Here is a 57,671-nt window from a genome sequence, read left to right on the forward strand (position 1 = left end):
GACCGTCCACCGACGGTGGTGAGCCACACCGGGGCCACTCGACCCGCGCGGCCTGCCACGACGCAAGGGCTGGCCGGCGGGCCGCGACTCACTCGAAGGTGATGATGAGCTGCTCCCACGCGCCCACGGCGGTGCGGTTGGCGTTCACCGTGCCGCTGCCACCGCCCTCGGCCACCACGTCGTTCTTTGCCGTTCGAGGCGCGCTGGCCGATGGCCTGCCCGCCCCAGGGGCTCGATGGTCGGCAGCCCGTTGCTCGAGAACGCCGTGCGCGAGTCGCGCATGATGGAGCCGTAATCGTACCCGAGGAGCCCCCCGTGCCGTCGATACCTCCCCGGGCCAATACCGAGTGCGATTCGCGTTGGAGAAGCCCGCACCCTCGGGAAGAAAAAGCGGCTCGCGCGTTGGTTTGTGTGGAAAGGCCAAAGTCATTTCTCCGGAGCCCGGCATCCATCCTGGCTGTGGGAATTCCAATCCAAGTCCCCATTGGAAGGAGCAACACCATGAAGCGAGCGTCCCTCGTTGTCTCGGCGGTGATGATGTCGGTCGGGTTTGCCAATCCGGCGCTGGCGGCGCCCATCACCGTGAATGGCTACGTCTGCGCGGCCACGTACACGCGTCAGCCCAATCTCACCTACGGCCAGGGCTACGTGGTCGTGCAGGTGTACACGGCGGCGAACTGCACGGGGAGCTTCGTCGGCAACTACTACTACCTGGGCGCGAGCGCCGCTTCGGCGGGCTACCAGTACAGTGAAGCGGAGCGCCTGGGGCTGTTCGAGCGCGCCACCCAGGCCGCCACCCAGGGCACGCGGGTCGCCCTCTACGTGGAGGGGGCTGGCGTCGGCATCCTCGACACGACCTACCGCGGCAACTGACGTCGGGCGGGACGCCGCGCGGGGTGTCCCGCGCGCGGTCAGCCCCGCTCGGTGAGGCGGTTGAGCAGGTCCAGGTCCCCGGCGCTCAGCGAAAGCGAGGCGCTCGCGAGGTTCTCCCGGAGGTGGGGGCGTGACGACGTGCCAGGGATGAGCAGCACGTTGGGGGCGCGGTGCAGCAGCCACGCCAGGGCGACCTGCATCGGCGTCGCGCCCAGGCGCGTGGCCACGTCGTTCAGCGTGCTCGACTGCAGCGGGGTGAAGCCGCCCAGCGGGAAGAACGGCACGTAGGCCGTCCCCGTGGCGGCGAGCTGGTCGATGAGCGCGTCGTCATGCCTGTGCGCCAGGTTGTAGTGGTTCTGCACGCAGACGATGTCGACGAGCTTGCGGCCCTCGGCGACCTGCGTCGGGGTGACGTTGCTCAGGCCGATGTGGCGGATGAGCCCGCGCTGCTGGAGCTCGGCGAGCGCGGTGAGGGGCGCCTCGATGGAGCCCTCCACCGGGCCCTCGGCGCTGAACATGGCCCGGAGGTTCACGACGTCCAGCACGTCGAGGCCGAGGTTGCGCAGGTTGTCGTGGACCGAGCGCTCGAGGTCCTCGGGAGAGGACGCGGGCTCCCAGGAGCCCTGGGGGCCACGCACCGCGCCCACCTTCGTGGCGATGACCAGCCCGTCGCGATAGGGGTGCAGCGCCTCTCGGATGAGCTGGTTCGTCACATGCGGGCCGTAGATGTCGCTGGTGTCCAGGTGGTCGACGCCCTGCTCGATGGCCTCGCGCAGCACGGCGAGGGCCGCCTTACGGTCCCTGGGTGGACCGAAGACACCGGGGCCGGCGAGCTGCATGGCGCCGTAACCCACGCGGCGGACGGTGTGGGTGCCGAGGCGATAGGTCTGGGGGATGGGAGACATGGTGGAGGTCCTTGGGATTCGAGGTTCTCCCTTTCTCTACGGAGGGCGCCGCTGCGCGACAATCGGTGGCAATGCGCACGGGCTGTGCGAAAATCCGCACAGTGATGGATGAGTTCTCGGACCTGACGGCCTTCAGGGCGGTGGCGCGTGAGGGCGGATTTCGCGGCGCGGCGCGGGTGACGGGCAGCAGCGCCTCGCGGCTGGGGGACGCCGTCCGCCGGCTGGAGGCCCGGCTGGGGGTCCGGCTGCTCCACCGGACGACGCGGAGCGTGACGCTGACGGACGCGGGGGCGCGGCTGCTCGAGCGGCTGGAGCCCGCGCTGGGGGAGGTCCGCTCGGCGTTGGACGTGGTCAACGACTTCCGCGGCCGACCGGCGGGGCGGCTGCGGCTCAATGTCCCCATCGCGGCGGCGCGGCTGGTGTTGCCCCGCATCGTGCCGCCGTTCCTGGCGAAGTACCCCGACATCCGCATGGAGGTCATCGCGGAGGAGCGCCTGGTCGACGTGGTGGCCGAGGGCTATGACGCGGGCATCCGCTACGAGGAGCGGCTCGCGCAGGACATGGTGGCGGTGCCCATCGGTCCGCGTGTCCAGCGCTTCGCGGCCGCCGCCTCGCCCGCGTATCTCGCGCGGCGTGGGCGCCCCAGGCATCCGAAAGAGCTCCTGAACCATGACTGCCTGGGGGGCCGGTTCACGAAGGGGCCGCTGCACGCGTGGGAGTTCGAGCGCGACGGGGTGACGCTCAACGTCGAGCCGAAGGGCCCGCTCATCGTCGGCCTCGGGACGACGACGGACCTGGCGGTGGCCGCCGCCGTGGCGGGGACCGGCATCATCTACGACTTCGAGGACTGGCTTCGTCCCTACCTGGACCGGGGAGAGCTGGTCCCCGTGCTCGAGTCCTGGTGGCCGAGCTTCTCCGGGCCGGTGCTCTATTATCCCGGCCGCCACCACCTCCCCACACCGCTGCGGGCGTTCATCGACTTCATCCGGTCGATGAAGACCTGAGCGTTCGCGGCGGGGCCAGGGCCCTCCCCGGGTCGAGGGCCTTCTCCTGACGGCCGTGACGGCCCCGGGCGTGAAGCCTCAACCGAGGATGGGGAGTCCACTCTCCCGCAAATCGTGCGCGAATGGCGTGTTTGACATTGATGTGACGCAGGCGGACGCAAAACCTGCGTTGAGAGTGTCTTTGTTCGGGTGCCTTTGCAGTGTGCATATTCTCAAAATCGGATTGTCCGGGAGTGCTCTCCACCCCCTGTCCGCGGGGCAGAAAATCATCTGGTATTGCGCGAGTTCCGGGCGTAGAGAGAGATCGCCCGAGCGGCGGAGTTATGGGTTGTTGTATGCGTTGCCGGGTGTATCGGTAGCAGGTCAATCGCTGATTCACATGGATGCGTGGGTGCATGCCTGGGGTCGGGCATGTATGTCTTTTGCGACGTCCAGGGTGTCTCCGGTCGTGGACGGAAGACCGCCTGGATGCCAGTGAGGCAGGGAATGGAAGAGCGGGTTGGCGACGTCGACGGGCTGCGGGCGTGGCTCGCGGTCGAGCTGTCCTCGTTGCTGGGGCGTGAGGCGAGCGAGGTGGGGCTCGCGACGCCGTTCTTCCAGATGGGCGTCGACTCGCTCGTCGCGCTCAAGTTGATCTCCCGGCTGTCGGGGGTGCTGGGGCGGCCGCTGTCGCCCACGCTCATCTGGGAGCATCCGACACCCGCGGGGCTGGCGGCCCATCTGCTGGGACCCGAAGCGGCGTCGAAGCCCGGCTGGGACGTGCCCGGCCAGGAGCCCTCGGAGCCTGTCGCCATCGTCGGGCTGGCCTGTCGCTTCCCCTCCGCGCCGGATGCCGAGGGCTTCTGGCGGGTCCTCCAGGAGCGCGTCGACTGCGTGACGGACGTGCCCCCGGAGCGCTGGGCGGCCTCTGCCGGAGCCTGGGAGCGACCTGGGGCGTTCCTCGACACGGTCGACCGCTTCGACCCGGGCTTCTTCGGAATCTCGCCCCGGGAGGCGGGGCAGATGGACCCCCAGCAGCGCTTGATGCTGGAGCTGTCGTGGGAGGCGCTCGAGGACGCGGGCATCGCGCCCGGGACGCTGCGGGGCTCGCGCACCGGCGTCTTCACGGGGCTGGTCTGGCGCGACTACGCCGACCTCCAGACGCTCCAGGGGGCCTCCGCCTCCCTTCATACCTGCACCGGCCACGCCGGGAGCATCGTGGCGAACAGGGTCTCCTATACGTTCGGGTTCGAGGGCCCCAGTCTGGCCATCGACACCGCCTGTTCCTCGTCGCTGGTCGCCATCCTCGAGGCCTGTCGCAGCCTGCGCGCGGGCGAGTCGACCCTGGCGCTCGCGGGGGGCGTGCAGCTCAATCTCTCTCCCCGCACGCTCCAGGCCGTCTCTGCCTTCGGTGCGCTCGCGCCGGACGGGCGGTGCAAGACCTTCGATGCGCGGGCCAACGGCTACGGGCGCGGAGAGGGCGCGGGCGTCGTCGTCCTCAAGCCCCTGTCGCGCGCCCTGGCGGATGGGGACTCCATCTACTGCGTCATCCGTGGCGGCGCGGTGAACAACGACGGCGCCAGCAACGGGCTGACGGCTCCCAGCCCCAAGGCCCAGGAGCAGCTGCTGCGCGCCGCCTACGGCGCCTCGGGCGTGGACCCCGCGCGGGTGCAGTATGTCGAGCTGCACGGGACGGGAACGCCGCTGGGCGACCCGATAGAGGCCCGGGCCCTGGGCGCCGTGCTGGGCGGGGCGGCGCGCGCTTCCGGGCAGCCCCTTCGCGTGGGCTCGGTGAAGACCAACATCGGGCACCTGGAGGCGGCCGCGGGCGTCGCGGGCGTCATCAAGGTGGCGCTCTCCATCCGGAAGCGGCGGCTCCCGGCGAGCCTGCACTTCGAGCAGCCGAACCCGCACATCCCGTTCGATGCGCTGGGCCTGAGCATGCAGACGGCGCTCACGGCGTGGCCCAGGGACGAGGAGCCCGCGCTGGCGGGCATCAGCTCCTTCGGCTTCGGGGGCACCAATTGTCACCTCGTCGTCGAGGAGCATCTGCCGGGGCCCCGGCGGGCCGTGGCGCCTCCCTCCGTCGTGCCCCGCCCGCCGCTCCCCGGAGGGCCGAGGAAGGTCGCGTTCCTCTTCGCGGGCGCCGGCTCGGCGTGGTGGGGCATGGGGCGGGAGCTGCTCGCGACGCAGCCCGTCTTCCGTGCGCGCTTCGAGGCGTGTGACGCCGTGTACCGGGGGCTCGGGGGCGACTCGCTCGTGGAGGCGTTGCTCGCGCCTCGCCACCGCTCGCGCTTCGAGCGGGGCGAGGTGCAGTTGCCAGTCGTCCTCGCGCTCCAGGTCTCGCTCGCGGCGACGTGGCGGGACTGGGGCGTCGAGCCGAGCGCCGTCATCGGCTACAGCGTGGGCGAGTGGGCCGCGGCGCACGTGGCGGGAATCCTCACGCTGGAGGAGGTCTTCGCGCTCGCGCGCCATTACATCCAGGTGCAGCGGAGCGTGACGGGCGGCGCGGGCATGGGCGTGGTGGGGCTCCCCGCGGCGGAGGTGGAGGCGCGCCTCGCCGGGGCGGGGAGGATCGCCATCGCCTCGGTGAACAGCCCCCGGTCCACGGGCATCGGCGGAGAGCCCTCGGCCCTCCAGGACTTCGCCTCGCGGCTGGTGGCGGAGGGGATTTTCGCGCGCACGGTGGAGATCGACTTCTACGCGCACATCCCCCAGGTGGCGCCGCTCGCGCCGCTCTTCCTGGTGGGCTGTCCGGCGCTGAGGCCGCTGCCGGGGCGCATCCCGATGGTCTCGACGGTGTCGGGCGCGTTCGTCGACGGCGTGTCGCTGGGACCCGGGTACTGGACCGACAACTTCCAGGCGCCCGTGCGGTTCGCCGACGCGGTGAAGACGCTGCTCGACTCCGGACACGAGGTCTTCCTCGACGTCAACCCGCATCCCATCCACGCGCGCTCGGTGGAGGAGAACATCGCGGCCCACGCGGCGACGGCCACGGTGGTGCAGGGGCTGCAGCGCGGAGCGTCGGACCTGGATGGGCTTCATCGCGCGCTCGACGCGCTCGCCTCGGCGGGCCACGCGATTCGTTGGGAGCGGGTGTTGCCGGAGGCCCCCGTGCCTCCCACCGCCGACGGAGCCGCGGAGCTGTTCGTGCTCTCCGCGAGGACGGAGCCCGCGCTCCGGGAGCAGGCCCGTCGTGTCGCCCGGCAGCTTCGCGGCGCGCCCACACCCTCGCTCGCGGACCTCTGCGCCACCGCGGGGCTCTGGCGTGACCATCATGCGCACCGGTTGACGTTGGTGGCCCGGACGCGGGCGGCGCTGGCGGAGGAGCTCGAGGCGTTCGGCCAGGGGGCGTCGCCGCGGGCCTTCCAGGCCCAGGGGGTGGTCCGGCAGGGCGAGGCGCCGCGCGTGGGCTTCGTGTTCTCGGGGCAGGGCGGCTTCCCGCTCGGGGAGAGCACCCGCCTGTTCGAGGAGGAGCCCTGCTTCCGGGAGATGTTCGAGCGCTGCGACCTGGTGTTCCGCGCGCGCACCGGGGCCTCGCTCGTCGAGGCGATGGAGGCCGCGCGGGAGGGGGCCGTTCCGCCGCGCACGGAGGTGGAGCAGCCGCTCCTGTTCGCCTTCCAGGTGTCGCTCGCCGCGCTGTGGGCGGCGTGGGGCATCCGTCCGGACGCCGTGGTGGGGCACAGCATCGGAGAGGTCAGCGCGGCGCACCTCGCCGGCGCGCTGTCGCTCGATGAGGCGATGGCCCTGGTCGTGAGCCGCAGCCGCTTGATGGGGAAGACGGCCGGACGCGGAGGCATGGCCACGGTGGCGACCTCGCTCGAGCGACTGTCGCCGCTGCTCGCGCCTCACGGTGACGCGCTGTCGGTCGCCGCGCTCAACGGTCCGGAGGACATCGTCGTCTCGGGAGAGCGCGCGTCGCTGGAGTCGCTGCGGGACAGCCTCCAGGCGCAGGGGATTCGCGTCCGGCTCCTGAACGTCGACCACGCGTTCCACAGCGCGCAGATGGACGCGCACCTGGCGGAGCTGGACGAATGCACGCGGGAGCTCGCGCCCAAGGCGCTGGTGACGCCGCTGTACTCCACGGTCCGGGGTGGGCGGGTCCTGGCCTCGGTGCTCGACGCGGACCACTGGCGCGCGAACATCCGACAGCGGGTCCTGTTCGCACCGGCCATCCAGGCGATGCTCGCCGACGGCTGCCGCGTCTTCGTCGAGGTCTCCCCGCATCCGGTGCTGTCGCAGCCGCTGGCGCGGACGCTCGAGGCCTCGGGGGTGGAGGGGACATCGGCGCTGTTCTCCGCGCGCCGTGACCGGCCCCCTCGCGTCACGATGCTCGCCGCGTTGGGGGCGCTCCACACGTTGGGGCGCGAGCCCGCGTGGAAGGGCGTCTTCCCCCGTGGGGGCCGGCGGGTGGCGCTGCCGTCCTATGCGTGGCAGCGCGAGCGCTACTGGTTCGACGTCGCGCCCGGGGCCACGCCAGACAAGGGACATCCGCTGCTGGGGCGCGCGGTGGAGGCTCCCCTCGGCGAGGCGCGCTTCGAGTCCTCCCTTCGGGCGGACCGCGTGCGGCTGCTCGCCGACCACCGGCTCTACGGCACGGTGGTGGTCGCGGGCGCGAGCATGGTCGGCATGCTGCTGGAGGCGGCCCGTCGGCTCTGGGGGCCGGAGGGCTGTCGCGTCCAGGATGTGCTGTTCCTGAGTCCCATCGTGATGGAGGACGCCGAGGAGCGGGTCTTCCAGGTGTCCATCTCGTCCTTGGGGGACTTCCGGCTGTCGACCCGGCTCGCGAGCGATGACACGGAGTCACCGCGCTGGACGCTGCATGCCACGGGGCGACTGGAGCGAAGCGAGGAAGCGCCCTCCGAGGCCGAGCCGCTCGCCGGGCTCGAGGCCCGCTTCGAGGCGCTCCCGTCCATCGAGCGTTTCTATGAGGGCATCGACCGACAGGGCCTGGTGCTGGGGCGACAGTTCCGCTGGCTGGAGGCGGTCTCCCGGGGCGAGAGGGAGGCGCTGGGGCGCCTGCGTCTTCCGGATGTGGGGGATGGCGCGGAGGACTACCGGCTGCATCCGGGGCTCATCGACTCGTGCTTCCAGGTGCTGGGGGCGGTCTCGGGCTTCTCGTCCATCGAGGGGATGGCCTTCGTTCCCATCGGCATCGACCGGTTCGTGCTCCACGGGGCGCAACGTCCTCGGTTCTGTCATCTCGTGCTGCGCTCGGGGACGGGCGCGGTCGACGAAGCCTCGACGGTGGACCTGCGGTTGCTGGACGACGCGGGTGTCGTCGTGGCGGAGGTCCACGGCCTGACGATTCGCCGGGCGCCTCGGGACACGGTCCTGCGACGAGACACGGGGGCTGCGCCGCTGCACTTCCAGGTGGAGTGGCAGCCTCGGCCCGTGGCGGTGCTGCCCTCCGCGAGTGAGCCCGTCACCTGGTTCCTCCTCGCGGACCGCGGCGGTTTCGCGGAGGCGCTCGCCCGACAGCTCGAGCTTCGGGGTGCTCGCGTGGAGGTGCTCTCCTCCGACCTCGCACGTCCTGGCGCTCACGGCGACGCGAGTGCTTCAGACGACCACGGTCGCGCTGGTGCACGTGTGGAGGAGCGGTCCTCCGACAAGGGCGATGAGCGGCGCCTGCTCGAGCGTCTCGATGCGCTCGGCGAATCGGTGCGGGCCCGCGTCGGAGTCGTCGACCTGCGAGGGCTCGATACGTCCTCGCCACTCGGCGGTGTCGAGCGTGGGGTCGGGCTCGTGAAGCTGCTGGCGACCCATGGCGGTGGGATTCCACCGCGTCTGGTCCTGGTGACGCGAGGCGCGCAGGCGACCGGTGTGGAGGAGGGCGTCCTCGCCGTCGAGCAGTCGCCGCTCTGGGGCCTGGGCCACGTGGTGGCCCTCGAACACCCCGAGCTGCACTGTGTGCGCATCGACCTGGACCCGTCCTCTCATGGAGAGGACGCGGCGCTGCTCGCCCAGGAACTCTCCTCGTCGCAGGATGAGGACCGCGTCGCCTTCCGCTCGGGTCGTCGCCTCGTGGCCCGGCTCGCACGCGCGCGGCTTCCGCGTGCGCCCCATCCACTGTCTCTCTCCGCCGACGCCACGTACCTCATCACCGGCGGCCTCGGGGGCCTGGGGCTCGAGGTGGCCCGGTGGATGGTGGACCGGGGCGCGCGTCACCTGGTCCTCATGGGCCGCCGTGCGCCGGAGCCGCTCGCGCAAGCACGCGTGGATGCGCTGCGGTCCGCTGGCGCGAACATCACCGTGCGACAGGCCGACGTGTCGTCGCGCGAGGAGGTCGCGCGGGTGTTGTCGGAGTGCCGCGCGGCGATGCCTCCGCTCCGGGGCGTGGTGCATGCCGCGGGTGTCCTCGACGATGGCCTCCTCGTGCTCCAGGACGCGGCGCGGATGGCCGATGTCCTCGCGCCCAAGGTCCACGGGGCGCTCAACCTCCATCACGAGACCCTCGAGTCGCGCCTCGACTTCTTCGTCCTGTTCTCCTCCGTGAGCGCCGTCTTCGGGACCACGGGACAGGTCAGCTATGCCGCCGCCAATGCCTTCCTCGACGCCCTGGCCCATCACCGGCGCGCCAACGGTCTGACGGCCACGAGCATCAACTGGGGCCCCTGGGCCGAAGTGGGCATGGCCGCGCGGCTGTCCGCCGACGCCGGCAAGTCCTGGTCCGGTTTCGGAGTGGGGATGCTCGCCCCCGCCGCGGCCCTCGCGTCGCTGGAGGGCATCCTCGGCGCCGACCTCACGCAGACCGTGGTCGTGGCCGCCGGCGGGCGCGCGGTGCGGGAGGGGCTGCCTGCCTTCTTCGAGGTCCTCGCGCCTCGTCGCGCCGAGCCCACCCGCTCCGCGCCGCCCTCGACGGTGTTCGCGGGGGCCTCGCCTCGTGAGGCCCGCGCCCGACTGCTCGCGCTGCTCCAGTCGCAGGCCTCGGACGTCCTCGGGCTGTCGTCCTCGTCGCCCATCGACCCGCGTCGACCCCTCCAGGAGCTGGGGCTCGACTCCCTGATGGCGTTGCAGCTGCGCAACGCCTTGTCCACCGCGCTCGGTCGCTCCCTCCCCGTCACGTTGTTGTTCGACCACCCGAGCTTGGAGCAGCTGCTCGACTTCCTGGGGCGCGAGCTCCCCTCCGCCGACGCGGCGGCCTCGGAGCCGGCGCCTCGGGCCGTGAAGCCACGCAGGGCGGCCGTGGACGGCGCGGAGCCCATCGCCGTGGTGGGAATGTCCTGCCGGCTGCCCGGTGGGGTCCGGAGCCCGGAGGACTACTGGCGCCTGCTCGCCGACGGCGTGAACGCGGTGCGCGAGGTGCCCGCTTCGCGCTGGGCGCTCGACGACTGGTACGACGCGGACCCGGAGGTCCCCGGCAAGACGTACTCGCGACACGGCGGCTTCATCGACGACATCGACGCGTTCGACGCCTCGTTCTTCGGCATCTCCGGCGCGGAGGCCCGGTCGATGGACCCGCAGCAGCGCATGTTGCTGGAGCTGAGCTGGGAGGCGCTGGAGCGCGCGGGCATGGCGGTGGAGCGGCTCAAGGGGACCCCCACCGGGGTGTTCCTGGGCATCTGCCTGAGCGACTACGCGCTGCTGGAACTCAACGCCGCCGATGCTCGCGGCATCAACGCCTACTCGGGCTCCGGTGGCGTGCTGAGCGTGGCGGCCGGACGCATCGCGTATGCGCTGGGCCTGGAGGGCCCCACCTTCGCCGTCGACACCGCCTGCTCCTCGTCCCTGGTCGCCACGCACCTGGCCTGCCAGAGCCTGCGGGAGGGGGAGTGTGACGTCGCGCTCGTGGGCGGCTCGAACCTGCTGCTCTCGCCGCGCATGACGGTCTACTTCTCGAAGCTGAAGGCGCTGTCCCCGGACGGCGCCTGCAAGGCCTTCGACCGCTCCGCCAATGGCTATGTGCGAGGAGAGGGCGCGGGCGTCGTGGTCCTCAAGCGCCTGTCGGAGGCGCTCGCGGAGGGCGACCCCGTCCTCGCCGTCATCCGGGGGACGGCCGTCAACCAGGATGGCCGCTCGAATGGCCTCACGGCGCCGAGCAGGCCCGCCCAGGAGCGCGTCATCGAGAGCGCCCTGCGCCAGGGTGGCGTCGCCCCGCGCGACGTCGGCTACGTCGAGGCGCACGGCACCGGGACGTCTCTGGGTGACCCCATCGAGGTGCAGGCGCTCGCGGCGGTCCTCGGGCGTGGGCGTCCCGCCTCCTCGCCGCTGGGAATCGGCTCGGTCAAGACGAACCTGGGACACCTGGAGGGCGCGGCGGGAATCGCCAGCCTCATCAAGGCCATCCTCGCGCTTCGCCAGGGCGAGCTGCCGCGCAGCCTCCACTTCAAGGAGCCCAGCCCCCACATCCCCTGGGCCGAGCTGCCCGTCGAGGTGATCTCCGAGCACCGCGCGTGGCAGGTCCCGGACGGGGCGCGGCGCATCGCCGGGGTCAGCTCGTTCGGCTTCAGCGGGACCAATGCCCACGTGGTCCTCGAGGAGGCCCCGAAGCGTGAGCCTCGGGCAGAGGCCCCGGCGTCCGTGGAGCGTCCCGAATTGCTCGTCCTGTCGGCCCGCTCGGCGGAGTCCCTGCGCGAGGCCGCGGGGCGTCTGTCCGCGACGCTGAACGGAGGGGACGGCGCGGCGTGGCGCGACCTCTGTTACTCCACGAGCTGTCGTCGGAGTCACCACGAGCATCGGCTCGCCGTGGTGGCTCGTTCCCGAAGCAGTGCCGCGGAGGCGCTGGAGGCCTTCCTTCGTGGCCTGTCGCACCCGGACGTCACGTCCGGCTATGCCCTCCCCGGCGCGGCCCCCAGGGTCGTCTTCCTGTTCACCGGACAGGGAGGGCAGTGGTCCGGCGCGGGGCGCGCGCTCCTCGAGGAGGAGCCCGTCTTCCGCGAGGCCCTGCGGTCCGTGGACGCCGTGCTGATGAAGCTCGCGGGCTGGTCCGTCATCGAGGAGCTGCGACGCGAGCAGCCCCGCTTCGAGCTGGCCCACATCTCCCAGCCCGCGCACTTCGCGCTCCAGGCGGCGCTCGTGGCGCTCCTGCGCTCCTGGGGGCTGGAGCCCGACGCGGTCCTGGGGTCCAGCATCGGAGAGGTGGCGGCGGCCCACGCGGCCGGGGTCCTCTCGGTCGAGGACGCGATGCGCATCACCCTCGAGCGCAGCCGCATCCTCGCGGCCATCGCGGGGAGTGGCGCGATGAGCGCGGTGGAGCTCTCCGAGGCGGAGGCCGCCGAGGCCATCGCGGCGCATGGCACGCGGCTGTCCATCGCCGCGCTCAACAGTCCGACGTCGGTGCTCCTGTCCGGTGACGCGGGAGCGATGGAGGAGGTGCTCGGCGCGCTGGCGGCGCGCGGCGTCTCCTGTCGTCGGCTCGGCCTGGACTACGCCTCGCACAGCCACGCGGTGGAGCCCCACCTGGAGGCCCTGCGACAGGCGCTGGAGGGACTGGGCCCACGGCCCGAGGCGCTCCCCATCTTCTCCTCGGTCACCGGCCTGCGCGCGGAGGGGCGGGACTTCGACCGCGACTACTGGGCCCGCAACCTCCGGCAGCCCGTGCGCTTCGCCCCCGCCATCTCCGCGCTCGCGAGCGAAGGCCATTCGCTCTTCGTCGAGATTGGACCCAACGCGGTCCTGTCGCGTCCGGTGCAGCAGTGCTTCCAGCAGGCGGGCCGGAGCGCGACGGTGGTGTCCGCGCTGCGACGGGGAGAGGCCGAGCGCCACACCCTGCGCGCGCTGCTGGGCGGCCTGTTCGTCGCGGGCGTCTCGCCAGCCTGGGAGCGGCTCTTCCCCGAGGGCGGGGCGTTGGTGCCGCTGCCGTCCTATCCCTGGCGCAAGGAGCGCTACTGGGTCGCGAGCCCGGCCCCCGCCGCCTCGAGGCCCGCCTCCACGCAGGAGGTGCTGCCCCTGCACGGGCGCCGCGTGCGCTCTCCGCTGGCGGAGACCCTGTTCGAGGTGGAGCTGTCGGTGGAGCGGATGCCGTTGCTCGGCGAGCACCTGCTCCACGGCGCGGTGGTGGTCGCGGGGGCCGGGCATGTCTCGATGGTGCTCTCCGCGCTCCAGTCGCTCCAGGGCACCGCGCCGATTCGTCTGGCCGACATCGTCTTCCCGCGCGCGCTCGTGGTGGAGGCGGGGCTCGTGCGTCCCGTCTCGGTGGTGGTGGGGGCGGAGCAGTCGGGACGCGCCTCCTTCCGCATCCAGAGCCAGGAGGCGGGGGGCGACTGGGTGCTCCACGCGGAGGGCAAGGTGCTGCGCTCCGGTGCGCCGCGAGTCGACGCGGCGGTGTCGCTGGAGCAGCTGCGCGCGCGATGTCCGACCCCCCTCGAGGTGCCGCGGGTCTACGAGACGATGGATGCCGAGGGGATCTCGCTCGGGCGGCGCTTCCGCTGGGTCGAGCAGCTGTGGCGGGGGGAGCGGGAGGCGTTGGGACGCATGCGCGCGCCGGAGCCCGAGGACCGGCAGCCGGCGACACCGTTACACCCCGGGTTGATCGACTCCCTCTTCCATGTCCTGCGCGGCGTCCCGGGCGTCGTGCGCGATGACGGCGTGCCCCTGATTCCCGTGGGCATCGAAGGCGTGGTCTTCCTGTCGCCGCCGCGCGGCACGCTCTGGGCGCACGCCATGCCGCGGCCCGGGAGCGGCAAGGATGGCGAGACGCTGAGCGCCGACTTCCGCCTCTTCGGTGAGGACGGGGTGACGGTCGCGTGGGTGGAGGGGCTCGTCGTCCGGCGCGCGCCCCGCGAGGCCTTCGTGAGGGAGCGCGTGCGTGCGCCCGGCCAGGACTTGTTCCAGGTCCGGTGGCGACCGGCGCCTCCCGTCACGGCTCCGACGCGGGAGACGGGACCCTGGCTGCTCCTGTCGGACCGTGGCGGTGTCTGCGCCGCGGTGGCGGACCGGCTGGGGGCGGAGGGCTCGCCGTGCCAGGTGATGGCGGCCCCTGAATCGACGGAGTCGGAGGCGTCGCTGCTGGGCCGATTGGAAGCGGCGCTCGGCGCGGGCCCCTGTCGCGGGGTGATGTACCTGGCGGCGCTCGATGTCGGCGCCCTGGAGCCCGGGAGCGAGGCGCGGGTCACCACCGAGGTCCTGGTCGGCGCGGTGCGGGTCCTCCAGGCCCTGACGCAGCTGAAGCGCCCGGTGCCCCCCCGGCTGTGGCTCGTCACGCGGGGCGCTCAGTCGACGGACGCGCGGCACGCGCTCTCGCTGGCCCAGGCGCCGCTCTGGGGGCTCGGGGCCACGCTGCGCCACGAGCACCCTGAAGTCCGCTGCACGCTCGTGGACCTGGACCCCGCGCCGGCCGCGGACACGGTGCATTCGCTGTGCACGGAGCTGCGGCTCCTGGATGGCGAGGACCGCGTCGCGTGGCGGGACGGCGCGCGGCTCGCCCAGCGACTCCAGTCCCTGGAGGTCATCCCGGAGCCCGGCCCCGTGCCGGTCGTCGCGGACGCGACGTACCTCATCACGGGGGGCCTGGGCGGGCTGGGGCTGCGGTGCGCGCGGTGGCTCGCGAAGGAGGGCGCGCGGCACCTGGCGCTCCTGGGGCGCAACGCGCCTTCCGAGGAGGCCCGCGTCGTGCTCCAGGCCCTCGCGGCGGAGGGCGTCTCGGTGCGTGTGCTCGCGGCGGACGTGGGCGAGCGGGAGTCCCTCGCGCGTGCGCTCTCGGAGCTGCGCGCGGACATGCCTCCGCTTCGGGGTGTCATCCACGCGGCGGGGCTGCTCGACGATGCGTTGCTGGCGAGCCAGGAGCGCGAGCGCATCGAGCGGGTCCTGCGGCCGAAGGTCGCGGGGGCGCTCCACCTGGACCAGCAGACGCGAGCGGACCCGCTCGACTTCTTCGTGATGTTCTCCTCCATCGCCGCGCTGCTCGGCGGGGTGGGGCAGGCGAACTACAGCGCCGCGAACGCCTTCCTGGATGCGCTGGCCGCCGAGCGGCGGGCGCGTGGACTGCCCGCGTGCTCGCTGGCGTGGGGCCCCTGGGCGGAGGTCGGACTCGCCGCGGCGCGCGCCGACCGGGGCGCCCGGCTGGAGGCCCTGGGTCTGGAGAGCCTCGCGCCGGACGAGGGCGTGGCCATCCTCGGCAGGCTCCTGCGAGGAACGACCGAGACGCACGTGGGCATCGCCCGCATCGACTGGGCGAAGTGGGGACAGGTCTATCCCTCGGCGGACCACGCCTCGCTCCTGACCGACTTCCTCCTCCGCGCGCGGCCCCGGGCCCCGGGCACGGCGGTGGCCGAGGGACTTCCCGCGCTCCACGAGCTGGCCCGGATGACCCCCGAGGAGCGTCGGGCGCGTGTCGACGGCTCGCTGCGGCGCGAGGTGGTCTCGATGCTGGCCCTCCCTGGAGACCTGGCCGACGGCCGCCTGCCGCTGGTCCGCTTCGGCTTCGACTCGCTGATGGGCATGAAGCTCAAGGCGCGGCTGGAGCTGGCGCTGGGGGTCTCGGTTCCGGCCGTGAAGCTGTTGAGCGGCCTGAGCTTCGACGACCTCGTGGCGCTCGTCCTCGAGAGCCTCGACGCCGTGCCGCCTCCGCCGGAGGCGGCCCTGGATGACCCGATGGAGGAGTTCCAATTTTGAATGCCACCGAACTGATTGCCGAGCTGACGCGCCTGGGTGTGGAGCTCAAGGTCGACGGCGAGCACCTCCGGGTCCGCGCCGCGCGCAACGTCATCACGCCCGAGCTGCAGCAGCACATCGCCGCCCGGAAGGCGGAGGTGCTCGAGCTGCTCCGACGCCAGGGCGAGGCCCTCCGCTCCGAGCAGGAGCACGCGCCCTTCCCGCTGACCGAAATCCAGGAGGCCTATCTGGTCGGACGCGGCACCGACTTCGGCGTCGGCGGCATCTCCTGCCACCTGTACCACGAGCTCGACGGCCAGGCGCTGGACGTGGAGCGGCTGTCGCGCGCGTGGCGGCGCCTCATCGAGCGGCACGCGATGCTGCGCGCCGTGGTGCTCCCGTCGGGGGAGCAGCGCGTGCTGGAGCAGGTGCCGTCCTTCTCCATGCCCGTGCTGGACCTGCGTGGACAGGCGCGGGACGTCGTCGAGGCGAAGCTCGCCGGGATTCGCCAGGAGCTCTCCAACCGCTCCGTGCCGCTGGGGCAGTGGCCCACCTTCGAGCTGCGCGCGACGCTGCTCGATGGGAACCGCACGCGCATCCACCTGGACATCGACGCCATCACGATGGACGCCGCCGCCGTGCTCGCGCTCCTCGAGGAGTGGCGCGAGCTGTACGTGACGCCGGAGAAGGTGCTGGAGCCGGTCCCGGTGTCCTTCCGGGAGCACGTGCTCGCGGAGCTCGCCGCCCGCGATACGACGGCCTACCGGAGCGCCGAGGCCTACTGGCGCGCGCGCCTGGATGACCTGCCGGAAGCCCCGGTGCTGCCCCTGGCCACGCCTCCCGAGCAGCTGGTGCGCCCCGCGTTCCGGCGGCTGGGCGGGAGCCTGGACGCGAGGCGATGGGAGCGGCTGAAGGAGCGGTCCGCGCAAGCCGGGCTGACCCGCTCCGGCGTGGTCTGCGCCGCGTTCGCGGAGGTGCTCGCCGCATGGAGCGAGAGCGCCCGCTTCTGCCTCAACCTCACGCTCTTCAGGCGCCTGCCCATCCACCCGGCCATCGACCAGGTGGTCGGTGACTTCACGACGAACGTGCTGCTCGAGGTCGACGGGCGCGGCACGTCGTTCACCCAGCGCGCGGTCCAGCTCCGCGAGCAGCTGGCCCGGGACCTCGAGCACCTGCTCTTCAGCGGCATGCGGGTGATGCGCGAGCGCGCGAGGCGGCGCGAAGGTGCCGCGGGAGCACTCATGCCCATCGTCTTCACGAGCCTGCTGGGACACAGGCCCGGTGGCGCGGGCGCGGGCTCTCCCTTCGGGTGGCTGGGCGAGACGGTCCACGGCATCACCCAGACGCCGCAGGTGTGGCTCGACCACCAGGTCCGGGAGGAGGACGGGGCGCTGCGCTACTCCTGGGACAGCCCGGAGGGGCTCTTCCCCGCGGGCATGCTCGAGGACGCCTTCGCGGCCTACGAGTCCCTGCTCGGTCGGCTCGCGGAGGAGGACGCCGTCTGGGCGGCGCGCTCCCCGGTGCGACTGCCGGCCGCGCAGGCCGCGCGCCGTGAGGCGTTCAACGCCACCGCGTCGCCCATCCCCGAGGCGCGCCTGGAGGCGCTCTTCCTGGCCCAGGCACGACGCGCCCCCTCGCACGCCGCGGTGGTGAGCGCGGAGCGGACGCTGAGCTACGCGGAGCTCCGTGGACACGCGGGCGCGCTGGCGACCCGACTGGTCGAGCTGGATGCGCGGCCCGATGGATTGGTCGCGGTCATCCTGGAGAAGGGCTGGAGGCAGGTGGTCGCGGTGACGGCCATCCCACTGGCCGGGGCGGCCTATCTCCCCATCGACCCCGCGCTGCCGGACGAGCGCCGCCGGCTCCTCCTTCAGGAGGGGAAGGTGCAGGTCGTGGTGACGGAGCCGGGGCTGGTGGAGCGGTTCGCGTGGCCGGAGGGCGTCCGGGTGGTGAGCATCCCGGACAGCGCGACCGGGGAGCCGCCGCACGCGCCGGCACGTTCGCCGGCGGACCTGGCGTATTGCATCTACACCTCGGGTTCGACGGGGCGCCCCAAGGGGGTGATGGTCGAGCACCGCGCCGCGGCGAACACGCTCCAGGACATCAACACCCGCTTCGGGGTCGGCCCGGAGGACCGGGTCTTCGGCCTGTCGTCGCTGGGCTTCGACCTGTCGGTCTACGACATCTTCGGGAGCCTGGCGGCGGGCGCGACGCTCGTGCTGCCCGAGCCCGACGCGACATGGGAGCCCGCGAGCTGGCTGCGGTGGCTGCGCGAGGCGCGCGTGACGGTGTGGAACTCCGTCCCGACGCTGATGGAGATGCTGGTGGACCTGGTGGAGACGCGCGGTGAGCGCCTCCCGGAGTCCCTGCGCCTGGTGTTGATGAGCGGTGACTGGATTCCCGTCACGCTGCCGGACCGCATCCGCCGCTTGTCCCGCGACATCCAGGTCATCAGCCTGGGCGGGGCGACCGAGGGCGCGGTCTGGTCCATCCTGCACCCCATCACCCAGGTCGAGCTCGGGGCGCGCAGCATCCCCTACGGCCGGCCGATGCTGAACCAGCGCTTCCATGTGCTCGACGAGGCGCTGGCGCCGCGGCCGGAGCACGTGCCGGGCGACCTCTTCATCGGAGGCGCCGGCCTGGCCCGGGGCTACTTCGGCGACGAGGAGCTGTCGCGCGCGCGCTTCTTCACGCACCCAGGCACCGGCGAGCGCCTCTACCGCACGGGCGACCTGGGCCGCTTCCTGCCCGGTGGATACATCGAGTTCCTGGGCCGCAAGGACTTCCAGGTCAAGGTCGCCGGTCACCGCATCGAGCTGGGCGAAATCGAGGCCGCGCTCTGCCGCCATCCCGCCATCCGCGAGGCCGTCGTCGCCGCGCCCGGGGAGCGCACGCAGCGCAAGCTGGTGGGCTACGTCGTCCCCATGGAGGGGCAGCCCGCGCCCACGGACGACGCGCTGCGGGAGTTCCTGGGCAGGACGCTGCCGCACTACATGGTGCCGGGCGTCTTCATGCGGCTGCGGGCGCTGCCGCAATCGGCGAACGGCAAGGTCGACCGCAAGGCCCTGCCCACGCCGGTGGAGGAGCCCGTCCACGGCTCACTGCCCCTGGAGGCGCGGGGCGGGGAGGTCTTCACGCGAATCACCCGCCTCGTCGCCGAGGTCCTCAAGCGCCCCAGCGTCGAGCCGGAGGCGTCGTTGCTCCAGCTCGGCGCCACGTCGGTGGAGCTCATCAAGCTCGCGACGATGTTGGAGCAGGCCTTCGGGAGCCGGCCCCGGATGTCGGAGTTCCTCACGCTGCGCAACACCGCGGACATCGTCGCCTACTACACCCGGCACCCGCCGGCGGAGGCCCCACCCGCGAGCGCGAAGGTGGAGGAGGGGTTGCTGCTGGACCCCGAGCAACGCGAGGCCTGGAAGCGCGCGCGCCACGGCGTCCGCACCTTCGATGCGGGGACGCCCGTGGTCCCGATGGCCGGGCTCTCCGAGGGCGAGGCGCGGCGCCGTCACCTGGAGCGCTCCAGCCACCGGACCTTCTCGTCCGAGCCCGTGGAGGCCCAGGCGCTGGGTCGCCTGCTGTCGTGTCTGCGCTCGCTCGAGGTCGGAGGGCGCTTCAAGTACCAGTACGGCTCGGCGGGGAGCGCGTACGGCGTCCAGCTGTACCTCCACGTGAGCGCTGGACGGGTTCGGGGGCTCGAGGCGGGCGCGTACTACCACGAGCCGGCGCGCCACGCGCTGGTGCGGCTCTCTGCGGTGGACGCGCTCGACGCCAGCCTCCACGCGCCCACCAACCGGTCCATGTTCGCCAGCTCCGCGTTCTCGCTCTTCCTGGTGTGTGACAGGCGCGCCATCGCGCCGCTCTACGGCGAGAAGTGGCGGGACTTCGCGCTGCTCGAGGCGGGGCTCATCTCGCAGTTGCTGGAGCTGCGCGCCGCGGAGCAGCAGCTGGGGCTCTGCCAGGTGGGGGAGCTGCGCTTCGACGACCTCCGCGCCGCGTTCCGGTTGGAGGAGCCGCACGTGTACCTGCACAGCCTGGTGGGCGGCTCCATCGCTTGGGAAGAGGGGGCGTTGTGAAGACGGCCGAGTTCATCGTCGAGCTTCAGCGGCAGGGCATCGAGCTGTGGGTGGAGGGCGAGGCGCTGCGGTTCCGCGCGCCTCCGGGCCACGTCACGGACGAGGTGCGCGCGGCGCTGCGTGAGCGCAAGCACCAGCTCGTGGAGCACCTGAGCGCCACCCCCCGCGTGGCGGAGGTCCAGGCCGCGGTCGTCCCCCCGCCGGAGGACGTGCGCTTCTCGCCGTTCCCCCTCACCGACATCCAGAACGCCTACTGGGTGGGGCGGCAGGACGCGTTCGACGCGGGCGGCGTCGCGGCGCACAGCTACCTGGAGCTCGCGTTCGACGCGCTGGACCCCGCACGCCTCGAGCGGGTGCTCCAGCGGCTCATCGAGCACCACGACATGCTGCGCATGGTGGTGCTGCCCACGGGCGAGCAGGTGGTCCTGGCCTCCGTGCCGCCGTTCCGCGTCACGACGTACGACCTCCGCGCGGCCTCGGACGGGAGTGTCGACGCGCACCTCGCGGCGATTCGCGCGGAGCTGTCCCATCAGGTGCTGCCGGCCGACCGCTTCCCGCTCTTCGAGGTCCGCGCCTCCCAGCTGCCGGGGGGACAGGTCCATGTGCACATCAGCCTGGACCTGCTCGTGGCGGACGCCTTCAGCGTGCAGCTGCTCATCGAGCAGTGCGTGGTGCTGTACCAGGACCTGGAGGCGCCGCTCGCGCCGCTGAAGCACACCTTCCGCGAGTACTTCGCCGCCGCCGCGCGACGTCGCGAGCAGGGGGCCCAGGCCTATCAGCGCGCGCTCGAGTACTGGCGCGGCCGGCTGGCGACGCTGCCCGGTCCGCCCGAGCTGCCGCTCGCCGCCGACCCGGGCACCCGGGGACCTCGTCGCTTCTCCCGTCGCAAGGGCGGCCTGGAGCCCGCCGCGTGGAAGACCTTCCGCGAGCGCGCCGCCGCGGCGGGGGTGACGGCGTCCATGGCGCTGGCCGCGGCCTATGGCGAGGTGCTGCGCGCCCACGGCCGCGGCCAGCGGCTGACGCTCAACCTGACGCTCTTCAACCGGCTGCCGTTGCTCGAGGACGTGGAGCGCATCGTCGGCGACTTCACCTCGGGCATCCTGCTGGAGGTGGACGGCTCCCAGCCCGAGTCCTTCGCCCAGCGCGCCCGGCGACTGCAGGGGCAGCTCTTCGACGACCTGGAGCACTCCATCGTGTCGAGCGTGCAGGTCCTGCGCGAGGCGGCCCGGCTCGGCCGTCTGGACACGGGGATGGGCATGCCCTTCGTGTTCACGAGCCTGCTGTCGGAGACGGGGCGCTCGCTGCGGATGGGCGAGGGCGTGCGAATCGTGGAGGTCGTCAGCCAGACGCCGCAGGTGTGGCTGGACCACCAGGTCTTCGAGCTCAACGACGCGCTGTACTTCAGCTGGGACTCCGTCGACGCGCAGTTCCCCCAGGGGCTGATGGACGCGCTCTTCGGGGCCTATGTCCGGCTCCTGCGCCGGCTGGTGGAGGACCCGTCCGCCTGGGAGGCCCCCGCGCGGCAGCCGCTCCCGGCCGAGCAGCTCGCGCGTCGGGAGGCCTACAACGCCACGGGGCGGCCCGTCCCGTCGGAGCGGATGGAGACGCTCTTCCTGCGTCAGGCCGCCACGCGGCCCCAGGCGCCCGCCATCATCGCGGGCGACAAGGTGCTCACCTACGGAGCGCTGGAGCGGCGCTCGGCGCGGCTCGCGTCATGGCTCATCGCCCGGGGCGCGCGGCCGGAGCGCCTGGTGGCCATCGTCGCGGAGAAGGGGCCGGAGCAGGTGCTCTCCGCGCTCGCCATCCTGCGCGCGGGCGCGGCCTATCTGCCGTTGGACCCGAGCCTGCCCACCGAGCGGCTCCACGAGCTGCTGCGGGACGCGCGCGTCGACCTCGTGCTCACGCAGGCGCATCTCGACGCGTCGCTCACCTGGCCCGAGGGTCCCCGGCGGCTCGCGGTGGACCTGGACGGCGCGCTCGATGTCGGGGACGCGGAGCCTCCCGCCGTGCAAGGCAATGGCCTCGCGTATGTCATCTACACCTCGGGTTCGACGGGGCGGCCCAAGGGGGTGATGATCGACCACCAGGGTGCGGTGAACACCCTGGTCGACATCAACGCGCGCTTCGGGGTGGGGCCCGAGGACCGGGTGTTCGCGCTCTCGTCGCTCAGCTTCGACCTCTCGGTCTACGACGTCTTCGGGACGCTCGCGGCGGGGGCGGCCATCGTGATGCCGGCGCCCGGCACGCTGCGCGACCCGAGCCACTGGCTGTCGGTCCTCACCCAGGGCCGGGTGACGGTGTGGAACTCGGTTCCGGCGCTGATGGAGATGCTCATCGAGTTCGTCGAGGGCGCGGGGCAGCGCCTGCCGGACTCGCTGCGCCTGGTGATGATGAGCGGTGACTGGATTCCCGTCACGTTGCCCGAGCGCATCCGGAGCCAGCGCGCGGGCATCGAGCTGGTGAGCCTGGGCGGCGCGACGGAGGCGTCCATCTGGTCCATCCTGTATCGGATTGGCGAGGTCGACCGCGCGTGGCGGAGCATCCCCTACGGCCGCCCGATGGTGAACCAGCGCTTCCACGTGCTGGACGACGCGCTCGAGCCCTGCCCCGAGTGGGTGGCGGGGCAGCTCTACATCGGCGGGGTGGGACTGGCGCTGGGCTACCACGGCGACGCGGAGCGCACCGCCGCCCGCTTCATCGTCCACCCGCGAACCGGTGAGCGCCTCTACGCCACCGGTGACTTGGGGCGCTTCCTGCCGGACGGGAACATCGAGTTCCTCGGCCGCGAGGACTTCCAGGTCAAGATCCAGGGGCACCGCATCGAGCTGGGCGAAATCGAGGCCGCGCTCGATTCACACCCAGCCGTGAGAGGGGCCGTGGTCAAGGCGCTCGGCAAGCCGGGCGGGCCTCGGCGCCTGGTGGCCTATGTCGTCCCGGACGCCACGATTCCGACCCACGTCCTCGAGAAGGAGCCCTCGGACGCGACGCTGGATGAGGCGCATGAACCGGAGCCTCGACTGGGCGTCATCTCCGACCCCATCGCGCGCCTCGAGTTCAAGCTGAAGGGGCGTGGGCTGCGGACGGATGTCGGCGCCCGTGAGTCCATCGCGCTCGCGAAGCCGGCCCTCGACGCCGCGCGGCTCCAGGCCGTCGTCGACCGGCGCAGTCACAAGTCCTTCCGCTCGAGCCCCGTCTCCGTCGGACAGCTCGCCGAGTTGTTGAGCTGCCTGATGCAGGTCCAGCTCGAGGACTCGCTGCTCCCCAAGTACCGCTACGCGTCGGCGGGAGGGCTCTATCCGGTGCAGGTCTACCTGCACGTCAAGGCCGGGCGGGTCCAGGGGCTCGCGGGCGGGACGTACTACTACCATCCGAAGCAGCACGCGCTGGTGCTGCTCTCGCCGGACGTGGTCATGAGCCGCGCCCAGCACGCGCCGGGAAACCGGGCCACCTTCGACGACGCGGCGTTGTCCGTGTTCCTCGTCGGCCAGCTCGACGCCATCCAGCCGCTGTACGGAGACCTCGCGCGGGACTTCTGTCTGCTCGAGGCGGGCTACATCGCCCAGCTCCTGATGGGCTCGGCGGTGGGAGGCGAGCTGGGCCTGTGTCCGATTGGTGGCCTGGACTTCGAGCCGCTGCGCCAGCAGCTCGCGCTGGACGCGGGGCATGTCCTCCTGCACAGCTTCCTGGTCGGGGGCGTCGGCGCCTCGGTGAAGAAGGCCACGCCCGCGACGCGCTCGGCCCCGGCGACCTCGCTCCCCGAGGAGCTGCGGCGTCACCTGGTCGCCCGGCTCCCGGACTACATGGTCCCCACGTCCTTCGTGCTGATGGACGCGCTGCCGCTGACGTCCAACGGCAAGGTGGACCGCGACGCCCTGCGAGAGCCGAGCGACAGCGCGCAGGTGGCGCTGCCCGCGTCCCGTGCGCCGCGCACGGAGGTGGAGCGCTCCCTGGCCACCATCCTCCAGGAGGTGCTCCACCTGGACGAGGTGGACATCCACCGCAACTTCTTCGACCTGGGGGGCACGTCGGTGCAGATCGTCCAGGTCCACCGGCGGCTGCGAGAGCGGCTCCACGTGGACCTGCCCATCGCGCAGATGTTCCGGTTCACCACCGTCAGCGCGCTGGCGGAGTACGTGTCGACGCGGAGCACCGAGGCGCGACGCGAGCCTGTCCGTGAGGCGCCGCGTCCGAAGGCCGTGCCCGTGCCGAGCGCGCGTCCGGACCCTGCGCTGGAGTCGGCCATCGCCATCGTCGGGATGTCGGGCCGGTTCCCCGGCGCGAGGAACCTGGCGGAGTTCTGGCGGAACCTGTGTGACGGGGTCGAGTCGGTCTCGTTCTTCACGGAGGAGGAGCTGCGCGGCTCGGTGCTGGAGCCCTCGCACCTGGAGGACCCTCGCTACGTCCGGGCCGGCGCGGTGCTCGACGACGTGGAGCTCTTCGACGCCGAGCACTTCGGGCTGATGCCGAAGCAGGCCCGGCTCACGGACCCTCAGCACCGCATCTTCATGGAGTGTGTGTGGGAGGCCATCGAGGACGCGGGCTATGACCCGAAGCGCCTCCAGTCGCTGGTGGGGGTCTATGCCGGCTCCATCATCAGCAACTACCTCCTGTTCCACCTCGGCTCGTCGGTGGGGCGAGAGGGCGCGGTCCGAGACCTGCAGACGCTGATTGGGAACGACAAGGACTACCTGGCGACGCATGTCTCGTATCGGCTCGGCCTGAAGGGGCCGAGCATCAGCGTCCAGACGGCGTGCTCCTCGTCGCTGGTGGCCGTCCACCTGGCGAGTCAGGCGCTGCGCAATCGCGAGTGCGACATGGCGCTCGCCGGTGGCGTGGCCGTGCGGTTGCCGCAGCGCTCCGGCTATCTCTACGAGCAGGGCGGCATCCTCTCCCCGGATGGTCACTGCCGTGCGTTCGATGCGGACGCCCAGGGCACCCTCTTCGGAAGTGGCGCGGGTGTGGTGGTGCTCAAGCGCCTCACCGACGCGCTGGCGGATGGCGATTGCATCCGCGCCGTCATCCGCGGCTCGGCGGTCAACAACGACGGCTCGGTGAAGGTTGGCTACACGGCGCCGAGCCAGGAGGGGCAGGCCGCGGTCATCGCCTCCGCGCTGACGGCCGCGGGCGTGAGCCCCCGCAGCATCGGCTACATCGAGACGCACGGGACGGGCACGCCGCTGGGCGACCAGATCGAGTTCGCCGCGCTCCAGCAGGCCTTCGGTGCCGACGCCGACGCGGTGGGCGTCTGTCCCATCGGCTCGGTGAAGACCAACGTGGGGCACCTGGAGGTCGCGGCGGGCATCGCCGGGCTCATCAAGACGGTGCTGTCGCTGCAGCACCGACGCCTTCCTCCCAGCCTGAACTTCAAGGCACCTCACCCGCAGCTCGACTTCGCGCACAGCCCCTTCTTCGTGAACACGCGGCTCGCGGAGTGGCGCGCCGCCTCGACGCCGCGCCGCGCCGGCGTGAGCTCGTTCGGCATCGGCGGGACGAACGCGCACGTGGTGTTGGAAGAGGCGCCGGAGGTGGAGAGGAAGGGTGTGGCGGAGAGGCCGAGGCACGTGCTGGCGCTGTCAGCGAGGAGCGAGAAGGCACTGAGGGAGCTTGCGGGCCGGTACGCGAAGGGGCTGGGGGAAGAGGTGGGGGACGCGTGCTTCACGGCGAACACGGGGCGAGGACGCTTCGCGCACCGGGTGGCGGTGGTGGGGAGGACGGGAGAGGAGTTGAGGGAGGAGCTTGCGAGGTACGCGAGCGGTGGCGGGGTGGAGAGGGGAGCGGAGGGGCAGGCGAGGAAGGCGGAGGAGGTGGTGCTGCTCTTCACGGGGCAGGGAGTGCAGCACGAGGGGATGGGGAGGGAGCTGTACGAGACGAGCGAGACGTTTCGCGGGGTGATGAAGCGGTGCGAGGAGGTGGTGAAGGGGGAGGTGGGGGAGTCGCTGGTGGAGGTGTTGTACGGAGGGAAGGGGGCGCTGCTGGAGAGGAGCAGCGTGTCGCAGGCGGCGCTGTTCAGCGTGGAGTACGCGCTGTCGGAGGTGTGGAGGGAGTGGGGAGTGAAGCCGGCGGCGGTGATGGGGCACAGCCTGGGTGAGTACGTGGCGGCGTGCGTGGCGGGGGTGTTCAGCCTGGAGGAGGGGCTGAAGCTGGTGATGGAGAGAGGGAGGTTGATGGAGGGGCTGGAGGGTGAAGGGAAGATGGTGGCGGTGTTGGCGAGCGAGGAGGAGGTGAAGGGGGAAGGAGGAGGGAAGCTGATTGCGGCGGTGAACGGGCCCGGGGAGGTGGTGCTGGCGGGGCGAGTGAAGGAGGTGGAGGAGGTGGAGGGGAGGCTGAAGGGGAGGGGGAAGGAGTGCCGAGTGTTGAAGACGACGCACGCGTTCCACTCGGAGCTGATGGAGCCGATGAAGGAGGGGTTCGAGAGGGCGGCGGGGAAGGTGGGGATGAAGAGGGCGAAGCTGGAGTTGGTGTCGAACGTGAGTGGGAAGGAAGTGAAGGGGGAGGAGAGGGAGGCGGGGTACTGGGCGAGGCACCTGAGGGAGCCGGTGAGGTACTGGGAGGGAGTGAAGGGGCTGTACGAGAGGGGATACCGGGTCTTCGTGGAGGTGGGGCCGAAGCCGACGCTGACGGGGGTGGGGAAGAGGTACCTGGGAGAGGGAGAGGCGCAGTGGGTGGGGAGCCTGAGGCCCGGGAGCAGCGACTGGGAGATGCTGCTGGGGAGCGCGGCGAAGCTGTACGTAAAGGGCGTGGAGGTGGACTGGGCGGGGGTGGACAAGGGGTACGCGCGCCGACGGGTGGCGCTGCCGACGTATCCCTTCCAGCGTGAGCGCTACTGGGTCGAGCGTCCTCGTGAGAACGCTCGAGCCGCGACGCCGAGCTCGGGTGGCGCGGGGTTGTTGGGTCGACGCCTCCGCTCTCCCGCGCTCACGCAGACGGTCTTCGAGTCGTCGGTGGGCACCGGCGCGATGCCGTTCCTCGCCGAGCACCAGGTGCACGGCGCGACGGTGCTGCCGGCCACGGTCTACATGGAGCTGGCGCGAGCCGCGGCCGTCGAGCTCCTGGGCGCTGGTGTGCATCCGGTGGACGGGCTGCTCATCCACGATGCGCTCGTCCTGCGTGGTGCCGCCGAGCGAGTCCTCCAGCTCGTCGTGTCTCCGAGCGGTGATGGCACGTACACCTTCCAGCTCTTCAGCGCGGAAGACGAGGGCTCCCGAGGCGCGAATGCGTCGAGCTGGACCCTGCACGCGTCGGGGAGTCTCGCCAGGGCGCGAGCCGAGGTCGTCACCCCCGAGCCACGCGCGCTCTCGGAGTTGCTGGCGCGGTGTCCCGCGGAGGTCCCCGTAGCGAAGCTCTACTCGCACTTCGACGCGCGCGGCATCCACTACGGCCCGGCCTTCAAGGGCCTCGAGCGCATCCGCCTGGGACAAGGCGAAGCGCTGGGCCAGGTGCGACGGCCCGAAACGCTGACCGCGGAGACGTGGAGTGCGCCACTGCACCCCGCGATGCTCGATGCGTGTCTCCAGGTCTGCGGCGCCCTCTTCCTGGGCGAAGGCCGCGACACCCCGGAGGACGTGCTCGTCCTTCCCGTCGGGTTGGAGCGGCTCGTGGTCTGGAGCGAGCCGGGGACGACGTGTTGGAGCCATGTCTCGATGCGGGCGGGCAGCACGTCGACCGGGGATGTCCGCATCCTCGACGAGGCTGGACGGGTGTGCGTCGAGCTGGTGGGGCTGCGCTTCCAACAGGTGAGCCGCTCCGCGCTGCGGCGGATTCTCGGCACGGGGCGGGACTGGACCTACGGGCTCGCCTGGGAGCCTCGCTCCTTGACGGCGCTCCCGGACGGGGCGACCTCGAGTGGTACCTGGGTGCTGCTCGCGGATGGGGGCGGTCTGGCGGACGACCTCGCGAAGTCGCTGGAGGCGCGGGGCGCTCGCTGCGTCCGGGTCCTCGCGGGGAGCACCTACGAGGCGCGTGAGGGTGGGACGTACGCGGTCGACCCGACCCGGGCCGAGGACTTCTCGCGCCTGCTCCAGCACCTCACCGCCACAGGGGGCGAGCCGTGTCGGGGCATCGTGCATCTGTGGGGGCTCGGGGGCGGGCTGTCCGCGCCGTCGACCCAGGACCTGGCCTGCATGGGGGCGCTCCATCTGGTCCAGGCGTTGAGCCGTGGTGGAGGTACGCCGCCGCCTCGCCTGTGGCTGGTGACGCGCGGCACCCAGCGCACGGGGCACGAGGCGGCGCCTCCCTCATTGGCCCATGCGGCGCTCTGGGGCTTGGGTCGCACGCTCGCGGTGGAGCATCCGGAGTCCTGGGGGGCGCTCATCGACCTGGATGGCGACTCGCGCGACGAGGACCTCCGCTCCCTGCTGGACGAGCTGCTGCGGACTCCCGAGGGTGAGCAGGTCGCCATCAGGCGCGGCCAGCGGTACGTGGCGCGTCTCGTGCGCGGTGACGTGTCCTCACGCGCGACGCCTTCCGTGTCACAGCTCCGACAGGATGCGACCTACCTCGTCACGGGTGGCCTGGGCGCCCTGGGCCTCCACGTGGCCCGGTGGATGGTGGAGCGCGGCGCACGCCATCTGGTGTTGATGGGGCGCAACGAGGCGAGTCCTGGGGCGGAGGCGGCGCTGCGGTCGCTTCGGTCCGCCGGGGCGCGAATCGAGTGCGTGCGAGGGGACGTCTCGCGGCCCGAGGACGTCGCGCGAGCGCTGGCCACCCTCTCCGGCGACGCGCCACCGCTGCGTGGCGTGATGCACGTCGCCGGTGTGGTGGAGGACGGGACGCTCCTCCACCAGGACTGGGCCCGCTTCGAGCGCGTGCTCGCACCGAAGCAGCGCGGAAGCTGGAACCTCCATCAGCAGACGCTGGAGCTGCCGCTCGACTTCTTCGTGATGTTCTCGTCCTCCGCCTCGTTGCTGGGGGCCGCGGGGCAGGGCAACTACGCCGCCGCGAACGCGTTCATGGATGCGCTCGCGCACCACCGTCGCGCGCTCGGGCTGCGCGCGGTGAGCATCAACTGGGGCCCCTGGAGTGGCGGCGGAATGGCGGCGGCCCTCGAGGTGCCGGAGGCGCGGCGCTGGTTCGAGTGGATTGAACCGGAGCAGGGACTGGAGCTGCTGGGACACGCGATGGAGTCGGGCCGCGCGCAGGTCGCGGTGCTGCCCATCGAGTGGCCCCGGTACCTGCGGCGCTTCGGAGAGGTCGGCGCGCCGAAGGTCCTGTCGGGCCTGCTCGACGAGGCTCGGGCGGGCATGCCCCGCGCGACGGCGTCGCCGATGCGGGCGCGGCTGAAGGGGCTGCCGCGAGGGCGTCAGCAGGAGCTGCTGCTCGAGCACGTGCACCAGCAGGTCGCCCAGGTGCTGGGCTGGGATGCCTCCGCGCCGAGGTCGGGGGGCTTGCGGCTGTTCGACTCGGGCCTGGATTCGCTCATGGCCGTCGAGCTGAAGAACCGTCTCCAGGCGAGCCTGGGCCTCGAGCGCCCCCTGGCGGCCACGCTGGTGTTCGAGCACCCCAGCATCGAGTCGCTGGCCGAGCACCTGGCGCTCGAGGTCTTCGAGCTGGGCCCCCTCGTCCCCACCACGCCGACAGCGCCGGTGGAGGACTCGGGCCCGACGTTGGCGGAGCTGGAGCGGCGCCCCGAGGAGGAGCTGGGGTCGCTGCTCGACGAGAAGCTCGCGGCCCTCGAGAAGCTGATGGGTGAGAGCTAGTCCCCCCGCGGTTGCCTGCCCCGACGTTCATGAGAGAGGCACGACGATGAGCAGCCCCTTGGACCCGCACGAGAACAGTGCACGCCTGGCTCGCGCCCTGGTCGCACTGGAGAAGATGCAAGCGCGGCTGGAGGCGAGCGAGCGCGAGAAGCGCGAGCCCATCGCCATCATCGGCATGGGGTGCCGTTTCCCCGGCGGCGCGAACCACCCCGAGGCGCTCTGGGAGCTGCTGCGTGGCGGCGGTGACGCCATCGTCGAGGTGCCTCCCGACCGGTGGGCCATCGACGACTACTACGACCCGGACCCCGCGGCGGAAGGGAAGATGTACACGCGCTGGGGTGGCTTCCTGAAGGGCGTCCGGCTCGATGAGCTGGATGCCCGGTTCTACGGCATCGCGCCTCGCGAGGCGGCGAGCATGGACCCCCAGCAGCGGTTGATGCTGGAGGTGACGTGGGAGGCGCTCGCCAACGCGGGGCAGGTGCAGGAGCGCATCGCGAACAGCCTCACCGGGGTGTTCGTCGGGGTGATGCTCAACGACTACGCCCAGCTCCAGGCGCAGCAGGCGGACCCGGCGCTGATGGATGCGTATCTGGCGTTCGGCAACGACTCCAGCTTCATGGCCGGGCGCATCTCGTACATCCTCGGCGCCCAGGGGCCGAGCATGGCGGTGAACACCGCCTGTTCCTCCTCGCTCGTGACGGTGCAGCTGGCCTGTCAGAGCCTGCGCGCTCGCGAGAGCAACATGGCCATCGCGGGGGGCGTGAGCGTCATCCTGGCCCCGGACGGGCACATCGTCTCGTCGCGGCTCCGCTCCCAGTCTCCGACGGGGCGGTGCAGGACGTTCGACGCCGCGGCCGACGGCTACGTGCGGGGCGAGGGCTGCGGTGTCGTCGTGCTCAAGCGGCTCTCCGACGCGCTCGCGGACAAGGACCCGGTGCTGGCCGTCATCCGGGGCGGCGCGGTCAATCACGACGGTCCCAGTGGTGGCCTCACGGTGCCCAGCGGTCCCGCGCAGGAGGCGGTGATTCGCCGGGCGCTGGCCAACGCGGGCGTGGAGCCGGCGCAGGTGGACTACGTCGAGGCGCACGGGACGGGGACACCGCTTGGCGACCCGATAGAGGTGCGCGCGCTGCAGAAGGTGTTCGCCCCGGGGCGGGACTCCTCACGGCCCCTCGGCCTGGGCTCCATCAAGACGAACGTCGGGCACCTGGAGGCCGCGGCTGGAATCGCCGGACTGATGAAGGTGGTGCTGATGCTCCAGCACCGCGAGATTCCGCCCCACCTCCATCTGGCGCGGCCCACCACCGCCATCCCCTGGAGCGAGGTGCCCATCTCCATCCCCACCCGCCTCCGTCCCTGGGACAAGGCGTCCGGCAGGCGCGTGGCGGGCGTCAGCTCCTTCGGGCTGAGCGGCATCAACGCGCACCTGCTCGTCGAAGAGGCGCCGGAGCGGGAGTCCGCGCGTCCGACGGAGTCGCCCGAGCGCCCCGCCCACCTGCTGCCACTGTCCGCTCGCGACGAGAAGGCGCTCCAGCAGCTCGCCCGTGAGTACCAGACCTGGCTGGCCGGGGCGCCGGGGAGACTGGAGGACATCTGTTACACGGCGAGCGCGCGACGCAGCCACCATGAGCACCGGCTCGCGGTGGTGGGGCGCACGCGCGAGCAGCTGGTGGAGCACCTGGGGGCCTTCCTCCGGGGCGAGCCGGTTCCGGCGGTCTCCCATCGGCGGGCCTCGCCCCGTCGGCCGAAGGTGGTGTTCGTCTTCTCGGGGCAGGGCTCCCAGTGGCCCACGATGGCGCGGGAGCTGCTCCGGGTGTCGCCGGTGTTCCGCGCCACGCTGGAGGACTGCGAGCGGGCCATGCGGACGCACGGGGACCTCGCCCTGCTGGCGTTGCTGGAGAAGCAGGACGACGCCTCGTGGATGGAGGACATCGGCGTCATCCAGCCGATGCTGTTCGCCATCTCGGTGGCGCTCGCCGCGCAGTGGCGCGCCTGGGGCATCCAGCCGGACGCGGTGGTGGGCCACAGCATGGGCGAGGTGGCCGCGGCCTGCGTGGCGGGCGTGCTCACCCTGGAGGACGCCGCGCGGGTCATCTGCCGCCGGAGCGCGCTGCTCCGCCGCGTCCGGGGGCAGGGCGGCATGGCGCTCGTGGGGCTCTCGCTCGAGCAGTCGCGGGCCGTGCTCGCGGGCTTCGAGGACCGGCTGTCCATCGCGGCGAGCAATGGTCCGACGACGACGGTGCTGGCGGGAGACTCGGTGGCCTTGCAGGAGGTCATGGAGCGGCTGCGGACCCGCAACGTCTTCTGCCGGGCCATCAAGGTGGATGTCGCCTCCCACTCGCCCCAGGTGGATTCGCTGCTCCCGGAGCTGCGCGAGGTGCTCGGGGGGCTCCAGCCCCGCGCGGCGAACCTGCCCGTGTACTCCACGGTCACCGGAGGACTGACGGACGGGACGGACTGGGATGCGCGCTACTGGCAGCGCAACCTGCGCGAGCCGGTGCTGTTCTCTCCGGTCATCGAGCAGCTGCTCGCCAGCCCGCACCAGGTCTTCGTCGAGCTGAGCCCTCATCCCATCCTGACGCAGTCCATCGAGCGCATCGTCGGAGCGTCGCGCACGGAGGGGCTGGTGCTGCCCTCGCTGCGCAGGGACGAGGGGGAGCTGGAGGTCCTGTTGCAGTCGCTCGGCGCGCTCCACACGGCGGGGCATCCCATCGACTGGCGCGCGGTGTATCCGGAGCCGGGTGAGTGCACGCCCCTGCCGGGCTACCCCTGGCAGCGCTCCCGCTTCTGGCTGGAGCCGCGCCCCGCCGCGCTCCGGAACGTGGCGCGCCCCGTCGACTCCCGTCCGGAGGTGATGGCGGTGCCCTCGGACACGGTGAAGTCCGAGCACGCCGACGGCACGCCGTCCCGCTTCTACGACGACTCCGTGGAGCGGGAGCGGGTGCTCGCGCCCGACGAGGTCTACCTGACCTTCGGCATCCAGCGTCGACCGGTGCCGGGCTTCTCGTGGCTGCTGAGCGTCTACGGACTCCCGGAGCGACCGGAGCACACGGAGTTGCTGTTGGAGGGGCAGCGTGGGCTCCGCTCCGTGTTGTTCCGGGGCGTCCGTTGGTCCTCGGTGCGCAAGGTGCTCGACTTCGGCTGCGGGTACGCCTCGGACCTCATCTCGCTGGCGCGGAAGTTCCCGCACCTGCGGCTGGATGGCTACACCATCTCCGCGGAGCAGGCGGCCATCGACGGTGAGCGGGTGCGGGCGCGTGGGCTCCAGGAGCGTGTCCGCGTCTTCGCACGTGACAGCGCGAAGGAGGCCTTCCCGGACCGCTACGACGTGGCCTTCGGGTTCGAGGTCGCGACCCACGTCGCGGACAAGAAGGCGCTGTTCGCGAACCTCTCCCGGAGCCTCCACAACGGAGGCTTCCTGTTGCTCGCCGACTTCGTCGCCAATGGCGTGTCGGCCATCAACGTCGAGGAGACCGCGTCGTACAACGTCAACGCGGAGGAGTGGGCGGAGTTGCTGGCGCGCCACCGCTTCCGGCTGGTGGAGGGCGTGGACATCAGCCGGGAGGCCGCGTGCTTCCTCGAGGACCCGGGGTTCGACCGTCACCTGGAGGTCGTGGCGGAGCGGTTCAAGCTCAGTGACCTGGTGAAGCGGAACTTCGATGCCATGCGCAACTTCGGCAAGGCGCTCGACAAGGGGTTGATGAGCTATGCGTTGCTCGTCGCCCAGAAGGACGAGCACGCGGGGGCGCCGTACCTGGCGAGGGTGAACCGCGCGAAGCTGGCGTCGCTGACCCCGTTCACCGCGTTCGAGGACGCGGGGGCCTGGGCGGCGCCCGCCGAGGACTCCGAGCTGGAGGGGCTGGCGCCGCTCGCTTCACGCGAGTGGGTCTACGAGGTGACGTGGCCCCAGAAGCCGCGCGTGTCGAAGTCCGAGACGCAGCGGAAGGGTGAGGCTACGGGCCGGTGGTTGATTCTCTGTGACCGCACGGGAACGGGAGAGGCGCTGGCCGCGCGCCTGCGAGCCCGGGGCGAGCGCTGCACGCTGCTGTACGCGGAGCCCGGTGCGCAGGGACTCGCAGCCGATGCGGCGCGCGTCGAGTCGACGAACCCCGCCGAGGGGCAGCGGACGCGCGGAGCCGATGCGGCGCGGGTCGACCCGACGGACCCCGCGGATTGGCAGCGGGTGCTGGAGACGCTGGCCACGGAGGGCGGCGGCCCCTTCCTAGGTGTGGTGCACCTGTGGAACCTCGACCTCGGCGGCATGGCGCCGGACGCGACGACGCTGGGGCTCGGCTGTGGAAGCCTGCTGACGCTGGTGCAGCGGCTGGGCGGAGGCGTGGGCGCGAACACGCGGCTGTGGTGGGTCACGCGAGGCGCGCAGTCCGTCGGCGACGGAGGTCCCATCTCCGTGACGCAGTCGCCCATCTGGGGCGCGGGTCGGGTGCTCGCGCTGGAGCACCCCGAGCTGTGGGGCGGGCTCGTGGACCTCTCCGCCTCTCCGGACGCACAAGAGGTCGACGCGCTCTGCGAGGAGCTGTGTGAGCCGGACGGCGAGGACCAGCTCGCCCTGCGTGGGAAGACGCGACACGTGGCCCGACTCGTCCGTGGCGAGCTTCCTCCCGCGGGCAAGTCACCCTGGAGGAGCGATGGGGCCTACCTCATCACCGGAGGTCTGGGAGGACTGGGGCTCCAGGTCGCGAAGTCAATGGTGGCCCACGGCGTCCGGCACCTGCTCCTGTCGGGGCGTACCGAGCTCCCCGCCCCGAGCGATTGGGCAGCGCTCCCGTCGGACAGCCCGCTCACGTCGCAGGTCCAGGCGCTGCGCGGACTCCAGGCACAAGGGGCATCGGTTCGCTACGTGCGGTGCGACGTCGGTGAGCCGGACCAGCTGCGCGCGCTCATCGATGCATGCGGACAGGGCCCCATTCCGCTCGTGGGCATCTTCCACGCGGCGGGTGTCTCTGCGCACCGCGCGTTGAAGGAGACGGGCCCGGAGGTGCTCTCGTCCGTCTTCCAACCCAAGGCGATGGGCGCCTGGAATCTCCACGAACTCACCCGTCACCTCCCACTCCACTGCTTCGTCCTGTTCTCCTCGGCGTCCTCCGTGTGGGGCTCTCAAGGGATGGCCGCGTATGCGGCGGCGAACCACTTCCTCGACGCCCTCGCGCACCACCGCAAGTCCCAGGGACTGGCGGCGACGTGCATCAACTGGGGCCGCTGGAGTGAAGGCGGGATGGCGGGCTCCGAGGAGGCTCAGCGCTTCTTCTCGCAGGTGGGCCTGGAGGCGATGCCGACCGAGGCGGCGCTCACGTTGCTGGAGCGCCTGGTGGGCGCGGGCGTCACCCAGCGGACCGTGGCGTCGGTGGACTGGAGCCGCTTCAAGCCGCTGCAGGAGGCACGGCGACACCGCCCTCTGCTCGAGCACATCTCCGTGGGGGCGCCGGCCCCGAAGGCCCCCCTGGAGCAGGGCTCGGTCACCTCCGAGCTGCTTCGCCGTCTGGAGGAGGCGCCCCTGGGACGCCGCCGCAACGTGTTGCAGGACTTCGTGCGCGGCGAGGCCTCGCGGGTCCTGGGCGCCGAGCCCTCCTCCCTGGCGCCGGGGCAGGGCTTCTTCCAGATGGGCATGAACTCGCTCATGTCCGTCGAGCTGAAGAACCACCTGGAGCGGAGCCTCCGCCACAAGCTCCCGTCCACGCTCGCGTTCGATTATCCGACGGTGGCGGAGTTGACCGACTTCCTGGCGAAGGAGGTCCCCGCGCTCGCGGTGCTCCTTCCCGCTCGGCCCGAGGTGGCGCTCGCCGGCGCCGCTGTCGCCGACGTGGACCCGTTGTTGAAGGACGAAGCCATCTTCGAACTGCTGAGTGAAGCAGAGCGGTTGTCGGAGACCGCGCTGCAATCACTTGCACAGTCTTTCCCTGGTGAGGGCTCAAATGAGTGACGTCATGGAGAAGTTGGTGCGTGGTCTCTCCCCCGAGAAGCGGGTGAACCTCGCCAGGATGCTCCTTCGCTCGGTGGGCGAGAGCGTCCCGGAGAAGAAGACGGCGGAGCCCATCGCCATCATCGGAATCGGCTGCCGGTTCCCGGGCGGCGTGAGTGACGCGGACTCCTTCTGGCGGATGTTGCGAGCGGGCACGGACGCGGTGGGCGAGGTGCCGCCGAGCCGCTGGGACATCGACGCGTACTACGACGCGGACCCCTCCAAGCCCGGGAAGATGTACACGCGCAACGGCGCGTTCCTGGAGGGCGTGGACCTGTTCGACCCGTACTTCTTCGGGATTCCTCCGCGCTCCGCGGTGAACATGGACCCCCAGCACCGGCTGCTGCTGGAGGTGGCCTGGGAGGCGCTGGAGCACGCGGGCATCGCGCCCCAGAGCCTCGCGGGCAGCAAGACGGGGGTGTTCATCGGCGGCGCCACCGGCGACTACACCCAGCTCATCCAGGGCAAGGGCGCCGAGAGCATCGATGCGAGCTACCTCACGGGCAGCCTGCTCACGTTCGCCACGGGGCGGCTGTCCCACTTCTTCGACCTGCAGGGGCCGAGCCTCGGCGTGGACACCGCCTGTTCCTCGTCACTCGTCGCGGTCCATCTGGCGTGTCAGAGCCTGCGCTCGGGGGAGAGCTCGCTGTCGCTCGTGGGCGGCGTGAACCTCATCCTGACGCCGCAGGGCACCATCACCACCTGCAAGGCGCGCATGCTCGCCGTGGATGGGCGCTGCAAGACGTTCGACGCCGCGGCGGATGGCTACGGCCGGGGCGAGGGCTGCGGCATGGTCGTGCTCAAGCGCCTCTCGGATGCGCGGGCGGATGGGGACCAGGTCCTGGCCGTCATCCGTGGCACCGCGGTGAACCAGGATGGGCACAGCAGTGACTTGACGGTGCCCAACGGGCTCGCGCAGCAGGCGGTCATTCGTCAGGCGCTGGCGGACGCGGGCCTGGACCCGAAGCAGGTGGGCTACGTGGAGGCGCACGGCACCGGCACGTCGCTGGGAGACCCCATCGAGCTGCGCGCGCTGGGGGCGGTGTTCGGCGAGAAGCGAGACGGCGCCGCGGCCCTCCAGGTCGGCTCGGTGAAGACGAACATCGGTCACCTCGAGTACGCGGCGGGCATCGCGGGGCTCATCAAGCTCGTGCTCTCGTTGAAGCACGGCGAGGTGCCCGCGCATCTGCACTTCAAGCGCGGCAACCCGTACATCCCCTGGAACGAACTCCCGGTGGAGATTCCCACCCAGCTCGCGCCGTGGACCGCGCGGGACGGGAAGCGCGTGGGCGGCGTGAGCTCGTTCGGCGCCAGCGGGACGAACGCGCACGTGGTGTTGGAAGAGGCGCCGGAGGTGGAGAGGAAGGGAGGGGCGGAGAGGCCGAGGCACGTGCTGGCGCTGTCAGCGAGGAGCGAGAAGGCGCTGAAGGAGCTTGCGGGGCGGTACGCGAAGGGGCTGGGAGAAGAGGTGGGGGATGCGTGCTTCACGGCGAACACGGGGCGAGGACGCTTCGCGCACCGGGTGGCGGTGGTGGGGAGGACGGGAGAGGAGTTGAGGGAGGAGCTTGCGAGGTACGCGAGCGGTGGCGGGGTGGAGAGGGGAGCGGAGGGACAGGCGAGGAAGGCGGAGGAGGTGGTGCTGCTCTTCACGGGGCAGGGAGTGCAGCACGAGGGGATGGGGAGGGAGCTGTACGAGACGAGCGAGACGTTTCGCGGGGTGATGAAGCGGTGCGAGGAGGTGGTGAAGGGGGAGGTGGGGGAGTCGCTGGTGGAGGTGTTGTACGGAGGGAAGGGGGCGCTGCTGGAGAGGAGCAGCGTGTCGCAGGCGGCGCTGTTCAGCGTGGAGTACGCGCTGTCGGAGGTGTGGAGGGAGTGGGGAGTGAAGCCGGCGGCGGTGATGGGGCACAGCCTGGGTGAGTACGTGGCGGCGTGCGTGGCGGGGGTGTTCAGCCTGGAGGAGGGGCTGAAGCTGGTGATGGAGAGAGGGAGGTTGATGGAGGGGCTGGAGGGTGAAGGGAAGATGGTGGCGGTGTTGGCGAGCGAGGAGGAGGTGAAGGGGGAAGGAGGAGGGAAGCTGATTGCGGCGGTGAACGGGCCCGGGGAGGTGGTGCTGGCGGGGCGAGTGAAGGAGGTGGAGGAGGTGGAGGGGAGGCTGAAGGGGAGGGGGAAGGAGTGCCGAGTGTTGAAGACGACGCACGCGTTCCACTCGGAGCTGATGGAGCCGATGAAGGAGGGGTTCGAGAGGGCGGCGGGGAAGGTGGGGATGAAGAGGGCGAAGCTGGAGTTGGTGTCGAACGTGAGTGGGAAGGAAGTGAAGGGGGAGGAGAGGGAGGCGGGGTACTGGGCGAGGCACCTGAGGGAGCCGGTGAAGTACTGGGAGGGAGTGAAGGGGCTGTACGAGAGGGGATACCGAGTCTTCGTGGAGGTGGGGCCGAAGCCGACGCTGACGGGGGTGGGGAAGAGGTACCTGGGGGAGGGAGAGGCGCAGTGGGTGGGGAGCCTGAGACCCGGGAGCAGTGACTGGGAGATGCTGCTGGGGAGCGCGGCGAAGCTGTACGTGAAGGGCGTGGAGGTGGACTGGGCGGGGGTGGACAAGGGGTACGCGCGCCGACGGGTGGCGCTGCCGACGTATCCCTTCCAGCGTGAGCGCTACTGGGTCGACTCGCTCATCCCCAACACCGATGTGCTGGTGACCTTCTACCGGACCATCGTCCAACTGGCGGAGGTCAACACGGCGGTGCAGTTCCCCTCGTTGCGCTTCGCGACGCTGCGCGAGCCCGTGCCCGGCTTCTCGTGGATCGCCATGTACCGGCCGGAGGCCGACCCCTCGAAGGAGGCGGTCTACAAGCAGTTCTACGACCTCGCCCTCCAGTCGAACCTCGAGATGGCGAAGACGCTCTACCGGGGGCTCGACTTCTCGTCCTTCACCCGCGTGCTCGACATCGGGTGTGGTCACGCCGCGGACCTCATCGACCTGGGCAAGGCGCATCCCCACCTGGAGCTGCATGGCTGCAACATCTCGCCCGACCAGATTGAAGCGGGGCGGCAGCGCATCCGCGGGCTCGGGCTGGATGGGCGCATCAAGCTCCACTACCAGGACAGCTCGCGCGACGCCTTCCCGTCCACGTACGACCTGGTCATCGCGTTCCAGGTCATCCACCACATCCGGAACAAGGCGGACCTCTTCGCGAACATCAGCCGGAGCCTGCGCAACGGCGGCTACCTGGTGATGGCGGAGACGCTGTCCAACATGGCGAGCGCCATCGAGCACCCGGAGTCCACCACCCTCTTCGTGCCCCAGGCCGAGTGGGCGGAGCTGCTCGCCCGCAACCACCTGCGCATCGTCGAGGCGGTCGAGTCCAGCCAGGAGATCGCCAACTTCCTCCACGACCCGGACTTCGAGCAGAACTTCACGCGGGTGACCCGCGACCTGGACGAGGTGACGCAGAAGCACCTGCACGGCATCCACATGCTGGGGGAGCTGCTCAAGCGTCGGCTGGCCGCCTACCTCCTGTTCACGGTGACCAAGGACGAGTCGATGGACGTGGACACGATTCGTCGCATCAACCTCGAGCGGCTGGGCGCGCGTGTCTCCTACGATGCCGCCTACAGCGCCGTGACGAAGGGGCCGTACGCGCTGCCGCCTCCTCCGGGGGCGCAGACGCTCCAGGACGCCGCCTCCGCCGCGAGCACCTTCTCGAAGACGCTGCTCTCCACGGAGCCCGGCCAGCGAGGCCCGCTGCTCGACAGCTATCTGCGGGAGCAGGTGGCCAACTTGTTGAAGATGCCGGTGGTCCGGCTGGACGCGGAGCAGCCCCTGAGCACCCTGGGCCTGGACTCGCTGTTGTCGCTCGAGCTGAAGCACAAGATCCACGCGGAGACGGGCGTGAGCCTGCAGCTCGATGAGCTGCTGCAGGGCGCGAGCATCGCGCACCTGTCGCAGCGCCTCGCCGAGCAGCTCGACGGGAGCGGCGCGGGCCGGACGGCCCCGAGTCAGGACTGGGAGGAAGGCGAGCTGTGATGACCGACGAACTCATCGCCGAGCTGTCCCGGCAGGGCGTCACGCTCTGGGTGGAGGGGGAGCGGCTGAAGTACCGGGCCCCCAAGGGCGCGCTGTCGCCGGAGCACCTGGCGAAGCTGTCCACGAACAAGGCCACGCTGGTGGAGCACCTGCGCCGGCTCGCGGCCGACGGTGAGTCCGTCCATCCGCTCTCCCACGGACAGCAGGCGCTCTGGTTCGTCTCCCAGGTGGCACCCGACAGCGCCGCCTACAACACGGCGCTGTCGATTCGCATCGTCTCCGAGCTGGACGTCGCCGCGCTGCGACGCGCCTGTCAGCGGCTCGTGGACCGACACGGCGCGCTGCGGACGACCTTCACCACGCACCAGGGACAGCCCGTCCAGCGGGTGCGTGAGCAGGCCGAGGTCCCGTTCGAGCAGGTCCCCGTCCCGGAGCTCGACCTCGAGTCCCTGCGGGCGCGGGTGACGCAGGCGTACGAGGCCCCGTTCGACCTGGAGCGGGGCCCGCTGATGCGCGTGCGGCTGTTCACGCGGGGCCCGCGCGACCACGTGCTGCTCATCGCCATCCACCACATCGTCTACGACGGATGGTCGCTGCTGGTGCTGGGAGAGGAGCTGCTGCGGCACCTCTACGCCGCGGAGAAGGCGGGCGCTCCCGCGACGCTGCCCGCGCCGCAGGCGACCTATGTGGACTACGTCCGCTGGCAGGCCGAGATGCTCGCGGGCGCCACGGGGCAGCGGCTCTGGGACTATTGGTCCCGACAGCTGGGCGGCGCGCTGCCGGCGCTGGACCTGCCCATCGCGCGTCCCCGGCCGCAGGTGCAGGGCTACGAGGGCGCGTCGGTCCCGGTGTCGTTGAAGGGGACGCTGCCCCGGCGATTGAGGGAGCTCTGTGAGCAGGAGGGCGTCACGCTGTACACGCTGCTCCTGGGCGCCTTCATGGGCCTGCTGCACCGCTACTCGGGGCAGGAGGACCTGCTCGTCGGAACGCCCACGCTGGGGAGGACGCAGCCCCAGTTCGCGAAGGTCGTGGGCAACTTCATGAACATGATGGTCCTGCGGGGAAATCTCTCCGGGGACCCTTCGTTCCGGGCCCTGCTCGGGCAGCTGCGGCAGACGGTCGTCGGCGCACTCGCGCACCAGGACTTCCCCTTCCACCTGCTCGTGGAGAAGCTCAACCCGGAGCGCGACTCCGGCCGCTCACCCATCTTCCAGGTGGCGTTCATGCTCCAGCCCACGCCCCGGGAGGACATCTACCAGGGGGACGAGGCCCACCCCGCGCTGCCCGGGGGGCTGGTGCTGCGCCCCTTCGACATCCCGCAGCAAGAGGGCCAGTTCGACCTCTCGCTGGAGCTGACGGAGACGGACGCTTCGTTGGGCGGCGTGCTGAAGTACCGCACGGACCTGTTCGACGCGGCGAGCATCCACCGGATGGTGGGGCACCTGGAGACGCTGCTGGAGGGGCTCGTCGAGGACCCCGAGCGGCGCTTGTCGGAGCTGCCCCTGCTCACCCCCGAGGAGCGCCGCCAGGTGCTCGACACCTGGAACGACACCCGCTCCGCGCGGACCCCCGCGTCGTGCCTCCACGAGCTGTTCGAGGCGCGAGTGCGCGCGTCCCCGGAGTCCATCGCCCTGGTCGCCGGCGCCGAGCGGCTGAGCTACCGCGAGCTGGACGCGCGCGCCAATCGACTGGCGCACCGTCTGCGGGCGCTCGGCATCGGCCCCGAGGCGCGGGTGGGCCTCTGCGTCCCCCGGAGCGCCGACATGGTGGTGGGCATGCTCGGCATCCTGAAGGCCGGCGGCGCCTACGTGCCGATGGACCCGACCTATCCCGCCGACAGGCTCGCGTACATGCTCGGCGACTCCCAGGCGAAGGTCGTCCTGGTCGACGCGGGCCACGCGACGCGGCTGCCGGAGACGGGCGCGAAGGTGGTGCCGTTGCAGGCCGGCGGCGACGAGCCCGTGGACCCTCCGAGGAGCGGGGTGGTGGCGGAGAATGTCGCGTACACGCTCTACACCTCGGGCTCCACGGGGCGTCCCAAGGGCTGCATGGTCTGTCACCGCAACGTCGTGCGCTTCTTCGACGCGATGGATGACGCCATGGGCGCTCACGAGCGCGGCGTGTGGCTCGCCACGACGAGCATGTCGTTCGACATCTCCGTGCTGGAGCTCCTGTACTCGCTCACCCGGGGCTTCCAGGTGGTCCTCCGCGGCGAGCAGGGAGTATCGACCGGGACCGGCGCGTCCAGCAGGCCGCTCGAGTTCAGCCTCTTCTATTTCGCCAGCGACGAGCGCGAGCACACGAAGGCCAAGTACCGGCTGCTCCTGGAGGGTGCGCGGTTCGCGGACACGCATGGCTTCAAGGCGGTCTGGACGCCCGAGCGGCACTTCCACGCCTTCGGCGGGCTCTACCCGAATCCCTCCGTCGTCAGCGCGGCGCTCGCGGCGACCACCCGGAACATCCGGCTGCGCGCGGGCAGCATCGTGCTCCCGCTGCACAGCCCCATCCGGGTCGCGGAGGAGTGGTCCATCGTGGACAACCTCTCCGACGGACGCGTGGACCTCTCGTTCGCCTCGGGGTGGCACCCCAATGACTTCGTGCTCGCGCCCGAGCGCTTTGCCGATGCGCGCACCTCCTTCTTCGAGCAGATCTCCACCGTCAGGAGGCTCTGGAGGGGCGAGGCGGTGTCGTTCCGGAACGGACAGGGGCAGGACGTCCCGGTCCAGTCCCTTCCCCGGCCGGTCCAGCCGGACGTCCAGGTCTGGGTGACGGCGGCGGGCAACCCGGAGACGTTCCGTGCGGCGGGCGCGGCGGGCGCGCATGTGCTCACGCACCTGCTGGGGCAGAACCTGGCGGAGCTGGCGAAGAAGGTCCGAATCTATCGGGAGGCCTGGGCGGCCGCGGGCCACGGGCCGGGGCCGGGCCACGTCACGCTCATGCTGCACACGTTCATGGGCGAGGACGTCGACGACATCCGCCAGAAGGTGAACGCGCCGCTGCGCCAGTACCTGAAGAGCTCCATCGGGCTGCTGCGCTCGGTCATCGGGCCCCTGCCACATGGGGGCGAGCTGGAGGCGCTCTCGGAGGCGGACGTCGACCAACTGCTCGCGAAGGCCATCGACCGGTACTTCAACCAGCTGGGCCTGTTCGGGAACGTGGAGAGCTGCCTGCCGTTGATCGACAGGCTGCGCGAGCTGGGCGTGGACGAGGTCGCGTGTCTCATCGACTTCGGGATGGACGTCGACGCGACGCTGGCGGGGCTCGAGACGTTGAACGCCCTGAAGGAGCGTTGCACGCGGCCCCCGTCAGCGCCCGAGGACATCCCCTCGCTCATCGCCGCGCACGGCGTCACCCACTTCCAGTGCACGCCGTCGATGTTGCGGATGTTGCTGCTGGAGCCAGGGGGCGCGGAGGCGCTGCGTCCGCTCCGCAAGCTCCTGGTGGGCGGCGAGGCCTTCCCCTCGGTCCTGGCGCGCCAGGTGCTCCCGAGGGTGGAGGGCGAGGTGCTCAACATGTACGGGCCGACCGAGACGACCATCTGGTCCTCGTTCGAGCGGGTGGAGGACGCGTCCCGGGTCACCATCGGCGGGCCCATCGCGGACACGCGGATGTACGTGCTGGACGCGCGGCTTTCGCCCGTGCCGGTGGGCATGCCCGGAGAGCTGTTCATCGGAGGCGAAGGGGTGGCGCGGGGCTATCTCCACCGCCCCGAGCTGTCGGCGGAGCGCTTCATCCCGGACCCCTTCGCGGGGGAGTCCGGCTTGCGCATGTACCGGACAGGAGACCGGGTCCGTCGTCTGCCCGAGGGGCGCATCGAGTTCCTGGGCCGCGAGGACCACCAGGTGAAGGTGCGGGGAGTACGCATCGAGCCGGGGGAAATCGAGGCGGAGCTGCGTCAGCACCCGGAGGTCCGTCAAGCGGTGGTGGTGGCGAGGGCCGACGCCTCGGGCGAGGTGGCGCTCACGGCCTATGTCGTGGCCGCGACGACCGTCACCCCCTCGGCGCTGTCGCGCTTCCTGAGGGACAGGCTGCCGCCCGCGATGATTCCCTCCCACTTCGTCCGGCTGGACGCGCTGCCGTTGACGCCGAACCAGAAGCTGGATGTCCGCGCCCTGCCGGTGCCCGAGGCTCCGGCGCCGGAGCTGTCGGCCGCGTACGTCGCGCCCAGGGACGCGCTGGAGCTGGAGCTGGTGGCGCTCTGGGAGGAGCTGTTCGATTTGCGCCCCATCGGCGTCACCAGCAGCTTCTTCCAGCTGGGCGGCCACTCGCTGCTGGCGGTCCGGTTGATGTCCCGGCTGCGCGCCCGCTGGGGGCGTCAGCTCCCCGTCTCCCTCCTGTTCCAGGCGGACACCATCCGTCAGCTCGCGGCCCTGCTCGTCCAGCAGGAGGGCGGTGCTCGCGCGCGGGAGCCGCTGGTGCGCATCCAGGAGACGGGCGACAAGCCGCCCCTGTTCTTCGTGCACCCGACGGGCGGCGACGTGCTGTGCTACGCGCCGCTGGCGAGGCAGCTCGGGCCCCGGCAGCCCTTCTATGCGCTGCAGGCGCTGCCGGACCAGGACGCGGGCTCCATCGAGGAGATGGCGGCGCGGTACCTGGAGGAGGTGCGCCGCGTCCGTCCGAGCGGGCCGTACCGCCTGGGGGGCTGGTCCACGGGCGGCATCGTCGCGCAGGCGATGGCGCGGCAGTTGGAGGCGCGGTCCGAGCAGGTGGAGCTGCTCCTGTTGTTGGAGACCTGGTCTCCGGAGCTCTACCAGCGGGCGGAGGAGCCCGGCGCGCTCATGGCGTGGTTCGCCACGGACCTGCTGGGGGGCGCGGAGGCGGCGAAGCTCGACGCGGTGAAGCTCCAGGCGCTCGATGAGGCGGGGCGCCTGGGCTACCTGGTCGAGCACGCCAAGGCCCTGGGCGCGCTTCCGGGGGTGGAGCTGCCGGAGATGGAGCAGCGCTTCCGGGTCTTCTCCCGCAACGCGCGGGCCCTGTCCCGCTACCGGGCGGAGCCCTATCGCGGCAAGGTGCTCTTCCTCCAGGCGGAGCAGCTGGCCGCGCCTTCGTCGGACACGCTGCCCGCGCCGGTGGAGAGCTGGGGGGAGCGGTTGCTCCAGGCCCAGCTGCATCAGGTGCCGGGCAATCACTACACGATGCTGCAGGCGCCGCATGTCCGCGAGGTCGCGGACCGGATGACCTGCTTCCTGGATGCGCTCACGGTGGCCGCCGGGCCACGTTGAAGGAGCCTTGGGTCATGGGAATTCATGTCGCGCGGTTCAGGATGGGAGGCGAGGTCCGGTGGGGATGGGTGCGGCGGGAGCAGGTCATCCCCATCCCGGGGCGGTACGAGTCCCTGGCGGAGTTCCTCGCGGAGGGGGCGGCGAGGGCGCGGGGGATGGCGGCGGCGGGGAGCGTGGGGGAGGGGCTCGCGCTGGCGAAGCTCGAGCTGCTCGCGCCGGTGACGTCGCCGTGCAACGTGGTCTGCCAGGGACAGAACTACCGCAGCCACATGCTGGAGGTGGGGCAGGACCCGGACGCGAAGGACTTCAACCAGTTCTTCCGCAAGGCCTCGTCGTCGCTGGCCTCGAGCACGGAGGACATCGTCAAGCCGGAGCGGGTCCGGATGCTCGACTACGAAATCGAGCTGGGGCTGGTCATCGGCCGGAGGATTCCGGGGCCGGTGCGGGTGGAGCGGGGAGGGCTGCACGAGTTCGTCGCCGGAATCGTGATGGGCAATGACATCTCCGCCAGGGACCTCCAGCTCGCGGAGGGACAGTGGCACAAGGCGAAGAGCTTCCGGACCTTCTGTCCGGTGGGGCCGTATGTCTATCTGCTCGACGCGGAGGATTGCGCGCGGTTGATGGACCTGCGACTCCAGCTGTCTGTCAATGGCGAGCCGAGGCAGGACGCGAGCACCTCGGAGATGCTCTACCCGCCGGAGGAGACACTCACGGAGCTGTCGGAGGTGATGGACCTGTTCCCGGGGGACCTGGTGCTGACAGGGACGCCGGGCGGCGTGGCGGCGGGGCGCAACCTGTCGAAGCTTGCGCGACAGGTGGGCAGGTTCATCAGCGTCTTCCTGTCTGACAAGACGCTCGCGAAGCTCATCCTGAAGCAGGGCAACACGGCGGGCTACCTGAAGGAGGGGGACGTCCTGCGTGCCTCGATTTCGAGCCCGGACGGGGTCATCCACCTGGGGACCCAGGAGAACCGCATCGTGACGCGGGCCCTGGAGGCGCCGGTGCGCGAGGCTCGCGCGAAGGTGGGGTGAGTCATGGGTGGGGCCGCACGTCGACCACGGGGATGGGGGAGGTGGCCTTCGGCTCGGCCTCCCGCTTCGCGAGGATGGACGCACTGACAGGCCCCACCAGCAGACTCCCCAGCCAGAAGAAGAAGCCGAGCGTGGGGTAGAGCAGCTCGAGTTGCCGGGTCGGGCTGACACCCTCGTCCGCGGGGATGGAGTGGAAGTACCAGGACAAGGAGGAGAGCCCGACGAGCACCGCGAGGAAGCCTGTCCAGAAGGCCCCTCGATACCGGCCCATCAACAGCAGGAGGAGCGTGACGGCCAGCAAGGGGTTCGCGAACCAGCCCCCTTGCATCACGAACACGCCCAACCAGCCGGTGAGCAGGAGCGTTACACCCGACATCGTGTCCTCTTGCTTCGTCGCGGTGTTGTACAGGACGAGGGCGGGCAGGGCGCAGCTGACGATGAAGAGGACCGTCGACACGACCGCGGCGCTCGTCCGGGTCAACCAGGGCTTGGCGGCAGGAGCCATCGGAGCGTCATCTGAAGGAGGTGCCATGGGTCGCGGATGATAGGGGAAACCCGGTCGACGTGGCGAACGGAGGCTTCCCCAGCGGTCTGGCCATCGACTCGACGAACCGCACGCTGTACGGGTCCGACTTCAACGGCAGCCGGGTGATGAGCGCCGGGCTGGACGGCAGCCATCCCACGCAGGTGGTAGGCGGTATCAACAGCCCGTCCGCCCTCGGGTTCGATGTCCCGAATGGCAAGGCGTAGGTCGTCACTACAACAACAGGACTCCCCTGGTGACGAACCAGACGACGGTGCATGGGATTGCCAGCGATGTCGCGGCTGGTCGGCTGTACTTCGCGGATGGGCTGGGGACCCGGATCCGGAGCGCCCATCTGGCGGACGGTGGAGACATCCAGGACGTGAACGTGGGCAGCGCCAGGAACCTGTAGCTGGCCTGGAGGCCCGCGCCGTGGTCTGGTGCCACGACGGTCGCCCTCCGTCGTCCTGAGAGGACTTCACGCATGAATCATCCCGAGCATGGCGAAGCGAGGAGCCTCGAGGAGCTCATCCAGGTTGCCCTGGAGGGGGACGAAGAGGATGCGCGCGCCTGGGAGGCCATCCGGGCCCTGCATGCGCGGGGGACGCGTGACGTGCTGGACGCGGCCCTTGGGCTGCTCGGGTCCTCCTCCGCGAAGGCGCGGGGGCGCGGCGTGGACATCCTGGGCCAGCTCGGCGCTGGAAACCCGGTCTTCCAAACGGAGCGTGGGGACGCGCTGGTGGACCTGCTCCGGCGGGAGCGGGAGCCCGAGGTCCTCCTCTCCGCCGGGGTTGCCTTGAGCCACCTGGTGGAGCCCCGCGCCCTGGCCGTGCTCGTCGCGCTGGCAGGTCATCCCTCGGCCGAGGCGCGGTATGGCGCGGCGCATGGATTGGCGGTCCTGGATGCGCCGGAGGCGGTGGAGGTGCTCATCCGGCTGTCGGCCGACGAGGACCGCGATGTCCGGGACTGGGCGACGTTCGGGCTGGGGACGCTCATGGAGGCGCGTGACACGCCGGAGCTGCGGGATGCGCTCGTGGCGCGCCTCGGGGATGAGGACCCGGAGATTGTCGGGGAGGCGCTGGTGGGACTGGCGACTCGCAAGGATGCTCGCGCGGTTGAGCCCGTGCGCGCCGCGCTGAGGGGCGAGAGGGTGATGGTCTATGCGCTCGAGGCCGCCGCGGCCCTGGGCGACCCGAGCTTCCATCCGCTGCTGCTCGCCCTACGTGATGTCGGTGGCCCCGCGGAGGGCTACTTCCGGAGCGCCCTCGAGGAGGTCATCTCCCGGTTCGGGCAGGAGCCGGCTTGAGGGGCGTCACGGACAGAATGCCGGCAGGCTCGCCCGGAGGGCCGTGAGCTCGCTGAGCGAGTCGTTCATGGCGTTGATATCGGCGACGGTCGGAATCACCAGCGGCAAGCCCGCCTGGACCCGGACGATGGCGCCTCGCATGTCACCCTGCGTCTGCAACTGGACCGCGACCTCGGTGTCGACGTTGAAGGCCTCGGCGATGACCTCGGCGTCGAAGCCGGAGAAGATGTTCATGGCCGTGGCATTGACAGTCAATGATGCGAGGTCGCTGGTGGCCTGCAGGAGGTTGAGAGGGCTCGGAGTGGCGACCGCCGTGAGCGTGGAGGCGACCGAGGCCTGTGCCGAGCCTACGTAGTTGTCGACCACGGTGAGCCACGTGCCCGCGGTCGAGTTCGCCGAAACGCACTGCTGGGCCTGGGCTGGCGCGACATGGAGGACCACGGCGAGCACGGCGACGGACCACCCGCTCAAACGAGAGGACATGTCTGGATTCTCCTGGGAGTTGCTGCTGGGTGACGACGAAACTCTCGCCTCGTCGTCACGCGGGCGTCAATCAATGCCAGTCATCCAGGAGGAGTGACTGTGTCTCCGTGGACACAGTCATTGGACGTTCCGCCACCCTCGCTCAGAAGATGCCTTGTCCCGGGGTGAGGACGTGGTCCGGGTCGTAGCGTCGCTTCGCGTGCACGAACCGCTCCCAGTGGGGATGGAAGTGGCGGCGCCAGTCGGCGGGGCTCAAGGGCACGGCATCCACGGGGTAGATCTTCCCGCCGAGGGCCGTGAGCCGGTCGACGATGGCGCGGTTCTTCTGCACCAGGGCCGCGACGTTCTCGGGCGTCGGGGGAATCGCGGTGCGCAGCAGCGAGAAGAGGAAGACGTGTCTGTCGTTGGGCGTCCGCAGGAAGGGCGTGGTCAGCGCCGAGGCGCGGAAGGGGTAGAGGAGGATGGGCCCTTGTCCCATGTCGGCGTCGGTGGTCTGCGCGAGGACCTCCTGGACGAACTCCTCGGCGCACCGGGCGGGGACGAACATGTCCAGCCAGGGGTGGGGAAAACCCCAGACGCCGAGCTGCTTGAGCAGCTCGATCAGCGGCGCGAGCCGGTTGGCGAAGTCGAAGTAGCTGCCGTCCGTCACCTGGAGCGTCCCCGGTTGGAAGCGCAGGCCCGCGAGCAGCCGCGAGTCCTGGGGCTCCGAGCCCGGGGTGAAGTACTTCACCACCTCGAGCTGATACGCCCGGCCTCCGTTGGAGGAGACGACGGAGCCCTCGACGTAGTCGAAGCGGCCGTCCTCGATGAGCCGCCGCTGGTCCTCGAGGAAGCGGTGGAGGTCGTCGTACAGCGCGAGGTAGGTCCGGGCGCGGGGCTGCACGTCGACGAGCCGAACCCGGGCTCGCACGATGATGCCGAACTGGCCCAGGCCCGAGCGCGCGGCGTCGAACAGGGGCCGCTCGCGCCAGCGTGAGCACCGCACGAGCTCGCCCCGGCCCGTGACGACGTCCAGCTCCAGGACGTTGTCCACCTGGAGACCCCAGCGGAACGCCTGTCCGCCGATGCCTCCCGCCGACAGCGTCCCGCCGATGCTCAGCTCGATGTAATCGGTCAGCACCGGGGGACTCTTGCCGCTGGGGAGCGAGGCCTGGAGCAGCTCGTGCCACCGGACGCCCGCATCCACCCAGGCGCTGTCCTGGTCCAGCTCGTGGAGGGTGGCCAGCGCGGACATGTCGACGACGATGCCCGCTGGCACCTGGGACTGGCCGAAGGTGCTGTGGCTCTCACCCAGGCCGCGCGCGGCGGCGATCTTCAGCCCCTGGCGGCGCGCGAAGCGGACCATGGCCACGATGTCCTTCACCGAGCCGGGCACGAGCACTGCCCACGGCGTGTGGTGCCGGATGTGACCGAAGTCGTCCGAGGCCGCGGTCCGCGACGCTTCGTCCAGCAGCAGCTCGCCATCGAGAGGGGGCAGGGGGACCGCGCCGGCCTCCGGCGTGGAGGCCCAGCTGCGGCTCATGGGATTGAACGCGACCGCCACCAACGCACCTTGGAGCAACGTCCTCCGGGACACCGTTCGACTCGACATTCACGCCTCCTTCGATGTCGGAGACTTCTAGTCCGGCGTTGTCCTGCCCAACAATTGCCCTCGCTTCGCGGTCTCCATCGCATGGGATGCGCCGCGCCAGTCCCGTGCGACCATCACGTCGATGGCGGGCGGGCACTCGTGCGCCGCATCGGTGCGCGTGCATGGCGCTCGGTGACCTTGCCCGGACATGGGGACTGGACATATGTTCAGTCCATGGCAGAGCTGCGCTCCATTCCCCTGGGCGAGGGTCATGAGGTCCTGGTGGGGCAGTTGCCTCGCGAGCTCGTGCCCTCGGACGAGGCCTTCGAGGACCTCTGGACGCTCCATCCCGTGGAGTTCCATGAGATACAGATTCATGGCCGCCGGGTCCGCACGCCCAGGTGGCAGCAGGCCTACGGCGCGGACTACCACTACACGGGGCGCGTCAACCGCGCCCTGCCCCTCACTCCGTCGATGGAGCGCTGGCTGCAGTGGGCGCGCTCCGAGTTCGACGCGCGCCTCAATGGCCTGTTGTTGAACTGGTACGAAGGCGCGGAGGACCACTACATCGGCAAGCATCGCGACAGCGATGTCCAGCGCATCGAGGGCACCCCCATCGTCACGCTCTCCTTCGGGCAACAGCGCGCGTTCCGCATGCGGCCCTGGAAGGGGGAGGGCTTCATCGACATCCCCGCGGTGAACGGGGGCGTCATCGTGATTCCGTGGGCGACGAACCGGGCCTTCACGCACGAGGTCCCTCCCTCCGCGCAGGCACGCGGGCGGAGGATTTCGGTGACGATTCGCGCCTTCAGCGCTTGAGTCCCGGGCGCGACGTCACGTGTCCGCGCAGAGGCCCTGCTCCTGCGCTAGCAGGATGAGCTTGGCCCGGCTGGGCACGGCCAGCTTGGCGTAGACGCGCTTCAGGTGCGTCTTCAAGGTGTTCAGCGAGCTGTCCAGGTCGTCCGCGATGGTCTGGTTGTCCCAGCCATTCAAGACACGCTCCACCACGTCCATCTCGCGCGGCGTCAGGCGCTTGCGCCACTCCGCGGGAGCCTGCGCCCCGTGCCGCACCTCCTGGAAGATCATCGCCCACGGCATCCTCCCCGACTGCCCCGGCAACCGCAGGAAGGTCACCTTCAAGCTCCTCCCCGGGCGCCGGAAGGTCAGCACGTCCTGTCCGGAGAGCTGCTGGGGGCCGGAGCGACGGAGCCCCTCCAGCGCGTCCAGCAGCACCTGCGGCAGGCCGAAGCGGCCACAGGGCGCGTCCGGGAACCAGCGATGCAGCAGCGCCGTGGAGCGGGGCGTGCGCATCAGCTCGGTGGTGGGCGGGCTCAACACGATGCTGTCGAGCCCCGTGTGCCGGAAGAGCTGCTCCAGGAGGTCGCCCTGGTGCGCCAGGTCTTCCAGCATGCGGCAATTGCGCACGGTCCTCGCCAGGATGGGCGTCAGGCGCTGGAGGAAGGCGCGCTCCTTCTCCGTGAACGCCTTCCGGGTCTCCCGGTACAGCGTGAAGCCGCTGTGCCAGCCCAGGCCCATGTCCATCAACACGGACAACACCCGCTCCACCGGCATGTGCATCTCCCGGCAGTACGCATACATGGCGCTGTCATGCATCTGCCGGCGCGACAGCATCTCGGTGTCCCGCAGCACGGTGTTGGGCCGCCGAATCACCGCGGAGCTCACGAAACACTCGTCTGAAATCTCCGGGTAGCGGTCGAAGAAGACCTGCGGCATGTCCTGGACCATCGGCCAGTCGTATTGGCCGGGCGCCCCCGGATTGGACACACACAGCCCTCCGAAGTCCGCCGCCAGCACGCGTGACAGAATCCGGTGGGACTCCGAGAAGGCTTCCTTCAGGTCGAGCGAGCTGCTCAACGCCGTCATCACCTCCAGGAGCACCTGCTCCCCCTGCATGGAACCCGGCTGACGCTTCACGCGCATGACCTTGTCTCCCCGGTGGCTTCGAGTGTCGGCACGACGTCCGGGGGTATTTCTACCATGCGCGGCAACGACAGCCTTTCTCACGCCCCCTGGGTTCGGAGGGCGTCACCCCGATGGGTGATGCCGGCGCTCGACGGCCCTCCCGTATGTTTCTCGAGCCCGTTCGCCGTGTCTGTCCATTCGCTGGAGGTCCCATGTCCCCGCAGCCGTGCTGGATTCGTCTCACGTCGAGGATGTCATTGCTCGCGCTCCTGGCCGCCCTGAGCGCCGTCACCTGGAGCGCGCCGGCCCAGGCGCGAACGCCCGGAGGCATCATCGGCGTCGGGTATTACGGCCATCATGGCCCGCCGCCGTGGGTGGACGCCGCGTGCCGGTTCACGGCGGTCCACAAGCCCTGTGTCTGCGCACTCCCCGCCGTCGCCCCGCTCAATGAGACCCTGGGCTGCTCGAACACGAGCCAGGCGTGGGCCGACCTGGATGCCAAGAACACCTGCACCCGGCTCTGTACGCATCCGGCGAACAACCCGTCCGGCGACGGCGGCACCGTGGCGCGCCCCGGGGGCTCGGCGGACGGCGAGGTCCTGTTCCGGGGCTCCGGCGCCGTGAGGCGCCTGCAGACGGGCGGCTATCTTGGGTTCGTCCCGTACAGCGAGGCGCCTCTCGGGTACGGCCTGGACGTGGCGTGGGTGGCCTCGGCGGTCGTGGAGGCCACCACCGTGCCCTGGGTCTTCCTGGAGGACCTGGGCCCGGCCATCCAGTGGGATGATTCGAAGGGGAGCGCCGCCTTCGTCCAGGCCTACTCGAGCGAGCGCGGCGCGCCCCAGCCCATCGGGACCTGCCGCCACGCGCTGCAGGTCTCCTGTCCGCTGACGGACGTGAAGCTCGGTGACCGCCTCCAGGTCTGCTCGGGGCAGAGCGAGGAGGACGCGAAGCGCATCGCCCAGACGAGCTGCGCGCCGCTGCGCTACGAGGCGCTGAGCCGCTCCTGGAGTCCCTGGGCCCTGTATGGCGCCCCTTCGGAGCAGCCGCATCGCGCGCCCTCCGCGACCGTCGTCGCCGTGGGGCCCGGGCAGTTCCTGGGCTACGTCCCGTCCAGTCTCCAGGTCGTGGGCTTCCACGAGGACTGGACCCGGCTGTCCGAGGCGCTGCTGGAGCGCACCGACGGCACCACCGTGTGGCTCGCCGGCCCGGCGGAGTTCTACGCCCCCAAGGCCGAGTGAGTCCCGAGCGGTTCAGCGCGGCGCGCACCGTGAGCATCCGGACACCGCGCTTCGGCGCCCGCGTGGCACACTCACGTGATGACTCGTTACGCGCTCCTGCTCCGTGGTGTGAATGTGGGCACGAAGAACAGCCTGCCGATGGCCGAGCTGCGCGCGATGCTGTCGCGGCTCGGCTGCGGCGACGTGAAGACCTACGTGCAGAGCGGCAACGCGGTGTTCACCACGAAGCTCGGCGTGGCGGAGCTCACCAAGGGCATCGAGGAGGCGCTGGAGCAGTTCATGGGGCGGCCCATCTCCACGACGCTGCGGACGCTGAAGCAGCTGCAAGCCGTCGTCGACGGCAACCCGTTCGCGGACGTGGCGACGAACCCCTCCTCCCTGTGCGTGACGTTCCTCTCGGTCGCGCCGACGAAGGCGGAGCTGGCGCCCCTGCATGCCCAGGACTGGGGGCCGGAGCTGTTCCAGGTCGCGGGCAAGGAGATCTACTCCTGGTACCCGAACGGCCAGGGGAAGAGCGCGCTGGCGGTCGCGATGGGGAAGCTGGCCTTGCGCGGCACGGTCACGACGCGCAACTGGAACACCGTGCTGAAACTCCTGGAGCTGTTCGGCTAGCCTCCAAGGCCTCCATGGCCATCGACTTCATGGTCCTGCCTCTCAGCCGCTACATCGTCGGTGATTTCATCACCCCGGCGATGCGCTCCGCGTGGGCGAGCGGCGTCCCGTACTCCGTCATCGGGCCGGAGGGTGCCCGGCAGCTTCCGGAAGGTCTGCCATTCGGTGGCCCTGAGGCGCCGGTGCGTCGCGCCAGGGTCATCGACATGTTGGTGGAGGACCTGCGGCAGCTCCCAGGCGCCACGTCAGACCCGCTGTGGGACGAGCGCTCCCGCAGGAGAGGCGAGGGCGACCGCGTCCATGTGGCCGCCATGCTGTTCCTCCCCCGCGACTTCGAGGCGACCTTCGAGATGACGACGCCGCTGCGGCGCCTCACCGGTTCGACGCCCCGGGCCCTGGCGGCACTGGAACGGATGCACTGGCCCGACAACGCGAAGGCCGCGGTTGACAGCCTCCGCGCCGCGCTCGTGGACTCCCGGGACCACCAGGTGCCGATGATCGTGGACTGGTGAGGGGCAGGCCCGCGGGGAGGGGAAAGGGACGTCGTCGGCTCAGGGCGAGGCGGACGTGGGCCGCGACGGGGCCTCCGCCCGGGGCTCGCGGTGGTACACCTTGGCCACGATGCGCCACCTGCCGTCGACCTTGAGCAGGGAGATGTAGTCGATGAAGTCCCACTTCGCCGTGCGCGCGGACACCTTGACGACGGCCGCGCTGCCGGTGACGTCCACGTGGAGCACCGAGTCCTCGCCCTCCGCCGACGTGCCTGGAGAAGTCTTCGGCGAGTGGCGTCCACGCCCGGTGAGCCGCCATGGGGGTCGGTGAGCGGGGGCGCTGGACCGACAGGGGGGCGCCGGTGAAGCCGCGCCTGCTGCTTCCGAGCAGGCGGACCCGTGAGGCCTGCTTCTCGGGGACTCCTGGATAGGTCATGATTCTCCTTCCCCCTTGTCGTGAAGGAGTCGCCATGCAAGCCAAGCGTCTGGTCGTTTCCCTGTTCGCGATGTGCAGCCTGTCCCTGGTGGCCTGCGGTGGTGGAGCCGAGTCCGAGGTCGACGCGCCGGAGGGCGAGGTGATGGCGAGCACGGAGCAGGGCATCGGCATCCCGCCCAACTGCCCGAACAACGACCTCATCTACTGGTTCGAGAACATCCGTGCCTGTGTGGTGAAGTGCGGCGCCTCGCGCATCCAGGCCACCCCCGCCACGCAGTACGCCGGCTGTCAGTCGAACCTGCCCGCCACGCGCACGCTCATCAACGTGAACTACTGCATCCCCGGCTGCGACCTGCAGTAGCCCGTGCGTCCCAGGGCCGGGACACTGGCTGTGCGCCGTGTCCCGGTGGCCCTCGGGCTGGTCCATTCCGTCGAGTGGCGCGTTTGTCCGTGCGACCTGCGCCGCCGGGCTCCGTTATGGGGGCAGCACCCCACCGGGTTTCTCCGGCCCTGGGGGGCTTCTTCCTGTGAGGGGGCTTGTGAAGCACCAACGCGTTCGTTCGTACCCGAGACTTCCGTCCGTTCCCTGGCTGCGCACCCTGCTGCTCTGCGTGGCCCTGGCCGCGTGTGGAGGAGGGGAGGACAAGAAACCACCCGCGCCTCCTCCTCCGGCCAACACGGCCCCGTCCGGGCATGACGACCTGCTCGCGACCGATGAGGACACCGCCCTGGTGATTCCGGGCGCGTCGCTCGTGTCCAACGACGTCGACGCGGACGGCGACTCGCTGACCGTGACGGCCGTCGGCAAGGCGACCCATGGCGGCGTGACGCTGGTGGGCGGCACCGTCACCTTCACCCCGGAGGCGGACTTCTTCGGAACCGCGACGTTCGAGTACACGGTGGGGGATGGCCGCCTGACGGACACCGCGCGGGTCACCGTCACGGTCAACGCCGTGAACGATGCCCCTGTCGCCGTGGCGGACGGCGCGAGCACCGACGAGGATGTCGCGCTCGTCGTCCCCGCGGCCACGCTCGTCGCCAATGACACGGACGTGGATGGGGACACGCTCTGGGTGGCGGGCGTCGGCGCCGCGACGCATGGCACCGTGACGCTCGCGGATGGCAACGTCACCTTCACCCCGGAGGCGAACCACCACGGGAGCGCCAGCTTCGAGTACACGGTCAGCGACGGGCTGTTGACGCACACCGCGACGGTGGCCGTCACGGTCCGCTCCGTGGAAGACGCTCCGGTCGCCGTCGCCGACACCGTGTACGCCCGGAGGAATACCTCGCGGTACATCAAGGTCGAGGAGCTCACCGCGAATGACGACATGGGCGATGGCTTCCTGCTCAACCTCGCTGGCGTGGGCTCGGCGGTCCATTGCACCGTGAAGATCGACGGCGGGATGATCGACTTCAGGCCGGAGGCGGACTTCACCGGGTCGGCGACGTTCCACTACACGGTCAGGAATCTGGCCGGAACCACCAGCGCGAGCGTGACCGTCATCGTGGGCGAGGCGCCCGTGGCCGTCGACGATACCGTGAGCACCCTCGAGGACACCGTGCTGGTCATCCCGACCGCCACGCTCGTCGCGAATGACATCGACGTCGACACCGACGACCTCCTGGTGGAGGGCGTCTACTCGGCCACGAATGGCACCGTGAAGCTGGAGGGGCAGAACGTCATCTTCACGCCGGCGGTGGACTTCTTCGGGACGGCGACGTTCAGGTATGAGGTCTCCGACCGGGCCAGCTTCAGCTTCGGGACGGTGAGCGTCACCGTCAACCCGGTCAACGACGCCCCCGTGGTGGTCGCGGATTCAGCGGTGGCCAGTGTGGACGTCGCGCTGCGCGTCCCCGTGGCGACGCTGCTCTTCAACGACCGTGACGTGGAGGCAGACGCGCTGGCGGTGACGGGAGTCTCGAACGCGCGCAACGGCACGGTCGAGCTCGTCGGGGACGCCGTGCGATTCACGCCCGCGTCGGGCTTCGTGGGCGCCGCCGGCTTCGACTACCAGGTGGCCGACACCCACGGCGCCACCAGCACCGGCTCGGTCGACGTGCGCGTGCGTGGCTACGCGGTGAAGTCCGTCTTCGCCGGGGTGGGGACCACGTGCGCGGTCTTCACGGATGGACGGCTCAAGTGCTGGGGTGAGAACAGCAAGGGGCAGCTGGGGCTCGAGCACACCGACAACCGAGGGGGGGGCCGTGGCTTCAACCTGATGAGCAACCTCCCCTTCGTCAACATGGGTTCGGACGCGCGGGCGGCGATGATGGGCCTGGGAATGGGCTTCGGCTGCGCGCTCCTCGAGGGAGGCTCGGTCAAGTGCTGGGGTGACAACGCGCAGGGCCAGCTGGGGCTCGGCGACACGCGGCGCCGCGGAGACGGCCCTGGCGAGATGGGCGACGCGTTGCCCCGGCTGGACCTGGGCGCGGGGCGGACCGCGAAGACGCTCGTCAGCGGGCTGAATCACCTGTGCGCCATCCTCGATGATGGGGCGGTCAAGTGCTGGGGTGACAACGGGAATGGCCGGCTGGGGCTCGGCGATACGGAGCACCGCGGAGATGGCCCGGGGGAGATGGGCAACGCGCTGCCTGCCGTGAGCCTCGGCACGGGGCGGACCGCGAAGGCGCTCGCCGCGGGAGGTCGTCACACGTGCGCGCTCCTGGATGACGGCTCGGTCAAGTGCTGGGGCGATAACAACTGGGGCGAGCTGGGGCTCGGTGACACGGCGGAGCGCGGAGATGGCCCGGGCGAGATGGGCGACGCGCTGCCTCGGGTGAACCTGGGCACGGGGAGGACCGCGAAGGCGATTGCCGCCCGTGAGTTCTCCACGTGCGCGCTCCTGGATGATGGCTCCATCAAGTGCTGGGGCGGCAACCAGTATGGCGCGCTCGGCCTCGGCGACAAGGTGCACCGGGGAGACAACGCGGGTGAGATGGGAGACGCCTTGCCGCGAGTCGACCTGGGGACGGGGCGGACCGCGAAGGCGCTCACCGTTGGCGGCATCTACACCTGCGCGCTCCTGGATGACGGCTCCGTCAAGTGCTGGGGCGGCGGCTACTGGGGGCAGCTCGGGTCCGGCGACTGGAACGACCGTGGAGGCGCGCCGGGCGAGATGGGCGAGGCACTGCCCCGGGTGAACCTGGGCGCGGGTCGCGCCGTGACGTCCCTCGTGGCGGGCTACCACCACACGTGCGCCACCTTCGATGAGGGCAGCGTCAAGTGCTGGGGCTCCAACGCCAGCGGGGAGCTGGGGCTCGACGACGAGGACCACCGCGGAGACAACCCGGGCGAGATGGGCGAGGCCCTCCCGCCCGTCGAGCTGTAGTCACACGAGGACGGCGCGGACGGGCGGGGCTTGCCCGTCCGCGCTCCCTCGCGCCCGTCAGTAGTCGGGGTGCTCGATGTCCGCGAGCAACGCCGGGCCGGTGGGGTTCCATCCCAGCACGGCCCGCGTGCGCTCGCTCGAGCCCGGCATGTCGGCCAGGGCGAAGTCCGCGAGCCAGCCGAAGTGCTCGCGGCCGCGCGGCTCGACCGGCACGCCCAGGCGGCGGCCGATGACCCGCGCGATGTCTCGCAGGGCGACGCCTTGCTCCGCGATGGCGTGATAGACGCGCTCGCCCACGCCGTGCTCCAGCGCCAGCCGATACAGCCGGCCCGCATCCGACACGTGCACGGCGGACCAGCGATTCGTCCCCTCACCCAGGTACGCCGACACGCCCTTCTCGCGCGCCAGCTGAATCAGGAAGGGCACGAAGCCGTGGTCTCCCACGC

Annotated in this window: 26 protein-coding genes (2 of these 26 running past the window's edge); 19 read left to right on the plus strand and 7 right to left on the minus strand. The window is 71.0% G+C overall.

The features are described from left to right. On the plus strand, positions 1-22 hold the 3' end of the coding sequence (locus tag AC6JA9_RS11245; protein WP_463751735.1) for a sugar O-acetyltransferase. It extends 557 nt beyond the left edge of the window; the window shows 22 of its 579 coding nt (coding positions 558-579); its start codon lies beyond the left edge, outside the window; it ends in the stop codon at positions 20-22. A 479-nt stretch (positions 23-501) separates the two neighbouring features. Further along, positions 502-873 carry a hypothetical protein gene (locus AC6JA9_RS11250; RefSeq protein ID WP_223750316.1) on the plus strand — a complete coding sequence of 124 codons (372 nt, stop codon included), beginning with the start codon at positions 502-504 and terminating at the stop codon, positions 871-873. Positions 874-911: 38 nt separating this feature from the next. On the opposite strand, the gene AC6JA9_RS11255 is transcribed toward AC6JA9_RS11250, so the two are convergent. Beyond that, positions 912-1,778 carry an aldo/keto reductase family oxidoreductase gene (locus AC6JA9_RS11255; RefSeq protein WP_223750317.1) on the minus strand — a complete coding sequence of 289 codons (867 nt, stop codon included), beginning with the start codon at positions 1,776-1,778 and terminating at the stop codon, positions 912-914. Positions 1,779-1,882: 104 nt separating this feature from the next. Between AC6JA9_RS11255 and AC6JA9_RS11260 the strand changes: the two genes are divergently transcribed. From AC6JA9_RS11260 to AC6JA9_RS11295, 8 genes are all read left to right on the plus strand, one after another. After that, positions 1,883-2,782 carry a LysR family transcriptional regulator gene (locus AC6JA9_RS11260; RefSeq protein WP_223750318.1) on the plus strand — a complete coding sequence of 300 codons (900 nt, stop codon included), beginning with the start codon at positions 1,883-1,885 and terminating at the stop codon, positions 2,780-2,782. A gap of 486 nt (positions 2,783-3,268) precedes the next feature. Beyond that, positions 3,269-15,313 carry an SDR family NAD(P)-dependent oxidoreductase gene (locus AC6JA9_RS11265; RefSeq protein ID WP_497959655.1) on the plus strand — a complete coding sequence of 4,015 codons (12,045 nt, stop codon included), beginning with the start codon at positions 3,269-3,271 and terminating at the stop codon, positions 15,311-15,313. After that, positions 15,310-19,365: a non-ribosomal peptide synthetase gene (locus tag AC6JA9_RS11270; protein ID WP_497959656.1), complete on the plus strand. Its 4,056-nt coding sequence runs from the start codon at positions 15,310-15,312 to the stop codon at positions 19,363-19,365. The genes AC6JA9_RS11265 and AC6JA9_RS11270 overlap by 4 nt, the downstream gene beginning before the upstream one ends. Further along, positions 19,362-29,060: an amino acid adenylation domain-containing protein gene (locus AC6JA9_RS11275; RefSeq protein ID WP_497959657.1), complete on the plus strand. Its 9,699-nt coding sequence runs from the start codon at positions 19,362-19,364 to the stop codon at positions 29,058-29,060. The genes AC6JA9_RS11270 and AC6JA9_RS11275 overlap by 4 nt, the downstream gene beginning before the upstream one ends. Positions 29,061-29,106: 46 nt before the next feature. Next, on the plus strand, positions 29,107-34,998 hold the full coding sequence (locus tag AC6JA9_RS11280; protein WP_497959658.1) for a type I polyketide synthase: 5,892 nt from the start codon (positions 29,107-29,109) through the stop codon (positions 34,996-34,998). Further along, the gene (locus tag AC6JA9_RS11285; RefSeq protein WP_497959659.1) at positions 34,991-39,058 is read left to right on the plus strand and encodes a type I polyketide synthase; all 4,068 of its coding nucleotides are present in this window, start codon (positions 34,991-34,993) and stop codon (positions 39,056-39,058) included. Before AC6JA9_RS11280 ends, AC6JA9_RS11285 begins: the two co-directional genes overlap by 8 nt. Further along, positions 39,058-44,280, plus strand: coding sequence for a MupA/Atu3671 family FMN-dependent luciferase-like monooxygenase (locus tag AC6JA9_RS11290; RefSeq protein WP_497959660.1), 5,223 nt, complete (start codon positions 39,058-39,060; stop codon positions 44,278-44,280). Before AC6JA9_RS11285 ends, AC6JA9_RS11290 begins: the two co-directional genes overlap by 1 nt. Positions 44,281-44,294: 14 nt before the next feature. Next, a complete protein-coding gene (locus AC6JA9_RS11295; RefSeq protein WP_497959661.1) occupies positions 44,295-45,311 on the plus strand; it encodes a fumarylacetoacetate hydrolase family protein in 1,017 nt (338 codons plus the stop codon). A gap of 1 nt (position 45,312) precedes the next feature. Here the strand turns inward: AC6JA9_RS11295 and AC6JA9_RS11300 are convergent, their stop codons facing one another. Next, complete coding sequence (locus AC6JA9_RS11300) at positions 45,313-45,768, minus strand: hypothetical protein (RefSeq protein ID WP_141331995.1); 456 nt, start codon at positions 45,766-45,768, stop codon at positions 45,313-45,315. Positions 45,769-45,875: 107 nt separating this feature from the next. Between AC6JA9_RS11300 and AC6JA9_RS11305 the strand changes: the two genes are divergently transcribed. From AC6JA9_RS11305 to AC6JA9_RS11315, 3 genes are all read left to right on the plus strand, one after another. After that, complete coding sequence (locus AC6JA9_RS11305; RefSeq protein WP_483577357.1) at positions 45,876-46,061, plus strand: hypothetical protein; 186 nt, start codon at positions 45,876-45,878, stop codon at positions 46,059-46,061. Positions 46,062-46,090: 29 nt separating this feature from the next. Next, positions 46,091-46,246: a hypothetical protein gene (locus AC6JA9_RS11310; RefSeq protein WP_497959662.1), complete on the plus strand. Its 156-nt coding sequence runs from the start codon at positions 46,091-46,093 to the stop codon at positions 46,244-46,246. Positions 46,247-46,318: 72 nt separating this feature from the next. Beyond that, positions 46,319-47,140 (plus strand): HEAT repeat domain-containing protein, encoded by an 822-nt coding sequence (locus AC6JA9_RS11315; protein WP_408891264.1) that lies wholly within the window; start codon positions 46,319-46,321, stop codon positions 47,138-47,140. Between the two features lie 6 nt (positions 47,141-47,146). On the opposite strand, the gene AC6JA9_RS11320 is transcribed toward AC6JA9_RS11315, so the two are convergent. Together AC6JA9_RS11320 and AC6JA9_RS11325 are read right to left on the minus strand one after the other, a co-directional pair. Further along, on the minus strand, positions 47,147-47,590 hold the full coding sequence (locus tag AC6JA9_RS11320; RefSeq protein ID WP_223750327.1) for a hypothetical protein: 444 nt from the start codon (positions 47,588-47,590) through the stop codon (positions 47,147-47,149). A 175-nt stretch (positions 47,591-47,765) separates the two neighbouring features. Continuing rightward, positions 47,766-49,214, minus strand: a complete 1,449-nt coding sequence (locus AC6JA9_RS11325; RefSeq protein WP_497959663.1) for an FAD-binding protein — start codon at positions 49,212-49,214, stop codon at positions 47,766-47,768. Positions 49,215-49,427: 213 nt separating this feature from the next. Here AC6JA9_RS11325 and AC6JA9_RS11330 point away from each other — a divergent pair, with 213 nt between their 5' ends. After that, positions 49,428-50,012, plus strand: a complete 585-nt coding sequence (locus AC6JA9_RS11330) for an alpha-ketoglutarate-dependent dioxygenase AlkB (protein WP_223750329.1) — start codon at positions 49,428-49,430, stop codon at positions 50,010-50,012. A 15-nt stretch (positions 50,013-50,027) separates the two neighbouring features. Here the strand turns inward: AC6JA9_RS11330 and AC6JA9_RS11335 are convergent, their stop codons facing one another. Further along, entirely contained in the window at positions 50,028-51,134 is a 1,107-nt protein-coding gene (locus AC6JA9_RS11335; protein ID WP_497959664.1) for a helix-turn-helix transcriptional regulator, read from the minus strand. Between the two features lie 194 nt (positions 51,135-51,328). On the opposite strand from AC6JA9_RS11335, the gene AC6JA9_RS11340 reads away from it, so the two are divergent. The 3 genes from AC6JA9_RS11340 to AC6JA9_RS11350 all read left to right on the plus strand — a co-directional run bounded on the left by AC6JA9_RS11340 (position 51,329) and on the right by AC6JA9_RS11350 (position 53,478). Next, on the plus strand, positions 51,329-52,354 hold the full coding sequence (locus AC6JA9_RS11340) for a hypothetical protein (RefSeq protein WP_223750331.1): 1,026 nt from the start codon (positions 51,329-51,331) through the stop codon (positions 52,352-52,354). Between the two features lie 78 nt (positions 52,355-52,432). Next, a complete protein-coding gene (locus AC6JA9_RS11345; RefSeq protein WP_473571118.1) occupies positions 52,433-52,966 on the plus strand; it encodes a DUF1697 domain-containing protein in 534 nt (177 codons plus the stop codon). Between the two features lie 14 nt (positions 52,967-52,980). Continuing rightward, positions 52,981-53,478, plus strand: coding sequence for a hypothetical protein (locus AC6JA9_RS11350; protein WP_473571102.1), 498 nt, complete (start codon positions 52,981-52,983; stop codon positions 53,476-53,478). A gap of 39 nt (positions 53,479-53,517) precedes the next feature. Here the strand turns inward: AC6JA9_RS11350 and AC6JA9_RS11355 are convergent, their stop codons facing one another. Further along, positions 53,518-53,886: a nuclear transport factor 2 family protein gene (locus AC6JA9_RS11355; RefSeq protein ID WP_497960663.1), complete on the minus strand. Its 369-nt coding sequence runs from the start codon at positions 53,884-53,886 to the stop codon at positions 53,518-53,520. A gap of 41 nt (positions 53,887-53,927) precedes the next feature. Here AC6JA9_RS11355 and AC6JA9_RS11360 point away from each other — a divergent pair, with 41 nt between their 5' ends. Both AC6JA9_RS11360 and AC6JA9_RS11365 read left to right on the plus strand, forming a co-directional pair. Further along, positions 53,928-54,254 (plus strand): hypothetical protein, encoded by a 327-nt coding sequence (locus AC6JA9_RS11360; RefSeq protein ID WP_223750333.1) that lies wholly within the window; start codon positions 53,928-53,930, stop codon positions 54,252-54,254. 178 nt (positions 54,255-54,432) lie between these two features. After that, on the plus strand, positions 54,433-57,225 hold the full coding sequence (locus tag AC6JA9_RS11365) for a cadherin-like domain-containing protein (RefSeq protein ID WP_497959665.1): 2,793 nt from the start codon (positions 54,433-54,435) through the stop codon (positions 57,223-57,225). Positions 57,226-57,282: 57 nt separating this feature from the next. On the opposite strand, the gene AC6JA9_RS11370 is transcribed toward AC6JA9_RS11365, so the two are convergent. Then, positions 57,283-57,671: the end of an SDR family oxidoreductase gene (locus AC6JA9_RS11370; protein WP_497959666.1), read on the minus strand. Its footprint extends 481 nt past the window's final position; only the last 389 of its 870 coding nucleotides appear in the window; its start codon lies off the right edge, out of view; the stop codon is at positions 57,283-57,285.

The organism is Myxococcus sp. MH1 (assembly GCF_059738865.1).

What these genes read in the sequence shown, in the direction of transcription:
- AC6JA9_RS11265 (WP_497959655.1), top strand. Translation starts at nt 3,269, where the DNA reads ATGGAAGAGCGGGTTGGCGACGTCGACGGGCTGCGGGCGTGGCTCGCG.
- AC6JA9_RS11330 (WP_223750329.1), top strand. Translation starts at nt 49,428, where the DNA reads ATGGCAGAGCTGCGCTCCATTCCCCTGGGCGAGGGTCATGAGGTCCTG.
- AC6JA9_RS11285 (WP_497959659.1), top strand. Translation starts at nt 34,991, where the DNA reads ATGAGTGACGTCATGGAGAAGTTGGTGCGTGGTCTCTCCCCCGAGAAG.
- AC6JA9_RS11360 (WP_223750333.1), top strand. Translation starts at nt 53,928, where the DNA reads ATGCAAGCCAAGCGTCTGGTCGTTTCCCTGTTCGCGATGTGCAGCCTG.
- AC6JA9_RS11335 (WP_497959664.1), bottom strand. Translation starts at nt 51,134, where the DNA reads ATGCGCGTGAAGCGTCAGCCGGGTTCCATGCAGGGGGAGCAGGTGCTC.
- AC6JA9_RS11280 (WP_497959658.1), top strand. Translation starts at nt 29,107, where the DNA reads ATGAGCAGCCCCTTGGACCCGCACGAGAACAGTGCACGCCTGGCTCGC.
- AC6JA9_RS11315 (WP_408891264.1), top strand. Translation starts at nt 46,319, where the DNA reads ATGAATCATCCCGAGCATGGCGAAGCGAGGAGCCTCGAGGAGCTCATC.
- AC6JA9_RS11350 (WP_473571102.1), top strand. Translation starts at nt 52,981, where the DNA reads ATGGCCATCGACTTCATGGTCCTGCCTCTCAGCCGCTACATCGTCGGT.
- AC6JA9_RS11345 (WP_473571118.1), top strand. Translation starts at nt 52,433, where the DNA reads ATGACTCGTTACGCGCTCCTGCTCCGTGGTGTGAATGTGGGCACGAAG.
- AC6JA9_RS11290 (WP_497959660.1), top strand. Translation starts at nt 39,058, where the DNA reads ATGACCGACGAACTCATCGCCGAGCTGTCCCGGCAGGGCGTCACGCTC.
- AC6JA9_RS11260 (WP_223750318.1), top strand. Translation starts at nt 1,883, where the DNA reads ATGGATGAGTTCTCGGACCTGACGGCCTTCAGGGCGGTGGCGCGTGAG.
- AC6JA9_RS11340 (WP_223750331.1), top strand. Translation starts at nt 51,329, where the DNA reads ATGTCCCCGCAGCCGTGCTGGATTCGTCTCACGTCGAGGATGTCATTG.
- AC6JA9_RS11325 (WP_497959663.1), bottom strand. Translation starts at nt 49,214, where the DNA reads ATGTCGAGTCGAACGGTGTCCCGGAGGACGTTGCTCCAAGGTGCGTTG.
- AC6JA9_RS11250 (WP_223750316.1), top strand. Translation starts at nt 502, where the DNA reads ATGAAGCGAGCGTCCCTCGTTGTCTCGGCGGTGATGATGTCGGTCGGG.
- AC6JA9_RS11295 (WP_497959661.1), top strand. Translation starts at nt 44,295, where the DNA reads ATGGGAATTCATGTCGCGCGGTTCAGGATGGGAGGCGAGGTCCGGTGG.
- AC6JA9_RS11255 (WP_223750317.1), bottom strand. Translation starts at nt 1,778, where the DNA reads ATGTCTCCCATCCCCCAGACCTATCGCCTCGGCACCCACACCGTCCGC.